The sequence below is a fragment of the Sinomonas albida genome, from assembly GCF_004919045.1.
Taxonomy (GTDB): domain Bacteria; phylum Actinomycetota; class Actinomycetes; order Actinomycetales; family Micrococcaceae; genus Sinomonas; species Sinomonas albida.
The window spans coordinates 115343-170049 of sequence record NZ_SWDW01000006.1; the positions used below are offsets into that span (position 1 = coordinate 115343).

At 68.0% G+C, this 54707-nt stretch carries 58 protein-coding genes, 1 tRNA gene and 1 pseudogene (2 of these 60 running past the window's edge); 33 read left to right on the forward strand and 27 right to left on the reverse strand.

Going from position 1 to position 54707, the window contains the following annotated elements; genetic code table 11:
* Together E6A26_RS07695 and E6A26_RS07700 are read right to left on the reverse strand one after the other, a co-directional pair.
* Positions 1-711, reverse strand: partial view of a glutaminase gene (locus E6A26_RS07695; protein WP_136610718.1) — the 5' portion only. The gene continues 237 nt to the left of window position 1, outside the view; only the first 711 of its 948 coding nucleotides appear in the window; its start codon is at positions 709-711; the stop codon falls past the left edge of the window.
* A complete protein-coding gene (locus tag E6A26_RS07700; protein ID WP_136610612.1) occupies positions 708-2312 on the reverse strand; it encodes a PucR family transcriptional regulator in 1605 nt (534 codons plus the stop codon). Before E6A26_RS07700 ends, E6A26_RS07695 begins: the two co-directional genes overlap by 4 nt.
* A gap of 154 nt (positions 2313-2466) precedes the next feature.
* On the opposite strand from E6A26_RS07700, the gene E6A26_RS07705 reads away from it, so the two are divergent.
* Entirely contained in the window at positions 2467-3141 is a 675-nt protein-coding gene (locus E6A26_RS07705) for a nucleoside/nucleotide kinase family protein (protein WP_234865198.1), read from the forward strand.
* Here the strand turns inward: E6A26_RS07705 and E6A26_RS07710 are convergent.
* The gene (locus tag E6A26_RS07710) at positions 3125-3382 is read right to left on the reverse strand and encodes an MDR/zinc-dependent alcohol dehydrogenase-like family protein (RefSeq protein ID WP_136610613.1); all 258 of its coding nucleotides are present in this window, start codon (positions 3380-3382) and stop codon (positions 3125-3127) included. The genes E6A26_RS07705 and E6A26_RS07710 overlap by 17 nt on opposite strands.
* A 61-nt stretch (positions 3383-3443) precedes the next feature.
* Here E6A26_RS07710 and E6A26_RS07715 point away from each other — a divergent pair.
* Positions 3444-3563, forward strand: a pseudogene (locus E6A26_RS07715) (SDR family NAD(P)-dependent oxidoreductase); the annotation flags it as partial.
* A 132-nt stretch (positions 3564-3695) separates the two neighbouring features.
* On the opposite strand, the gene E6A26_RS07720 reads toward E6A26_RS07715, so the two are convergent.
* Together E6A26_RS07720 and E6A26_RS07725 are read right to left on the reverse strand one after the other, a co-directional pair.
* On the reverse strand, positions 3696-4319 hold the full coding sequence (locus E6A26_RS07720; RefSeq protein WP_136610614.1) for a VOC family protein: 624 nt from the start codon (positions 4317-4319) through the stop codon (positions 3696-3698).
* Positions 4320-4411: 92 nt separating this feature from the next.
* Positions 4412-4882 carry a MarR family winged helix-turn-helix transcriptional regulator gene (locus tag E6A26_RS07725; protein ID WP_136610615.1) on the reverse strand — a complete coding sequence of 157 codons (471 nt, stop codon included), beginning with the start codon at positions 4880-4882 and terminating at the stop codon, positions 4412-4414.
* Between the two features lie 50 nt (positions 4883-4932).
* Here E6A26_RS07725 and E6A26_RS07730 point away from each other — a divergent pair, with 50 nt between their 5' ends.
* Positions 4933-5349, forward strand: coding sequence for an Ohr family peroxiredoxin (locus E6A26_RS07730; protein ID WP_136610616.1), 417 nt, complete (start codon positions 4933-4935; stop codon positions 5347-5349).
* A 217-nt stretch (positions 5350-5566) separates the two neighbouring features.
* Positions 5567-6124: a hypothetical protein gene (locus E6A26_RS07735; protein WP_136610617.1), complete on the forward strand. Its 558-nt coding sequence runs from the start codon at positions 5567-5569 to the stop codon at positions 6122-6124.
* A gap of 59 nt (positions 6125-6183) precedes the next feature.
* On the opposite strand, the gene E6A26_RS07740 is transcribed toward E6A26_RS07735, so the two are convergent.
* Positions 6184-6420: a three-helix bundle dimerization domain-containing protein gene (locus E6A26_RS07740; protein ID WP_136610618.1), complete on the reverse strand. Its 237-nt coding sequence runs from the start codon at positions 6418-6420 to the stop codon at positions 6184-6186.
* 215 nt (positions 6421-6635) lie between these two features.
* On the opposite strand from E6A26_RS07740, the gene E6A26_RS07745 reads away from it, so the two are divergent.
* Positions 6636-7247: a TetR/AcrR family transcriptional regulator gene (locus tag E6A26_RS07745; RefSeq protein ID WP_136610619.1), complete on the forward strand. Its 612-nt coding sequence runs from the start codon at positions 6636-6638 to the stop codon at positions 7245-7247.
* Between the two features lie 29 nt (positions 7248-7276).
* On the opposite strand, the gene E6A26_RS07750 is transcribed toward E6A26_RS07745, so the two are convergent.
* From E6A26_RS07750 to E6A26_RS07760, 3 genes are all read right to left on the reverse strand, one after another.
* Positions 7277-8209 carry a hypothetical protein gene (locus tag E6A26_RS07750; RefSeq protein WP_136610620.1) on the reverse strand — a complete coding sequence of 311 codons (933 nt, stop codon included), beginning with the start codon at positions 8207-8209 and terminating at the stop codon, positions 7277-7279.
* A gap of 121 nt (positions 8210-8330) precedes the next feature.
* Complete coding sequence (locus E6A26_RS07755; protein WP_136610621.1) at positions 8331-8801, reverse strand: GyrI-like domain-containing protein; 471 nt, start codon at positions 8799-8801, stop codon at positions 8331-8333.
* Positions 8802-8832: 31 nt separating this feature from the next.
* Positions 8833-9462, reverse strand: coding sequence for a TetR/AcrR family transcriptional regulator (locus E6A26_RS07760; RefSeq protein ID WP_136610622.1), 630 nt, complete (start codon positions 9460-9462; stop codon positions 8833-8835).
* A gap of 242 nt (positions 9463-9704) precedes the next feature.
* Between E6A26_RS07760 and E6A26_RS07765 the strand changes: the two genes are divergently transcribed.
* Positions 9705-10352 carry a response regulator transcription factor gene (locus E6A26_RS07765; protein ID WP_136610623.1) on the forward strand — a complete coding sequence of 216 codons (648 nt, stop codon included), beginning with the start codon at positions 9705-9707 and terminating at the stop codon, positions 10350-10352.
* Positions 10353-10398: 46 nt separating this feature from the next.
* Here E6A26_RS07765 and E6A26_RS07770 read toward each other — a convergent pair whose 3' ends face one another.
* Positions 10399-11439: a LacI family DNA-binding transcriptional regulator gene (locus E6A26_RS07770; protein ID WP_168928696.1), complete on the reverse strand. Its 1041-nt coding sequence runs from the start codon at positions 11437-11439 to the stop codon at positions 10399-10401.
* A gap of 408 nt (positions 11440-11847) precedes the next feature.
* Between E6A26_RS07770 and E6A26_RS07775 the strand changes: the two genes are divergently transcribed.
* The 4 genes from E6A26_RS07775 to E6A26_RS07790 all read left to right on the forward strand — a co-directional run bounded on the left by E6A26_RS07775 (position 11848) and on the right by E6A26_RS07790 (position 17712).
* Positions 11848-12807 carry a carbohydrate ABC transporter permease gene (locus tag E6A26_RS07775; protein WP_136610625.1) on the forward strand — a complete coding sequence of 320 codons (960 nt, stop codon included), beginning with the start codon at positions 11848-11850 and terminating at the stop codon, positions 12805-12807.
* Entirely contained in the window at positions 12804-13625 is an 822-nt protein-coding gene (locus E6A26_RS07780) for a carbohydrate ABC transporter permease (protein ID WP_136610626.1), read from the forward strand. Before E6A26_RS07775 ends, E6A26_RS07780 begins: the two co-directional genes overlap by 4 nt.
* A 94-nt stretch (positions 13626-13719) precedes the next feature.
* The gene (locus E6A26_RS07785) at positions 13720-14988 is read left to right on the forward strand and encodes an ABC transporter substrate-binding protein (protein ID WP_136610627.1); all 1269 of its coding nucleotides are present in this window, start codon (positions 13720-13722) and stop codon (positions 14986-14988) included.
* A gap of 102 nt (positions 14989-15090) precedes the next feature.
* Positions 15091-17712 (forward strand): alpha-L-rhamnosidase, encoded by a 2622-nt coding sequence (locus E6A26_RS07790; protein ID WP_136610628.1) that lies wholly within the window; start codon positions 15091-15093, stop codon positions 17710-17712.
* A gap of 125 nt (positions 17713-17837) precedes the next feature.
* Here E6A26_RS07790 and E6A26_RS07795 read toward each other — a convergent pair whose 3' ends face one another.
* Together E6A26_RS07795 and E6A26_RS07800 are read right to left on the reverse strand one after the other, a co-directional pair.
* On the reverse strand, positions 17838-18995 hold the full coding sequence (locus tag E6A26_RS07795) for a PP2C family protein-serine/threonine phosphatase (RefSeq protein WP_168928697.1): 1158 nt from the start codon (positions 18993-18995) through the stop codon (positions 17838-17840).
* Between the two features lie 214 nt (positions 18996-19209).
* Positions 19210-20334 (reverse strand): glycoside hydrolase family 26 protein, encoded by a 1125-nt coding sequence (locus E6A26_RS07800; protein ID WP_234865200.1) that lies wholly within the window; start codon positions 20332-20334, stop codon positions 19210-19212.
* Between the two features lie 230 nt (positions 20335-20564).
* Here E6A26_RS07800 and E6A26_RS07805 point away from each other — a divergent pair, with 230 nt between their 5' ends.
* Positions 20565-20987, forward strand: coding sequence for a hypothetical protein (locus E6A26_RS07805; protein ID WP_136610631.1), 423 nt, complete (start codon positions 20565-20567; stop codon positions 20985-20987).
* A gap of 202 nt (positions 20988-21189) precedes the next feature.
* A complete protein-coding gene (locus E6A26_RS07810) occupies positions 21190-21669 on the forward strand; it encodes a hypothetical protein (RefSeq protein ID WP_136610632.1) in 480 nt (159 codons plus the stop codon).
* Positions 21670-21723: 54 nt separating this feature from the next.
* On the opposite strand, the gene E6A26_RS07815 is transcribed toward E6A26_RS07810, so the two are convergent.
* The 3 genes from E6A26_RS07815 to E6A26_RS07825 all read right to left on the reverse strand — a co-directional run bounded on the left by E6A26_RS07815 (position 21724) and on the right by E6A26_RS07825 (position 23149).
* On the reverse strand, positions 21724-22428 hold the full coding sequence (locus tag E6A26_RS07815) for an HAD family hydrolase (protein ID WP_136610633.1): 705 nt from the start codon (positions 22426-22428) through the stop codon (positions 21724-21726).
* Between the two features lie 174 nt (positions 22429-22602).
* Positions 22603-22676: transfer RNA gene (locus E6A26_RS07820), tRNA-Gln, on the reverse strand.
* Positions 22677-22717: 41 nt separating this feature from the next.
* Positions 22718-23149 (reverse strand): Hsp20/alpha crystallin family protein, encoded by a 432-nt coding sequence (locus tag E6A26_RS07825; RefSeq protein WP_136610634.1) that lies wholly within the window; start codon positions 23147-23149, stop codon positions 22718-22720.
* A 213-nt stretch (positions 23150-23362) separates the two neighbouring features.
* Between E6A26_RS07825 and E6A26_RS07830 the strand changes: the two genes are divergently transcribed.
* The 9 genes from E6A26_RS07830 (at position 23363) to E6A26_RS07870 (ending at position 31036) form a co-directional block, all read left to right on the forward strand.
* On the forward strand, positions 23363-23614 hold the full coding sequence (locus E6A26_RS07830; protein WP_136610635.1) for a CsbD family protein: 252 nt from the start codon (positions 23363-23365) through the stop codon (positions 23612-23614).
* A 305-nt stretch (positions 23615-23919) separates the two neighbouring features.
* Entirely contained in the window at positions 23920-24243 is a 324-nt protein-coding gene (locus E6A26_RS07835) for an STAS domain-containing protein (RefSeq protein WP_136610636.1), read from the forward strand.
* A 152-nt stretch (positions 24244-24395) separates the two neighbouring features.
* Positions 24396-25295, forward strand: a complete 900-nt coding sequence (locus E6A26_RS07840) for a LysR family transcriptional regulator (protein WP_136610637.1) — start codon at positions 24396-24398, stop codon at positions 25293-25295.
* A gap of 87 nt (positions 25296-25382) precedes the next feature.
* Positions 25383-26213: an MBL fold metallo-hydrolase gene (locus E6A26_RS07845; RefSeq protein WP_136610638.1), complete on the forward strand. Its 831-nt coding sequence runs from the start codon at positions 25383-25385 to the stop codon at positions 26211-26213.
* Positions 26210-27508: an ABC transporter substrate-binding protein gene (locus tag E6A26_RS07850; protein WP_168928698.1), complete on the forward strand. Its 1299-nt coding sequence runs from the start codon at positions 26210-26212 to the stop codon at positions 27506-27508. Before E6A26_RS07845 ends, E6A26_RS07850 begins: the two co-directional genes overlap by 4 nt.
* Positions 27505-28377: a carbohydrate ABC transporter permease gene (locus tag E6A26_RS07855; RefSeq protein WP_136610640.1), complete on the forward strand. Its 873-nt coding sequence runs from the start codon at positions 27505-27507 to the stop codon at positions 28375-28377. The genes E6A26_RS07850 and E6A26_RS07855 overlap by 4 nt, the downstream gene beginning before the upstream one ends.
* A complete protein-coding gene (locus tag E6A26_RS07860) occupies positions 28364-29200 on the forward strand; it encodes a carbohydrate ABC transporter permease (RefSeq protein ID WP_211129021.1) in 837 nt (278 codons plus the stop codon). The genes E6A26_RS07855 and E6A26_RS07860 overlap by 14 nt, the downstream gene beginning before the upstream one ends.
* A complete protein-coding gene (locus tag E6A26_RS07865; RefSeq protein ID WP_136610641.1) occupies positions 29197-30267 on the forward strand; it encodes an ABC transporter ATP-binding protein in 1071 nt (356 codons plus the stop codon). The genes E6A26_RS07860 and E6A26_RS07865 overlap by 4 nt, the downstream gene beginning before the upstream one ends.
* Positions 30260-31036 (forward strand): HAD family hydrolase, encoded by a 777-nt coding sequence (locus E6A26_RS07870; protein WP_211129024.1) that lies wholly within the window; start codon positions 30260-30262, stop codon positions 31034-31036. Before E6A26_RS07865 ends, E6A26_RS07870 begins: the two co-directional genes overlap by 8 nt.
* On the opposite strand, the gene E6A26_RS07875 is transcribed toward E6A26_RS07870, so the two are convergent.
* From E6A26_RS07875 to E6A26_RS07915, 9 genes are all read right to left on the reverse strand, one after another.
* On the reverse strand, positions 30938-31729 hold the full coding sequence (locus E6A26_RS07875) for an SDR family NAD(P)-dependent oxidoreductase (RefSeq protein WP_136610642.1): 792 nt from the start codon (positions 31727-31729) through the stop codon (positions 30938-30940). The genes E6A26_RS07870 and E6A26_RS07875 overlap by 99 nt on opposite strands.
* 102 nt (positions 31730-31831) lie before the next feature.
* Positions 31832-32644 (reverse strand): sugar phosphate isomerase/epimerase family protein, encoded by an 813-nt coding sequence (locus E6A26_RS07880; protein WP_136610643.1) that lies wholly within the window; start codon positions 32642-32644, stop codon positions 31832-31834.
* Between the two features lie 99 nt (positions 32645-32743).
* A complete protein-coding gene (locus E6A26_RS07885) occupies positions 32744-33493 on the reverse strand; it encodes an SDR family NAD(P)-dependent oxidoreductase (RefSeq protein WP_136610644.1) in 750 nt (249 codons plus the stop codon).
* A 219-nt stretch (positions 33494-33712) separates the two neighbouring features.
* Positions 33713-35134 (reverse strand): MFS transporter, encoded by a 1422-nt coding sequence (locus tag E6A26_RS07890; protein ID WP_136610645.1) that lies wholly within the window; start codon positions 35132-35134, stop codon positions 33713-33715.
* Between the two features lie 141 nt (positions 35135-35275).
* Positions 35276-36277, reverse strand: a complete 1002-nt coding sequence (locus E6A26_RS07895; RefSeq protein ID WP_136610646.1) for a Gfo/Idh/MocA family protein — start codon at positions 36275-36277, stop codon at positions 35276-35278.
* Positions 36274-37176, reverse strand: a complete 903-nt coding sequence (locus E6A26_RS07900) for a sugar phosphate isomerase/epimerase family protein (protein WP_136610721.1) — start codon at positions 37174-37176, stop codon at positions 36274-36276. Before E6A26_RS07900 ends, E6A26_RS07895 begins: the two co-directional genes overlap by 4 nt.
* 2 nt (positions 37177-37178) lie before the next feature.
* Entirely contained in the window at positions 37179-37751 is a 573-nt protein-coding gene (locus E6A26_RS07905; RefSeq protein WP_136610647.1) for a VOC family protein, read from the reverse strand.
* Complete coding sequence (locus tag E6A26_RS07910; protein WP_136610648.1) at positions 37748-38734, reverse strand: LacI family DNA-binding transcriptional regulator; 987 nt, start codon at positions 38732-38734, stop codon at positions 37748-37750. Before E6A26_RS07910 ends, E6A26_RS07905 begins: the two co-directional genes overlap by 4 nt.
* Positions 38727-39707 carry a Gfo/Idh/MocA family protein gene (locus tag E6A26_RS07915; protein WP_136610649.1) on the reverse strand — a complete coding sequence of 327 codons (981 nt, stop codon included), beginning with the start codon at positions 39705-39707 and terminating at the stop codon, positions 38727-38729. Before E6A26_RS07915 ends, E6A26_RS07910 begins: the two co-directional genes overlap by 8 nt.
* A 164-nt stretch (positions 39708-39871) precedes the next feature.
* Between E6A26_RS07915 and E6A26_RS07920 the strand changes: the two genes are divergently transcribed.
* Both E6A26_RS07920 and E6A26_RS07925 read left to right on the forward strand, forming a co-directional pair.
* A complete protein-coding gene (locus tag E6A26_RS07920) occupies positions 39872-40519 on the forward strand; it encodes a bifunctional 4-hydroxy-2-oxoglutarate aldolase/2-dehydro-3-deoxy-phosphogluconate aldolase (RefSeq protein ID WP_136610650.1) in 648 nt (215 codons plus the stop codon).
* A complete protein-coding gene (locus E6A26_RS07925) occupies positions 40516-41070 on the forward strand; it encodes an AAA family ATPase (protein ID WP_136610651.1) in 555 nt (184 codons plus the stop codon). The genes E6A26_RS07920 and E6A26_RS07925 overlap by 4 nt, the downstream gene beginning before the upstream one ends.
* A 128-nt stretch (positions 41071-41198) precedes the next feature.
* On the opposite strand, the gene E6A26_RS07930 is transcribed toward E6A26_RS07925, so the two are convergent.
* Positions 41199-42488: an ammonium transporter gene (locus E6A26_RS07930; RefSeq protein ID WP_136610652.1), complete on the reverse strand. Its 1290-nt coding sequence runs from the start codon at positions 42486-42488 to the stop codon at positions 41199-41201.
* 247 nt (positions 42489-42735) lie between these two features.
* Here E6A26_RS07930 and glnT point away from each other — a divergent pair, with 247 nt between their 5' ends.
* The 7 genes from glnT to E6A26_RS07965 all read left to right on the forward strand — a co-directional run bounded on the left by glnT (position 42736) and on the right by E6A26_RS07965 (position 50307).
* Complete coding sequence (gene glnT / locus E6A26_RS07935; protein ID WP_136610653.1) at positions 42736-44124, forward strand: type III glutamate--ammonia ligase; 1389 nt, start codon at positions 42736-42738, stop codon at positions 44122-44124.
* A 76-nt stretch (positions 44125-44200) separates the two neighbouring features.
* Positions 44201-45097, forward strand: coding sequence for a class II glutamine amidotransferase domain-containing protein (locus E6A26_RS07940; RefSeq protein ID WP_136610654.1), 897 nt, complete (start codon positions 44201-44203; stop codon positions 45095-45097).
* A 53-nt stretch (positions 45098-45150) separates the two neighbouring features.
* Complete coding sequence (locus E6A26_RS07945) at positions 45151-45867, forward strand: GltB/FmdC/FwdC-like GXGXG domain-containing protein (RefSeq protein ID WP_136610655.1); 717 nt, start codon at positions 45151-45153, stop codon at positions 45865-45867.
* A gap of 9 nt (positions 45868-45876) precedes the next feature.
* Positions 45877-47253 (forward strand): FMN-binding glutamate synthase family protein, encoded by a 1377-nt coding sequence (locus E6A26_RS07950; protein ID WP_211129026.1) that lies wholly within the window; start codon positions 45877-45879, stop codon positions 47251-47253.
* On the forward strand, positions 47253-48404 hold the full coding sequence (locus E6A26_RS07955) for an FAD-dependent oxidoreductase (protein WP_136610656.1): 1152 nt from the start codon (positions 47253-47255) through the stop codon (positions 48402-48404). The genes E6A26_RS07950 and E6A26_RS07955 overlap by 1 nt, the downstream gene beginning before the upstream one ends.
* A 23-nt stretch (positions 48405-48427) precedes the next feature.
* Entirely contained in the window at positions 48428-49687 is a 1260-nt protein-coding gene (locus E6A26_RS07960; protein ID WP_268815243.1) for an allantoate amidohydrolase, read from the forward strand.
* Between the two features lie 26 nt (positions 49688-49713).
* Positions 49714-50307 (forward strand): helix-turn-helix domain-containing protein, encoded by a 594-nt coding sequence (locus E6A26_RS07965; protein WP_234865204.1) that lies wholly within the window; start codon positions 49714-49716, stop codon positions 50305-50307.
* A gap of 30 nt (positions 50308-50337) precedes the next feature.
* On the opposite strand, the gene E6A26_RS07970 is transcribed toward E6A26_RS07965, so the two are convergent.
* Positions 50338-50901, reverse strand: a complete 564-nt coding sequence (locus E6A26_RS07970) for an HD domain-containing protein (protein ID WP_168928699.1) — start codon at positions 50899-50901, stop codon at positions 50338-50340.
* A 172-nt stretch (positions 50902-51073) separates the two neighbouring features.
* Here E6A26_RS07970 and E6A26_RS07975 point away from each other — a divergent pair, with 172 nt between their 5' ends.
* On the forward strand, positions 51074-51694 hold the full coding sequence (locus E6A26_RS07975) for a nucleoside/nucleotide kinase family protein (protein ID WP_211129028.1): 621 nt from the start codon (positions 51074-51076) through the stop codon (positions 51692-51694).
* A gap of 63 nt (positions 51695-51757) precedes the next feature.
* On the opposite strand, the gene E6A26_RS07980 is transcribed toward E6A26_RS07975, so the two are convergent.
* Entirely contained in the window at positions 51758-52411 is a 654-nt protein-coding gene (locus E6A26_RS07980) for a TetR/AcrR family transcriptional regulator (protein WP_136610659.1), read from the reverse strand.
* A gap of 146 nt (positions 52412-52557) precedes the next feature.
* On the opposite strand from E6A26_RS07980, the gene E6A26_RS07985 reads away from it, so the two are divergent.
* Together E6A26_RS07985 and E6A26_RS07990 are read left to right on the forward strand one after the other, a co-directional pair.
* Entirely contained in the window at positions 52558-53850 is a 1293-nt protein-coding gene (locus E6A26_RS07985; protein ID WP_268815245.1) for an MFS transporter, read from the forward strand.
* A gap of 126 nt (positions 53851-53976) precedes the next feature.
* Positions 53977-54707: the 5' portion of an NADP-dependent oxidoreductase gene (locus E6A26_RS07990; protein ID WP_136610660.1), read on the forward strand. 187 nt of this gene lie beyond the right edge of the window; 731 of the gene's 918 nt are visible here — the first part of the coding sequence; it begins with the start codon at positions 53977-53979; the stop codon falls past the right edge of the window.

Sequence of the window (54707 nt, forward strand, 5' to 3'; positions counted from 1 at the left end):
GTCGGCTGCCGAGAGCACGAGACTCCGCTCGCGGGACTCCCTGTTCAGGGCCCCGTAGCCCGCATTCGCGAGGAACAGCCCGGCCCGGGCCAGCTCGCGGCAGCTCATGGTGATCGAGCAGTGCCGGACGTAATGCTCGAGCACCTCCTCAACCGGATTAGTGAGGTTCCCGAAGTCGGCGAGGAAGTTCGCCAAGGCCCGGTTGCGGCTGCTCGCGGCAAGCTCTGCCGCGGCAGCGTCGCCGTCGACCGTGAGCGCGTCGCTCCCCGACAGCGTGCGGACGAAGTCGAGCACCGAGCCGCTCGCGTCGTCCACCTGCTCGACGAGGAAGTCGGTCACCACGAGCGCGCCCGCGTTGATGAACGGGTTCCTGGGGATGCCGCGCTCGGCCTCAAGCTGCACGAGCGAGTTGAACGCCGTGCCGCTCGGCTCCCGCAGCACGCGGCTCCACAGCCTTCGATCGGAGTCATGGCCCAAGGCGAGGGCGAGGGAGAACAGCTTCGAGATGCTCTGGATCGAAAACGGCGTGTCCGCATCGCCCGCGCTGACTTCCGTGCCGTCGACGCCAGCGACGGCAATGCCGAACCCACGCCGATCGGCGTCTCCGAGGTGTGCGATGCCGGCGGGGACGCGCCCAACGGGCGACGACGGCCGGTGCCTTGCGACGAGATCGTCGAGGAGGGCGCCAAGCCGCTCAGGAACGGCGGTCAGGCCCACGTGGCGCCGTCCGGCGTGGTCAGCTGCTTGGCCTTCCACAGCTCAAGGTGCAGTACCGCGATGGCGATGTGCGCGGGGTAGCCAAAATCAAGGTCGGTGAGACGGCTCGCCTTCGCAACACGGTAGTAGACGGTGTTCTTGTGCAGGCCCATCCGACGCCCGCACTCGGCGACGTCCAGTCCCGAGGCAAAGTAGCCCACGAGCGTCTGCGCGAGTTCCTCGTCCTCGAAGCACAGCCGCGTGAGAGCCCTGTGGCGGAACGGCGAGAGCTCGAACGCGCGCCCCGCCTCGTCGAGCACGACTTCGGCCTCGAAGTCGTCCAGCGTCGCGACGGATTGCTGGCCCGCCCTCCGCAGGCGCCGCAGCACCGCCGTCGTCTCGCCGGCCGTCGTGCGCAGTGCGAAGAGGCTCGGGGCCGCCCGTCCGATCGCGATGTGGACCTCGACGCCGAGGCGCGCCGCGTCCTTGACGATCGCATCGGCAAGCGAGCGCAGGGCCGAGGATGCATCGTGGGAGCGGAGCTCCGGGATGACGATTGCGGTCTCGCCACAGTGCTGGCCCACCACTGCAGAAGCCTTGAAGGCCGCGGCGTGCAGAGCCGCGAGATTCGCAAGCTCTCCGCGCTTCAGCTCGGCGTCGGCGGCCCGGGCATCCCCAGGGCCGAGGCCCACGAGCAGGAGGCACGCGGGCCGGTCCGGGTCGATTTGGGCGAACCCCGCGCTCGCCGCGGCCTCGTCGGGATTCGAGAGGAGTCGCGCCACACGGTCTTCGCGAAGGTGCACGGACTGTTCGTTCCGGTGCCGGATGAGCTCCGCGGAGGCGCGTCGGGCGGCTCCGACGAGCAAGTCGTCGACAGCGTGCGCAATGCCTGAGCCTGTGGCCTGGAGCCAGATATAGCCGAGCACGCGCTCGCCGGCGAAGATTGCGATCGCTGCGCGTTCCTTGAGTCCGTCTTCGGGCCGCTCCGGAACCCGCACCACGCCGCGCGTCCGGTGCAGCTCCCGGTAGGCTCCGAGGTCCTTGAGGAGGGTCTCGTACTTGCGCGGTCCGCGCCGGGTGAGGATCGACGCGCGGCGCAGCTCGTCGATGTCGTTCGAGACTGTCGAGTAGGCCAGGACCTTGTTCGCGGCGTCCTCGATGACCACATGGCTCGCGGTGAGGCGCGCGGTCGTCTGGGCGATCGCGAAGAGATCCTCCTCGATGAGGGCAAGGACATCGCTGTGGTAGTCGGTGTTCTGGATGCGGCCGTTGATGACACCGAGCACGGTGTCCCAGGCTGCTGCCTGCTCGATGAGGAAGAGGCCCACCCCCGCCGGTCGCAGCAGTTCTTCGATCTCCTGGGCCTCACCCGCCGTGCCCTTGAGCGCGACGGCGACCGGCCGGCTCAGCGCGAGGCGTCGCACCATCGGCAGCGCCTCCCGTCCGCGGACGCCCATGAGACAGACGATCGCGCCCGAAACGTCGCGGTCGGTGTCGTCCGAGTCGAGGACGACGGCCTGGGTGACCGGCGCGTCGGTAGGTTGCGGGCGGCTCACGAGCCGCCCAAGCCTTGCGGGCAGGTCTTCCAAGATGTCGTCGACGTTGACTGATCCCACGCTGCCATTCCTTGCTCGTGCTGTGTCGCTGATGCGGCCCGGAAAGGCGCGTGCCACCGGACCCCGACCATGCTAGGCGGGTCCTGCAGGTTTGGTCTGTGGTCGCCGAACTAGTTTCGTCGTCGCGAATTGGTCTCACGCACAATCGATTTCCGTGCTGGATACTGACTGGATGGATCTCGACGCGCTGGCCGCGAGGGCGGCCGCCCTCGTCTCCCCTGATGGCCTCGTCTCCCCTGACGGCCTTGGCCGAGCCATCCTCGGGATCTGCGGGGCGCCCGGAGCCGGCAAGACGACCCTTGCCGAGCGCCTCCTGCGACGCCTGAGAGGCGAGCACGGCGAACACTGGGCGGCGCACGTGCCCATGGACGGATTCCACCTCGCCGACGTCCAGCTCGCGCGCCTCGGACTCGCGCACCGCAAGGGCGCGCCCGAGACGTTCGATCCCGACGGCTACGCCGCCCTGCTCGGTCGGGTCGCGGCCTCGGCGGGCGCGGTCGTCTACGCGCCGGGCTTCGAGCGCCACCTCGAGCAGCCGATCGCGGCCGCCCTCGCCGTCCCGGCCGAGGCGCGGCTCGTGATCACCGAAGGCAACTACCTCCTGCTCGACGAGGACCCGTGGCTCGCCGCGCGATCCTGGCTGCGCGAGGTCTGGTACGTCGACGTCGACGAGGCCGCCCGCGTCGAGCGGCTCATCAGGCGCCACATCAGGTTCGGCAAGTCGCCCGCCGAGGCGCGTGAATGGGTACTCAGATCCGACGAGGCGAACGCCCGAATCATCGAGGCCACGAAGGGCCGCGCCGACCTCGTGGTCAGCGGGCGCCCCTGAACGCGAGCAGCACCTTCCCCGACGTCGAAGCGTCTCGCGCCACGCCGAAGGCCTCGATCGCCTGATCAGCATCGAAGACGTGGGTGACCACCGCGGAGGGATCAAGCTCCCCCGCGCTGAGCGCCGCGATCACCTCGTCGATCTCCGAGTTGAAGCGGAAGGATCCCACGAGCTCGAGTTCGCGCGCAATGGCCACCGCGACGGGAACGGGCTGGTCACCCGGCGGCAGGAGCCCGAGCATGACGACCCGTCCGCCGCGCACCGCGGCGCGGACCGCGGTCCGGAGCCCGGGGACGCTCCCGGACGACATCGTCAACGCGCTCGACTACGCGATCGAGACCCCGCGCCACGTGAACATCGGCATGATCGAGATCATGCCGACGTTCCAGGTCCCCGGCGGCCTCACGTTCGACCGCCGCTGACCGCCGCCGGGCCGCGCGACGCTCGGGACCTCCCCGGGGTACCCGGGGTGGCGTCTGGACGGGGGGCGACGCTGGACGGGGGTGACGTCTGGACCGGGGTGACATCTGGACCGGGGCGCTCCGCCGTCGTCGTCAGTGGTTGACCGCGAGCTGCGCTGCCTCCCACGCGAAGCCGTCCGGATCGGTGAACGCGCCCACTGAGCTCGCGACGGCGAGGCGGTGCGACCCCGTCCCTTCCTGGGCGACCCCTGCGTCCTTGGCCAGGGCGCGGCGCCCGTAGAGCGCGAGCTTGACCGGCCCGGTCTCCCCGAACTCGACATACATCTTGCCGAAGCTCTTGGCGACCGTCAGCCCGTGGTCCACATAGAAGCGCTTGCTTGCCGAGACGTCGGCGGCCCCGAGGAGCAGGACGAAGCTCTCGAACTTCTTCGCAGCCGGGCCCGAGTCCTTCTTCGAGGATGTGGCGACCTTCCAGATCGCGCCGTCCGGCGCCTGGACCACGCCGCCGTAGCCCCAGAACGACTTCGCCGCGGGCTTGAGCGAGGTCGCACCCGCAGCGAGGGCGGCGTCGAGGTAGAGGTCGACGTTGGCCGGCTGGGCGACGGTGAGCGAAAGGGTGAAGCCGCGGAAGCCGTCGGTGGGCGCTTGCGACTCGCGCACGCGCAGCCGGGTGTCCAACCCGAACGCGGTGGCATAGAACTGCTGGGCGGCCGCGGGATCCGCGACCTCGAGGGTGATGGATTCGATGTTTGCCATGGTCATCACGCTAATCGGATGGCGGGGAGCAGCGCTTCTCGAATTCTGACCAGTTCTCAGACACTTCTTGGCCCAGCGGCTATGCGGCACGCTCAGCTTCCGGCTGGCCCGCCCGCCCCTCCGCGTGACTCCAGGTTCGCCATGAGCCGTGCGAGCAGGTCGCGGAGTGCGGCGGCGTCCCCGGCGGCGAGGCCGAGCGACGCGCTCAGTCTCAGGGGCACATTGGACACGCTCTCCCGCAGGCTCTCCCCCGCCGGGGTGAGGCTCGCGAGCACCCGCCGCTCGTCGCCCGGGTCGCGCCGGCGCTCGAGGTAGCCGGCCGCCTCGAGACGCTTGAGCAGGGGCGTGAGCGTGCCAGAGTCCAAGCGCAGGCGTTCGCCGAGTTCGCCCACGGACAGGGCGCCGTCGGCCGACCACAGGGCGAGCATCGTCAGATACTGCGGATACGTCAGACCGACGTCGGCGAGCAGCTCGGCGTAGACGCGGCTGACGCCGCGGGCCGCCGCGTACAGGGGGAAGCAGAGCTGTCGATCGAGGTCGAGTTGCGGGTAGCTGTTGCCCATCGTCCCATTCTAGATTGCGCAGTTCCATTGTGCACAATAGAGTTGTGTCCATGAAGACTCTGTACACCGCAACCGCCGTCGCCCTCGGGGACGGGCGCAACGGCTACGTCCAGTCCCCCGACGGATTCCTCGACGCCGCCGTGCGCGTTCCCCGCGAACTCGGCGGACCGGGCGGCGCGACCAACCCCGAACAGCTGTTCGCCGCCGGGTACGCCGCGTGCTTCCATTCGGCCCTCAAGCTCGCGGCCAGCCAGCTGCACGCGGACGCCTCGGGCTCCGAGGTGGTGGCCGACGTCATGCTCAAGTCCCTGCCGAACGGCGGCTACGGACTCGCGGCGAACCTCGAGATCACCCTCCCGGAGCTCGACCGGGCCGCTGCGGAGAAGCTCGCAGCCAAGGCCCACGAGCTGTGCCCGTACTCGAACGCCACGCGCGGCAACATGGAGGTCAATGTCACCGTCGCGTGACCGGGTCCGGTCAGTTGGCAGGGCCTGGGCCAGCTTTTGTGCCCAGAAGGATTCCGGCGCCAACAGCCGCTCCCCTTCGTTCCCAAGCCATACCCGTGGACATTGGCGTCGAAACGACGAGGGTTCCGATCGCGACGCCCGCGGCGCTCAGCGATTTCCACCCGATATCGCGTCACACAGCGCAGCCTCGGGTGTCACTCCATGTAGAGGCGGCCGCATGCTGCCTCAAAGCGTGACGTGGTGTAGACAGGGAGACGATGTCACTATCGACGCGTTCGATTCGGCCTTGGTGGGCGTCATCGGCGGGCTGTCCCTGCTGGTCTTCGCGATGTTCTGCGGGATCACGCTCGTGGTGGTTCCTGCGGCGGCGATGCTGGGGCGGTTGTCCAGCCACGCCGCCTCGGCCCTTGCCGCCCGGGCCCACGGGTCCTCGCCGGCCGCGGAGGCATCCGACAGCCCGCCGTCCGACGGCCCGCCGTCTGACAGCCCGCCCGAAGGGTCCCCGGAGAGCCCCACCAGCCGCTACGTGGCCGCCGCTGGGGCGAACCGGTCCATCGCCGGCGCACGGCGCGCCGCTGCCGTGGCGCGGCCCCGTCGGGGGCCTGCCGGGTCCGGGCCGGGTGGACGAGGCCAGCTCGGGAAGTCACCGGGCGGGGAGGCGCTGCCTCCTCGCGTCCTCACGTCGCTCAGGGCACGCGCGGGAAGGGCGAAGGCCGATCATGGCTCGCAGTCTGCCGCGCAGGCAGACTCGACCCTGCCGTGGGTCGGGATGTAGCCGACCGGTCCAAACAGCGACGGGTCCAAACAGCGACGGGTCCAACAACGTGGGGTCGGCTACACGACCCGGTCGACGCCGGGGGTGATGGGCCGCGGCGGATGCCCCAACTGCCTCGTCAGGCGGACTCGGGCGTTGTGCTCCACCAAGATGGGCACGTAATCCCTGATCGGGCCCGTCATTTCATCCCGGGCGGCGTCGACGGCCGTGCCCACGGCCTCCTCCCCGAGTTCGGGGAACCGCTTGGCCAGACGAGTACGCACCTTTTCCAGAGCCTGAGCTTCACTCTGCTGCATCCCTCCATCCTCCTCGCTCAGCCGCCCTCCGCAACCCCTGGGCGCCGTCGTCCGTCTGCGGCAGCGCGCTGACGGGCGCTTGACCAGCATGCTGTACACGTGTTTTTCTAATACCCTAACGGTGCGGGGGCGGCCGGTTCCAGAACACGAGAATCAGAGGAAACCGCCATGCCTACCATCAAACGGAACATCGTGCGCCCAACTGCAGTGCACCAGTGAGCAGCGCGGCGGTCATGTCACGGCCGGATGCACGAGAGCGAATCCTTGCCGCAGCATTCGAGCTGTTCGACGAACAAGGTTTGTTGGACGCGAGCATCGAGGACATCTTGGCCCGGGCGAAGGCGGCCAAAGCGACTTTCTACCACTGTTTCGGCTCAAAGGAAGCAGTTGTCGAAGCCTACTTGGACCACGGGATGAAGAACCTCGGGATGCTCGTCGAGGCCGCGAAGGCGGAAGGCGGCCTCGACGGCGCCGGCACGTTCCTGGCCGTGTTCGACTTCTTCGACGAGTGGTCGCAACGAAGCGTCGTCGCGCTGTCCTCGGTTCTCCGAATCCTGAACGAGCTGGAGCCCAGCCATCCGCTTCGCGTGGCAGTCACGGCCTTCCTCGACCGCAGCAGGGAGCATGTCGCTGCCGCGGCTCAGGCGGCTGGCCTCGAAAGGCCGCTTGAGTTCGCCCGATCCTTCCAGATCCTCGCCCGGGGGGCGCTGGTCACCACGGTAGAGGGCGACGGCGGGGCCGCCCGCCGCGCGCGGGCGATGGCCGAGCAGCTCATTGCTCTCCACCGGCCCCGGCGGCCCGATTCGGCCCCGACTCTCGGGCCGTGAACCAGGTCGAAAGCTGCCGGCTCGGTCGGTCAGGACGACCTCTCGTCGGTCCGCGTCTGTTCTTGGGGCCCCATACCCTCATCGGCCCGCTCACGTGATCGGTGCGGTGCCGTAGGCTCTGCAGCCCTTGGCGAGGCTTCCGCCGTCGTCGGCTCGGCAGCCCTTGGCGAGGCCTCCGCCGTCGTCGGCTCGGCTCCGGCGGGCCCTTCTGCAGCGCCCGCCGGCCGCGGTGCCGTCGCGCCGGCCGCCTCGTGGGCGCGGGCGTCCCGGCGGGACGCAAAGTGGGGCTCATCCACCGTGCCGGCATCGCGGGGTTCCGTGGGGCGATCGGAAGCCAGCTGCGGCCCATCCGATCCTGCCATCTCCCGAGTCCGCGCGTCGCGATCAGAAGGAAGACGCGATCCCTCCGCCGCGGCCATCTCCCGAGTCCGCGCGTCGCGATCGGAAGCCAGCTGCGGCCCATCCGATCCGGCCATCTCCCGAGTCCGTGCATCGCGATCAGCCGCGACATGCCGTCCGTCCACCGCGGCCGTGTCGCGCGAATCGTCGTTCTGCCGCGCATCTTCCCGGCCCGCGTTGGCGCGCGAGTCGGACCGCTCGTGAGAACCTGCATGCTCGCGGGCCCGCACATCGGGATCCAGCGAGTCGGCCTTGCGACGCTGCTCCTCGAGCCGCTCACGCTCCTCGCGGGCCGAGTTGCTCTTCTCTTCCGCGAGGCGGCGTAGGCGCTCGGCTTCGACCTCCGCCTGCTCGGCGCGGGCACGGGCCTGGAGGCCTTCAGCCTCGTGCTCGCGCACTTCGAGCTCGTGCTCGGCAGCCTCTTCCCGGATCGCCTGGGCGCGCTCACGGAGCTCGGCGTGACGGCGCACATTCCTCCGCCGTGTCATTGTCATCGCAATGATGACCACCAGAATGACCACAATGAGCGCAATGACGAGCCACACAATCTGAGTAGTGTCCATGGCGGCCTCCTCCGTCCGGTTGTATCCCGGAAGTACCCGGCTCGTGGAATCTCTAATCAGGATTTAGCTTTAGCAGGAGACTCGTGGGCATTCTCGGCCTCGATGAGCCCTAGATGAGCGCCTAAGGGCGCGGTGCGAGTAGGAGCACGACGGTCGTCTCTGTATCGGCCGGATCCGGCGTCGGATCTCCGTAGATCTCCCAGGAAAGCCCCGCAGACTCCCGGCCACTCGCCGTCGTCCACTCGTCAATCGCGGCGTATGCGTCGTCGAGACCGGCGTACGGTCCGCGGTAGACCGCGACAACGGCTTCGCCGCCCGGCGTTTCGGTCTCGTGCACCGCGCCGCCCGATTCGAAGGAGCGCACGACTTCGACGCCGAAGTCGCACACAAGGGGCGCGCCCGGCTCATTCGCGTGGTGGTAGACAAAGACGTTGTGGCCGTCGGTCCACAGGTCCGGTTGTTTCCGGATGAATTCCCACACCTTGGCAAGCGCGGGCCCCCACGCCGATCCCACCTCGTTCGGCGCCACCTCGCGCCGGACCGCGGCCAGCTTCCGGGGATGAACCGTGCGGAGATGGACGGGGACCGTCATGCACGGATTCTAGCCGCCGCGCCCCGAAGGTTCACCGGCGAGGGCTGATACTCCCACGCCCCTCCTTCGGGTTGTTGGCCGCTGATGAGGTGTGCACGGCGATCAGCTTTGCCGCCATGTTCCGCGCCCGAGCCGCCGCCCCGACATCCCCTTCGACGGCCGCAATGAGGGCTCCCCGCGTGACGACCTGGAACGCACGGGCAAACTCGGCTGGGCTGTCCAGACCAGCTTCGGCGGCCACCGAAGCGAGGCGATCCCGGCCACGATCCAGGAAAGCGACGACAGATTCCTTCAGTGGATCCGTCGGCTCGAGCTCCCTCAGAACTCGGAGTATTGAAGAGAGGGCCATCACGCTCGGTTTCGACCACTCGTCAAAGAAGTCGAAAACGGCGAGCAGCGCCTCCGCCGAGGTCCCTCCGCCGTCGACTTTGGCCGCCTCAACCAGCATGCCGAGATTCTTCAGTCCATGCTCCAAATAGGCGACGACGACCTTTTCCTTCGAGCCGAAACGCTGATAGAACGTGGACTTGCTGGCGTGCGCCTTCGCCAGGATGTCCTCGACGCTGACATCCAGCAATCCATGATCGGCAAATAGAGCGAAGGCGGCGGCAAGGATCCGCTCGCTCGCGTCCTCCGGCATGGACGCTGTTGCGCCGGTCACGAATGCACCGCGACCTTGCCCAGCGGATCGCAATCCAGCCGCCCCGGCGCTCGGGCGGATCCCGCTGAGCAGAAAGCCATCATCGACGGGGTGCCATCGTTGCCGGCCCGGGCGAGGGCACGGGAGATTTCCATTCGATGAGTGCTGGGAGCTTCATACAGACGACGCTATCGGGCATTCCTCTGAGGTTCTTCACCCCAAGGGGTGGGGCTTTACCCCTTGCGGGAGCCTAAGGTTGGACCGTGAATGCGATCAGGGTGGCGTTGGTCAACGACTACGAAGTCGTGGTGCGTGGGCTTGAGGCGATGCTCAGGTCCTACAGCGACGTACTGCACGTGGTGGAGCTCGATGCGAGCAAGGATGTGGGTCAGTCCGTGGACGTCACCCTCTACGACACCTTTGCCGCGCCCCAGGGGGACGGCGAAGAAGTCCGCCAGTTGGCCGCCAACCCGCTTTCCGGGAAGGTCGTCGTCTACACGTGGGACCTCGATCCGGCGAAAGCCTCAGCAGCCCTGGCCAACGGAGCCAGTGGGTATCTGTCCAAGGGCCTGACGGCAGGTCAACTGGCTACCGCGCTGCAGGATCTCCATCGCGGCGGCTCGGACGCGCCCGTCCTCCTCGAAGGATCAGCGAAGACGATCGGAGGGGACTGGCCCGGCCGAGAAGAGGGTCTGACCCAGCGGGAAGCTGAAGTGCTAGCCCTCATCACGCAGGGCCTCAGCAACGCAGCCATCGCCGATCGCACTGGCCTCTCCCCCAACTCGGTGAAGACCTACATCCGCAGTTGCTACCGGCGCATCGGGGTGAGCAGCCGTTCGAACGCCGTCCTGTGGGGCATCGACCATGGTTTCCGCCCCGATCGGCGGCGGCTCGCTCCGCCGGCCGAATAGTCAGCCCCTGCGGTGGGCCTCTGGGCGAGTTGCCTTCGGGCAGCCCTCAGGCTCCGAGGCGCCGTCTTTGTTCTTCTTCTGAATGGGGCCTCCCGCTGGCACCTTGAGTGCTCTCGCGGACGATGAGGCGGGGCCTGAGGGTCAGGATGCGATGCTCGTGGTGAGGGTCTCGTTCCTCGTCCAGCAGGAGCTTCATCGCCTCCAGCCCCATTTGGTACCCGTCTTGGGTGACGGTGGAGATGGAGATGGCGGCCTCGGTGGTGAACTGGTTGTTGTCGTAGCCGAGGACGGCGACGTCGTCGGGGACGCTCAGGCCTCTTGCCATGAACTCGTGGATGACTCCGGCCGCGATGCGGTCCGACGGGGAGAGGACTCCGTCCGGAACCCGGGCGGCGGGCCTTTGGACGACTTCGGCTGCGATCCTTCGGCCCTCGTCGCTTTTGAGGCGGCGGGACGGGATGATCTCCAACGTGACGTTGCCGGCCTCCATCACGGCACGCAGGGCGCCATTCCGCCGCTCCTTGACGGCGTGGAACTCCTCGGGTCCGCCGGCAAAGAGCAGGCGCCGCCGCCCCATCTCGATGAGGTGACGCGCGGCCAAGTAGCCCCCGTACTCCTCATCAGAGAGAACGGCGCAGCAGTCCTTGCGGCCACCGTCATAGTTGACCAGCACGACCCTGCGCCCATGCCTGCGCACCCGGTCCACGCCTTCCAGGCTCGCATTCATCGGGGCGAACAGGATTCCGGCGACCCGCGCCTCGTCGAAGATGTCCAGATAGGACTCTTGGCGGTTGAGGTCGAGGTCGCTGTTTGCCAGCAGCAGCGAGTGGCTCGCCTGGCGCGCCTGATCCTCGGCACCCCTGGCGATGTCGACGAAGAGCGAGTTGTCCAGGTCAGTCAGGACCATCCCGACAGTAGCGCTGCTGCCGACGGCGAGGGAACGCGCGGCGCTGTTCGGGACGAAGCCGAGTTGCTCGATCGCGATGCGAACCTTCTGGAGGGAACGCTCGGAGACCTTCTCCGGCTTGTTCAGCGCGTTCGAGACCGTACCCAGTGAGACGCCAGCCAGCCGCGCGACGTCCTTCATGCTGGGGTCTCTGCCCCCGTCTGCCGTTCTCGTTGTCACGGGCTCCGTCCTCGGCGCTCTCTCGGTCATAGCCCCCCATTATCGCCCCACCCCGCGGGCGCCCTTCTGCGGGCGATGCAGGGAAGGACCAAGGGTCTCGCTGAAGCGCTTCACACAGTCGTTTCAAGCCAGACTAGGGCGCCTGCCCTGCACGGTCAACCTCGAATCGATGGATAAAAACGATTCAAATTTCTATTGACGGGGATCACAGCCTCTCCCTACTCTTGATCCAGATGAAGCGCTTCAATTCCTGTTTCAGCTCGATGGAGAGGTTCCCGTGAATCGATGGATCAGCGCTCCGGTGCCCACTCTGGCCGCTCCGGTGCCCACTCTGGCCGCTCCGGTGCCCACTCTGGCCGGAGCTGTGCGATGAGTTCGGCCCAGAGCCAGTCACTGGCCGTAGCCGAGGCGGCCGCGCCGGCCTCGGCCCTCCCCCGCAGAGCCCAAAAGTTCTCCGCGCGGCGTATCGGGGCCGTTTCATGGTGGTTCGTAGTCCCAGCGCTCGCGTTCTATTTCTTTGTCGTCCTGTGGCCCAGCATCGAGGGCGGCGCCTATGCGTTCACCAACTGGGACGGACTTTCGGCCACCAAGGACTTCGTTGGCCTGGCCCAGTTCCAGCGCATCCTCACGGACCCCGCCGGGGTCGGAGCTGTCGTGCACACTCTGGTGATCGCCGTGGCGATCACCCTCGTGCAGAACCTGGTCGGCCTGCTCCTCGCGCTCGGCGTGCACACCAAGATCAAGAGCCGAAACATCCTCCGCGTGGCCCTGTTCACGCCGGCTGTGATCACCCCTGTCGCCACCGGCTATCTCTGGAAGTACCTGATGACGCCTGACGGGGCGATCAACCAGATCTTGGGATTCTTCGGCCTCACTTGGCTCCAGCACGACTGGCTGGGCGACTCCAACATTGCCCTCTGGTCGATCGTGGCAACCGTGGTCTGGCAGTTCGCCGGCTACTCCATGGTCATATTCCTGGCCGGCCTGCAGGGCGTCCCCGAGGACGTCCTCGAGGCCTCGACACTCGACGGAGCAGGTCCCTTCCGTCGCTTCTGGTACGTCGTGCGTCCGGAGTTGGCGCCTGCGATCACGATCAACCTCATGCTGTCGATCATCGGAGGCCTCAAACTGTTCGATCAGGTCTGGGTTATGACCTCCGGAGGCCCGGGCACTTCGACCGACACCATGTCCACCCTGATCTACAAGAACGCCTTCCAGTTCGGCGACTTCAGCTACGGCATCGCCATGGCACTCGTCCTGACAGTCTTCGTGGCCATCCTCTCGTCGGCCCAGTACAAGCTCCTCGGCAAGCAGGGAGGCTCCAAGTGAACCGCTACACCTGGCGGACGTTCATCCTCGAGGCTGTCATGGTCCTCGTCGGGATCGTCTTCTTCCTCCCGGTCTACATCCTGATCAATCTGGCGCTGAAGAAGCCGGACGACGCGTCCTCTCCGCTCGCTCCCGCCACCAGCCTGACCTTCCAGAACTTCTCCGATGCCTGGAGCCAGGCGAACCTCGGCCAAGCGCTCGTGACAAGCGCCTTCGTCACGGTGTTCAGCGTCGCCATCATCGTGGCCATCTCGGCCCTCGCTGCCTACCCTCTGGCACGCGTGACCAAGCGGTGGTCCCGCTGGCTGTTCTTCATCTTCATGATCGGGCTGCTCCTGCCGTTCCAGCTCGCGCTCATCCCGCTCTACACCACCATCCGCGACCTCGGCCTCCTCGGCAATCCGGTCTCGCTCGTGCTGTACTACGCCGGGCTCCAGGTCCCTTTTTCAGTCTTCCTCTACACCGGTTTCATCCGCGCCGTCCCGCTTGACTACGAAGAGGCCGCCTCGATCGACGGCGCCGGGCCCATGCGCAGCTTCTTCTCGGTGATCTTCCCGCTCGTGCGCCCGATCACAGGCACCGTGATCATCCTGAACGTCCTGCACGTCTGGAACGACTTCCTCACCCCGCTGCTGTATCTCAGCGGCAGCAGCCAGCAGACCGTCCCTGTGGCGCTGTTCTCCTTCGTGAGCCAATACGTCTCGCAGTGGAACCTCGTGTTCGCCGGCCTCGTGATCACGATCGCCCCCATCCTCATCGCCTACTTCGCGATGCAGAAAACCATCATCAAGGGCTTCGCCAGCGGCCTCAAAGGCTAGCCCGCCGCACACCAGCCCCACACCAGGGGGCCCGATACCGGGCCCCTGCCAACCCCCACGCAGCAGATGGCTGCAGTTCGAAGGAGAGCTATACATGCACAAGAAGAGCCTTCTGGCCCTCTCCGTCGCGGTTGCCGCGGCCGTGAGCCTGAGCGCCTGCGCCGGGGGCAGCAGCTCCAGCTCGGGGGACGCGAAGACCCTCACGCTCGCAGCCACCACCAACGAGAAGCCGGCCCTGGACGCCGTCGTGGCGAAATTCAAGGAGCAGAACCCAGGAGTGGACGTCAAGTACACCACCTCCGCCCTGGACCAGTATCAGACCACCACCCGCACCCAGCTCTCCTCCGGAACGGCACCGGACGTCGTCTTCGTCTGGCCGGGAGAGGGAAATCCGATGGCGACCCAGGTCGTCGCGAAGGCGGGCTACCTCGAGGACCTCTCCAACCAGTCCTGGGCCAACAGCTTCCCGTCCGGCATCAAGCCGGTCACCCAGTACAACGGCAAGACCTACAGCGCTGCCGTGACGTTCTCCGGCATCGGCGCCGTCTACAACATGACCGCGATGAATCAAGCAGGGCTGACACCGCCGACCACCTGGAGCGGTCTGCTGCAGTTCTGCTCGCAGGCCAAGGCCAAGGGCAAGACGGCCTTCGAACTCGGGGCCCAGACCAACTGGGTCACCCAGCTGATCCCCTACTCGCTCACCCCCACGCTCGTCTACGGGCCGAACCCGAGCTTCCCCGAGGACATGTCCAACGGCAAGGCGACCTTCGCGAATTCGAAGTGGTCCGACGCGATGAACAAGTACCTCCAGATGCAGAACGCGGGGTGCTTCCAGGCCAACCCGCTCGGCACCGACTACAACGCCAGCCTCGCCGCCGTCGCCAAGGGCAACGCCCTGAGCGTGATCCAGGTGAATTCGGCGGTCGCAGCGATCAGCCAGCAGGCCACTCAGGGCACGCAGCTGAACCTGCTCCCGGTCCCGGCCACGGACAATGCCTCCGACACCCGCATGGCGGGGGCGGCCGGTTCCACCTACGGTGTGAACGCGCATGCGAAGAACAAGGACCTCGCGATCAAGTTCATGAACTTCCTCGAGAGCCCTGACGGTATGAACCTCTACGCCCAGACCAACAAGGCACTCCCGGCGGTCCCGAACGACAGCTTCAAGGTCGACCCAGCGTTGGCAACGCTTCAGCAGGACCAGAAGGACGGCAAGACCGACGCGTTCATGGACCAGAACTGGCCCAACGCCCGCGTCCAGCAGACCTTGTTCCAGGTCGTCCAGGACCTTCTGGCCGGCAAAACGGACATCTCCTCGGCGCTGAAGCAGATGGACTCCGCCTACACCCAGGGGTCGTAGTCCCCCTTCCAGCGACTCCACCCGATCGACCCGCGGGTGGTGGCGGCCCTGACGGACGCCACCACCCGCCTCCACACCTGCAGAGCACTTGGGAAGAAGGACATGACGGTCCCGGCAGCAGCCACATCGACAGAGAAGACCTCCGCATCCGGCGCCCGCGTCGTTCAGGTGCGCGTGGAACACCGCCAAGATGCCCTCGGCATCGGCCAATCGCGCCCTCGGCTCTCCTGGCTCACGGAAGCCCCCGAGAGCTGGAACCAGGAGAAATACGAGATCGCCGTCAGCCGGCCCGGCAACCAGCGCGCGACCAAGGAAGTGCCTTCTTCCGAATCGGTCCTCGTAGAGTGGCCGTTCGCCGCCCTCCAGCCCCGGGAGCGCGTCGAGGTCAGCGTGCGCGTCTGGGGAACCGACGGCGAGCCGAGCGGCTGGAGCATCCCCATCGCCGTCGAGGCAGGCCTCCTCTCCGAGGACGACTGGACGGCCTCGGCCATCTCGCCGGACTGGGACGAAGACCGCGATACGGACCACGCGGCGGCCCTGTTACGGCGCTCTTTCGTCGCCGGGTCTGCCGTCTCCTCCGCCCGGCTCTACGTCACCGCGCAGGGGGTATACGAGGTCGAGATCAATGGCACGCGCGTCGGAGACGAGGTCCTCGCCCCAGGCTGGACGAGCTATGACCACCGCCTGCTCTACTCGACCTTCGACGTCACGTCCCTCCTGCGGGAAGGCGAGAACGCCATCGGCGCCTGGCTGGCGGACGGCTGGTTCCGCGGCCGGATCGGCTTCAAGGGGGGAACACGCAACGTCTACGGGGACCGCACCTCCCTGCTCGCCCAGCTCGAGATCACCTACACGGACGGCCGCCGGGCCCTCATCGCCACCGACGACACATGGAAGGCCTCCCCCGGCCCCATCACCTCGACTGGCCTCTACGACGGCGAACGCTACGACGCGCGCCTCGAGCAGCATGGCTGGTCACAACCCGGCTTCGACGACAGCCAGTGGTCCGGGGTGCGTATCGCCCGGCTCGACAAGGCCAAGCTCGAAGCGCCCATCGGGCCCCCAGTCCGCTGCACCGAGGAGATCGCCCCGAAGCGCATCTGGACCTCGCCATCAGGGAAGACTCTCGTGGACTTCGGGCAGAACCTCGTCGGCCGCCTACGCCTCAGCCTCCGGGGGAAGCCTGGCCATACGGTTACCCTGCGTCATGCCGAGGTCCTCCAGGAGGGGGAGCTGTACACCCGCCCGCTCCGGCTGGCTGCATCGATCGACGAATACACGCTCGCCGACGACTCCCAGCGCGTCTGGGAGCCCAGGTTCGCGATGCACGGCTTCCGCTACGCCGAGCTCACTGGCGCCGTTGGCGCCGTCGACCTCGGCACCGTCGTCGCACGCGTGCACCACACCGACATGGAGCGCATCGGTTGGTTCGAGTGCTCGGATCCGCTCATCAACCGCCTGCACGAGAACGTCCGCTGGAGCACGCGGGGAAACTTCGTCAGCGTTCCGACCGACTGCCCCCAGCGCGACGAGCGCCTCGGCTGGACCGGGGACATCCAGGTCTTCGCGCCAACCGCCTCGTTCCTCTATGACTGCTCCGGCATGCTCGCCGGCTGGCTCAAGGACGTCGCGGACGAACAGCTCCCCGACGGCACCGTTCCCTGGTACGTTCCCTGGGTCCCGGCCGGCACTTGGGACGAGACGATCCCGGGCGCAGTATGGGGTGATGTTGCAGTGCTGACCCCGTGGACCCTCTTCGAGCGATTCCATGACAAGGGGGTGCTCTCGGACCAGTACTCCAGCGCCAAGGCCTGGGTCGACCTGATGGCCGACCGCGCCGGCGAGTCGCGCCTCTGGGACGAAGGCTTCCAGCTCGGCGACTGGCTCGACCCCGCAGCGCCTCCGCACGACCCGGCCGACGCGCGCACTGACCGCTATCTGGTCGCCACCGCCTACTTCGCCTGGTCGGCACGGCACCTTTCGCGCACCGCAGGCGTCCTGGGCAAGGCCGACGACGAGGCCCACTACGCCCAATTGGCGGAGGAGGTCAGGGAAGCGTTCGCCCAGGAATACGTCCATGCCGACGGGACGATGACCAGCGATGCCCAGACCGCCTACGCCCTTGCGCTCGTGTTCGACCTCCTTCCCACTGAACACCAGAGGCGCCGCGCCGCCGACCGCCTCGCCGAACTCGTTGCAGAGGCCGGCAACCGCATCGCCACAGGATTCGCGGGCACCCCTGCCATCAACGACGCGCTCACCCTCGGCGGCCACGTGGAGACGGCGTACGATCTTCTCCGCGAAGAGGAATGCCCCTCCTGGCTGTACGCAGTCAAGCAGGGCGGAACGACCATCTGGGAGCGATGGGACTCCATGCTCCCCGACGGAACGGTCAACCCCGGGGAGATGACCTCGTTCAACCACTACGCCCTCGGGGCTGTCGCCGACTGGATGCACCGCGTGATCGGCGGCCTCGCCCCGCTGGAACCCGGCTACCGCAGGATCGGCATCAGGCCACGCCCGGGCGGGGGGATCACTCACGCGACTACCCGACACCTCACTCCGTACGGGATGGCGGAGGTGTCTTGGCGTGTGGAGGATGAGACGCTGCATATCGATGCAACGGTCCCCACGGGCGCTTCGGCCCAGTTCGCACTGCCCGGGCAGCCTCCCCAGGAACTCGGGCCGGGCAGGCATAGCCTGAGCGCGCCCATTCGGCGATGACTCCTGCGCCGGAGTCCTCCGATGGCAAGGGCTCCGAGGGACAACAGCTAACCGACGTGGACCGGGGCGGCTGGGTCACACCGTCGACGGCGGGGCGGACGACTTCCCGGGGTCTCCCGGCCCGCTCAGGGGCGGTGGACGGCGACCACGCTGAGGTCGTCGTCGATGCTGGCACGGCTCGTGAGGGTTCTGACGGATTCGACGATGGAGGCCGGCTCGCGATTGTCGCCGATGACGGACGCGATGGTTTCGATCGCCTCCTGTGTGCCGCCGTAGAAGTCGAGCAGGCCGTCGGTGAAGGACAGGAGGGTGTCGCCTGAGGAGAGGACTGTGTGCCGGTCCTCCCTAGGCATCCCGAGCTCGAGGCCGAGCGGGAGGCCTGCGGCCTCGAGCCGCTCGTGGGTACCGTCGGCGCGCACGATCAGGTTCAGCCCGTGCCCGGCGTCGGCGTAGGCCAGGACTCCCGTGCCGAGGTCGAGTCGGGCGTGGAAGACGGTCGCAAAGATCCCCGTGGCCTCGAAGTCGGACCCGAGGGTCTCGGCAGCCTCCTCCAGAAGCGCGGCCGGCGTGGGGGCCTTGATCGAGTTGACCGTGGCCCGGACGGTCGCGGCCATGAGGGCCGCAGCGATGCCCTTCCCCATGACGTCGGCGAGGGTCAGGCAAAGGGTCTCCTCGGTGCGGTGCCAGACGAAGAAGTCCCCACCCACGCCCTTGAGCGGCATGGTCAGCCCGGCGACCGCGTACAAGGGGGCTGCGGGGTTCGCGGTGGGCAGGAGGGCGTGCTGGATGCTAACGGCCTGTTCGAGGTCTCTGGAGTCCAAGAGTTCGCGCTCGGCCCAGGCGCCCATCGCGTCGAAGCGGGCCAGCTCCTCCTCGGAGAGCTCGCGGGGCCTGAGGTCGTACAGGCACAGGGTCCCGACCGGCTGTCCGTCCACGTGCAGCGGCCGGCCGGCGTAGAAGCGCACTCCCGTTCCGCCAACGACGTCGGGCTTCCAGTCGAATCGCGAGTCTGCGGCGGTGTCGGCGGCGATGGTGAGGCTGTCCTCCCTGATGGTGACATCGCAGAAGGTGTCGACCCGGTCCCGCACTGTACGGCCTGGGACTTGCGGCGACTTTGCGAACAGGTGCCGGTCGTCCAGGAGATTCACCGCTGCGACCGGGACCGAGAAGATGCTCCTGGCCGCCCGGGTGATCCGCTCGAACCGCTCCTCCGGCCCAGTGCCGATGAGCCCCAGCGACGTTGAGGCCCTCAACCGCTGATCCTCCGCGGTTACGCTGTCCACCTGGTCTTCTCCCTCCCTTGAGTCGGCCACCATCCTGCCGCACCTAGCGCTTCGGTCCAAGGGAATGACGTCCGTGTGAACCCCCAAGGAGGTTCTGGCCGCCGTGCCTGGGCCCGTCTGGAACCCGAGTGGCCCGTCTGGAACCTGAGGATTGGTCAGAACGAGGGCGGCCCTGCAGCACTTTCCGGATTGCGACGCGGGCTGGCCCGGTGTTCTAGCTGCGGCGCGCAGCCAGTGCGTTAGCCATCGCCGCGGCAGAGGAGCTAGAGCTGTCGATGCGCCAGTCGACTTCCTTGTTGTAGTCGAACCAGACGAACCCGGTGACGTCCGCCTGCGCGTTCAGGTACGAGACGAGGCTGGTGTTCCAATCGGCCTTGGATCCGCCGGCTTCGGCGGAGGCGGTCTCGCCGACGACGATCGGCTTGCCGGGTGCGATGCCGCGCAACTGGTTCAGGCCGTCGCCGAATAGGTCAGAGGGGCTGGTCCAGGAGCTCCAGGACTGGGAGGTGCCCCAGTTGTAGCCGTCGAGGGCGACGGTGTCGATGTAGGCCGCCCCGGGGTAGAGCTCCGAGAGTGCGGTCGAACCCCAGTACGGCACGTTCGGGCTCCAGACCCACTGGACGTTGGTGGCCCCGGTTGAGGCGACGACGTCGTGGACGTGCTGCCAAGCGGCTACGAAGTCCCCGGGCTGGTTGCCGTTAACACCCTCGTCCCAGGGGTACCAGTTCCCGTTCATCTCGTGCGCGAACCGCAGCATGACCGGCTTGCCCCAGGAGGCCAACGCGGTGCCCCACGAACGGATGTAGGAATCGAAGTTCCCGGCGGCGATATTCTTCAGCGAATAGGTGGGCTGGTTGACGCCGTTGCCCGACCACAGCCAGGGCTCCCACGTGACCAGGCTCGTAGCGCCGCGGGCGGCGACGGCGTTGAGGTCGTCGATCGGGGCTGCCTGGGAGAAGTCCTTGTAGGACAAGACGATCGAGGGGTTCTCGCCGACGAGGTTGGCGACCTGGTCGAGCTCGCTGGATGCCTGCGGCCCTCCGGGGGTGCCGACACCGAACGCCAAGTGGGCCGTGCTGATCGCCGGGGCCAGGGCTGCCGACGCGCTCATGGCCTGAGGGCCGCTCACCGTCCCGGCTGGCTTTGCGGGCGACGCGGGGTGCCCCTTGGGGAGGTTCGATCCTGCGGTGACGGAGGGAGAAATGTGGGTCACGCCCTTAGCTGCGGGCGCCCCAGGAGTCCCTCCCGGTGCGGCTTGGGACGGGACGGCGGAGCCGAACAGGACCGCCAGCCCCAGCGCCAGAGCGGACGCTCCGAGTCCGGCCAGCCTTCTCTTCATCTGCATTCATCCTCCAGTGTGCGTGGTCGGTGGGATCGGATACGCCGCCGCATGGCGCGGTGAATTCGGCCTCCAGCTGACGATCCTCGCAGGCACGGACCCCGATGGACCGCGATTGGGGCAATCCTTGACGAATCCTGCGCCAGCGCCGTTCCTGCCGCGCCGGGGAGCGGGCGGTCAGCTCCAAGGTGCCCGGGACGGCTCGCGGACACCGCGGTACCGTGGGGGGCATGGACTATACGACCCCACCGCGCGCCCCTTGGGCCGGCGGGCAGGGCCGCCCGATCGCGGAGCTGGTCGATGTCCTTGGCGGGGAGGTCTTCGACCACCCCGAAGAGCACGGCTTCGGCGAGTGCGACGCCGAGACAATGCAGCAGCTGCGCCGCGCCCGCGGCGCCCCTGAGACCCTGGTGCGGATCTACCGTGCATTGCCGCCCGGCCTCGGCCAGATCAACGCCGGTGACTGGATCACCCTCTCGTGGGAGTACGCCCGCCAGCACGCAATGCGCGACGACACGGCGGCCCACGACTGGCCGATCGTCTACGCGGACGTCCCGGCCTGGGCCGTCCTGAGCGACGGCACGGACCTGGACGAGTACGGTTACGCCGGGCCGCCACTTGCCGGGCTCGAGGACCATGTCGTAGACCCTTGAGCGCGGCCCCGTAGGGCTCGAGGGAAGAGCTGGGACGCCGGGGATGACGCCGGGGATGAGGGCCCCGACCTGCTCCGGTAGCGCCAGCAGGGGTTGCGAAGGCTGACGCGCCCACGGGCCGCACATGGGCCCAATCGGACCAGTTCCTCGGGCGGGGGTGCGGAGTACTCTGGTCGAACACCCACCCGAACAGGAGGCCTCCATGGGAGCGAAGAAGTCAGATGCCGCGGCAACGGTGTCGGCGGCCGAGGCGGCGATCAGGCGGTCGATGGCCAGGATTGAGTCGGACTTGGACAGGGTGACGCCGCAGCTGAGGAAACGCCTCGACGATGTCCTCGACGGGCTACGACACCAGGTCGAGTCCCTTCCGCCGCTGGGCGAGAGCGTGGGCGAAGCGGCCACGAAGGGCACCCGGAAGGCCGAGGCTGCGGCAAGGGCAGCGACGGGCCGTCTCGCCGACGCCGCCGGGCACCTGGCCGATGCGGTGTCCGAGGCACCGGTGCCTGCGGGCAGGAAAGCCGTCACGGCGGGCCAGAAGGCCATCGCAGACGCCGCCCGAACCGCCTCCGACGAACTCCGGCGCGCCTCTGGGGGGAACCGCCCGGCCGTGACGGCGGGAATCCTCCTCGCGGCCTTTGCCTTGGCAGCCTTGCTCGCCCGCCGTGCCCTGCGGTCGGGCTAGACACCGCACTCCGAGCTCGGCTGCACAGGACGAGGCCCTGCGGCGCGCGGTGCTTCAGTGTGCGCGGGCCCGTTGACGCCGCGCGAGGGAGGCAAGCAGCGCAAGGTCGACGTGCTCGAGTGAGCCGGCGATGGTGCGTCCTGGGGCGGGCGGGATCGCTTCGGCTGAAGGAACGACGACGACGGCGCAGCCCGCCGCTTCTGCCGAGCGCAGGCCGACCCACGTGTCCTCGACGGCGACGCATGACTCGATGTCGACGTCGAGCGCTCTGGCCGCGGCCAGATAGGGGTCGGGCGCCGGCTTGGTTGCCGGCGTGTCCTCGACCGCGACAGTGAGCGAGATCAAGTGGGCACCCAGCGCTTCACACACCAGGTCCACGATCGCGCGCGGCGAAGCCGAGACGATGGCCGTCGAAACCCCCGCGGCGGCTAGCTCGTGCAGGAGGCGCGCAGCACCCGGTCGCGGCTCGATCTGCCGGGCGACTTTGGACTCGAAGGCCGTGGAGAGCGCGCGCTCTACCCCCGCGCGCTCCGATGCGCGCAGGTTCGACGTGACGGTGAGATGCTCGGCCGTGTGGGTCACCGGGCGGCCCACGACATCGGGAGCGTCGGCCTCGACCAATGGGCGACCGATACCCGCCGCGACTTCGGCGACGGCATCCCACCAGAGCCGCTCTGTGTCGACGAGCGTGCCATCCATGTCGAAGAGAACGGCTGCGGGGTAGGCCCTGTCCACGGGTGGATCCTCCTGTGCGGTCATGCGGTGACCATAACGGGTCGCTCGTCAAAGGCTAACCGCGACCGGCGTCCCGACGGAGAAGTCGAGCGCGCGATGGGCCGGTACATCCGCGAGCCGAGCCGTCACGCGTTCATGACCGCGAAGCGGCTGGCCATCGGCTACGGCGCCAGCCGAGACCGCAGCCTGCTCCGCACGCTGCCCTGCCAGGACTCGAACCTGGAAGCTCCCGGGCCAGAACCGGGCGGGTCTGCCAGTTCCCCCACAGGGCACTGCCGGGACGGGGGAATGCCCCGACCCGGCCGGGGCCGGCTCAGGAATTGATCTCCTTCTTCGCCCCACCAGCCTGGACGGCGACCTTGTGCGGCTTGGCCTCCTCGGCCACCGGCACGCGCAGGGTCAGGACGCCGTCCTCGTAGTGCGCCTGGACGCTGCCGGTGTCCAAGGCGTCGCCGAGTATCAGCTCCCGGCTGAAGACGCCTTCCGGGCGCTCGTCCGCGACAGCCTCGGCCTCCTGCGGGCGGTGGGTGTGCCGCTCGGCGCGCACAGTCAGGACATTCCGCTCGACTCCGACGTCGATCGAGTCGGGATCGACGCCGGGCAGGTCGAACTCGACCACGAATTCGCCGTCCTGCCGCCACGCCTCCAAAGGCATCGGCGTCCCCCGCATCCCGCTGCCGGTGAGCTGGCGGGTCAGCTGGGCCAGACGGTCGAGTTCACGGAAGGGATCGGTTCGCATCAGCATCACTGCAACCTCCTTGGAGAATCGCTGCAACACCTATAGTCCTGTCCGCTCAGCAAATCTGCATCTGTGGACATAGATATGTATGCCACCAAGAGCGGGACAATGCAACCCCCGGCGCGGGCAGCCCAACTGGTGTCCTGGGCGGCCCGCTCTGGCCGAGCCGGGCAGACGGGAGTAGCGTGGCTGCATCCAAACGGACGGGAGGTGCTGGTGATGGGGCTCGAGGACAAGTTCGACGCAGCCGGTGACAAGCTCAAGGGCAAGCTCGATGAAGCAGTGGGCAAAGCCACCGACGACGATTCCAAGGTCCTGAAGGGCAAAGTCGAGCAGGCCAGGGGAAGCCTGAAAGACGCGGCCGCGGACCTCAAGGCCCATGTGAAGGAGACGGCAGAAGAACACCGCGCCGACCGGAACGATCGGCCCACCGGGGACGGAGACGCTCCCGGGGCAAGCCCCGCAGAGTAGCCCAACGCCCCTGCTCCCTCCGGCGAAGTAATGGGGAACGCGGCTTCGGGGCAGTGAACCCAGCCGGAACACCCGCTTGCTTCGGACCGTCGACGGAATGACCAGCCGCCGCGCGTGGCTGCCACTACGCTACGCCCGGCACGAGGACCTAGTCGTCATCGATCATGCCAACAGCTCGGGCTCCCTCATGCCACTGTGGCCACCCTGTCTACACCCGTAGGGGTGTAGATCGGTCGCCCCTGTGGAGCGTAGCTTCGTAGGAAGGCTTTGAGCCAGAGACAACAGCAGCGAGCGGAGACGTGGGAGTGGACGGCAGCGACACGATGGCCGGATCCAGAGCGCCGGGTTGGAAGGAGGCCGCGGTCGTGCGGCTGCAGGGCCGGCTCGACGCGTCGACCGGGAACGCGGCCCTGCATAGGCTGCTCGCGGCAATCGGCCCAGGAGGCTCCCTCGTGGTCGACGTCTCCGCAGTGGAGGCCGTCGACCCGGCCGGGGCGGAGATTCTGGCCGCGGCCCGCCGCCAGGCGCGCGTGCTCGGCGGCGACCTGCGCCTGCTAGGAGCCTCCTGCCACCCGCTGCTGTGCGATGCCGCCCCTGCCCCCGGCAGAGGGGCAGACGCACACCTTTGAGCGCGCCCGACCATGGATACCCCTGTGGCTGGCCGCAGAAGGTCACCGTCAGGGATTCGGGCCGTGAGATCCACGGCTAGGCCTACGGACGCGGGCATGGCCTCATTGGACGCGTCTCTTCCCGTTAACCGTGATCCGGTTGACTCTGCGGCGTGGACTTCAGGGCGCTCGAGGTCTTTCGCGCAGTCGCCGAAGACCTCCACTTTGGAAGAGCCGCGGAGCGACTCTTCGTCACCCAGTCATCAGTGAGCCAGCAGCTTCGCCGCCTCGAGGACGAGCTCGGGCTCCTGCTCTTCCACCGGACTTCGCGGACGGTCCGGCTCACCCCGGCCGGCGCCGTCTTCCTCGGTGAGGTCGAGAAGATCTTCGCCGCCCGAGACCGTGCGATCCGTGTCGCGCAGCAGGCGGCGGCGGGCGAGCAGGGGACGCTCCGGATCGCGGCAAACTATCCCGCGAGCCGACTGCTGCTGCTCCCCCTCGTCGAGCGGCTCCGGACCAGCCACCCGTCGCTGGCCCTCGTCCCGCGGGAGCTTCCCTCGTCCGAACAGGTGGGCGAGCTCCTTCGGGGCGAGCTCGACGTGGGGCTCGCGTACGGCCCGATAGTGGCCGAGGCGCTGCGCTCCGCCAAGCTGCTCGAGGTGCCAGTCGTCGCCGTCGTCCGCCTGAGCCACCCGCTCGCTGGGCGAGACGCCCTCGAACTGTCGGAGCTGCCGCGCCACCGGTACATCACGGCGCACGCAGGCGCGACGAGCGCCATCGAGGACTCCCTGATCTCGTGCGGCGCGGTGGCTGGTATCCGCCTGCAGCGATCGCCGAGCGCCACGGAGCTTTCGGGGTATCTGCTCGAGCTTGAAACGAGCGACACGATCGGCTTCAGTTCGCTGCCCCGCGGCGAACAGAGCCGGGCCAACGGCATGCACGTCCTGCGACTCGATCCGGAACCGCGGCTCGAACTCCACGCGGTCTGGGACGCTCGGCGACATGACAGCTTGGTGAACAGTGTCCTCGACGAGCTGCGAGACCTTGCGAGCTGGGCTGATCGGCCCCGATGATGCCGGCTTTGATCGATAACCGAGGCTAATCGCCGCATCGCGGAATGGTCGTTGATCAGGCCTCAGCGCCAAGCCGAGCATGGGAGCATGCACCTCACTCCCCTCGGCTGCCTCGCGGGAATGCCCGCAGGCGGCCTCGCAAGCTCCGGCTACCTCGTCGAGTCCGATCAGGCCAGCGTGCTTCTCGACGCGGGGCCCGGAATTGCGACTCGCCTGTCGGCCACCTCCACCCGACGCCTGTCCGCCGTGTTCATCTCGCATGAACACACCGACCACCTCCTCGACCTCCTCGTCATCGGCAAGGTGCTCCTCGCCGACCGCCTGGTCCGCGAGGACGAGAACGCACCCTTGCGCCTTGACGAGTCTGTGCCCCGAGTGCCCCTGCTCCTCCCCCGCGGCGCGACTGCGAAGCTCCACAGCCTCGCCGCGCTGTACCCGGTCGCGACCCATCCCCTCCTCGACAGGGCGTTCGATTTGGGCTTCGAGCCGCACGAGTACGAGCCGGGTGAGTCGCTCTCCGTTCGGAATCTCACCCTGCACATCGAACGGCTCCGGCATGTTGCCCCCAACTGTGGGGTTCGCCTCAGCGACGCCGACTCGTGCCTCGTCTACACCGGCGACACGGGCGTGACGGACCAGCTCGTCGACCTCGCGGGCGGCGCGGGCACGCTCCTCGCCGAGAGCACGCTGCGCGAGACCGACACCTCTGGGCATGGGCACTTGAGCTCGTACGACGCCGCGCGCGCGGCCGACGACGCCGGCGTCACCGAGCTGGTCCTCACCCACTTTTCCTCCCCCGACCCTGTCCAGCACCGATGGCACCGGGATCGTGCGGCCACCGTGTTCGACGGCCCAGTCAGCACGGCCCGCCCCGGAATCCGCCGCCCGGTCGCCGCTCCCCGAAAGGCCTCCGCATGAAGCCCCTCAAGCTGGTTGGCACGCTCGGCGCGCTGTCCCTCGTCCTGACCGCTGTCTCCTGCTCGTCCACCCCATCTGCCCTCTCGCCCGCGAACCCCGTGACAATCACGTTCAGCTCGTACACCTACGGCGTCCAAGGCGCGGCGGGAACCGGCACCCAGAAGCTTCTCGACGCCTTCGCCGCGGCCCATCCGGAGGTCAAGGTGGTCCCGCAGTCGATCCCGACGGCGGACGTGCTCACCAAGGCCAAGACGGACACGGCGGCCGGCAATCCGCCCGACGTGGTCCAGATCGGTTACAGCAAGCTCGCCGAGGCGTTCCAGACCCTTCCTGTGCAGTCGCTCGAGCAGATCGCCGGGAACGAGTGGAAAGACCATGTCTCCGGTATCAATCAGGCTCTCGTCAATACCGGCAAGAAGGACGGTCGGGTGGCGGCCCTGCCGTTCACCGTCTCCATTCCCACGCTGTTCTACAACGCCGACCTCTTCCGGAAGGCCGGTCTCGACCCCAACCGACCGCCCACCTCGATCGACGAAGTGCGAACGGACGCCGCAGCGATCACCGCGAGCGGCCACAAGGGCGCCTACTTCGGCGTCGTGGATTCGGGCAAGTCCGACTATCTCACCCAGTCCGTCATCGACAGTGCCGGCGGCTCGACGGTGGGCACGGACGGCTCCGTCACGGTCGACTCCCCCGAGGCTGTGCGCGGACTCTCCTCGGTGCAGTCCCTCACCCGGGACGGGCTCCAGCCCGCCGTCGGCCTCGACGACGCCACGGCGAGCTTCTCCTCCGGCGATCTCGGAATGTTCGTGGTGAGCACAGCCGTGGCCGGAAGCCTTCAGAAGGCGGCCGCGGGGAAGTTCGATCTCCGGAGCGCGGCCTTCCCGAGCTTCGGGGCGGGCAAGGCCGCGCCGACCTTCTCCGGTGCGGGACTGATCGTCCTGAGCCAAGACCAAGCCAAGCAGAAGGCCGCCTGGGAGTTCGTCAAGTTCCTCACGAGTGCCGAGGGCTATTCAATCGTGACGAAGAACATCGGCTACCTGCCGCTTCGGGCGGATCTCGCCGACGATCCCAAGTACCTCAAGGATTACTTCGCGTCGAACCGGCTCCTGCTTCCCCCGCTTGGGCAACTCGCCGAGGTCTCGCCGTACCGCAACTTCTCCGGCCAGAACCCGAATCAGGCGGTCGTGATCCTGCAGGACGACGCCGTGGCACCGATCGTGCTTCGAGGCGCGGACCCACAGAAGACTCTCTCCGCGGTGGCCGGCCGGATTCGCGAGCTGTCGGGAAAGTGACCCAGAAGGCTGGCTGGCGGCCGTACCTCGCCCCGCTGATCCTCGCCCTCGCGGTGTGGGTGTACGGCCCCGCCGTCTTCACGGCCGTGCTGTCCGTGATGAAGTGGAACCTGACCACGCCGCCTTCGGGCCTCGTCGGGCTGGACAACTATGCGAGCCTGTTCCGGCACCCGGAGTTTGCACGGGCCGCCGGGCAAACCATCCTGTCCGCCCTCGCTCTGCTGCCGTTCGCCACGATTATCCCGCTGGTGCTCGCCGTGATGCTATGGCAGAGGCCGGGCCGGGCGAGCGTGGTCTATCGGGCGCTTCTGTTCGTGCCAGTTGTCGTCGCGCCCGTGGCCGTCGCGACGGCGTGGAAGTTCCTCCTCAACCCCCTGCAGGGTCTGATGAACCGGATTCTCGAGGTCTTCGGGATCCCTCCGGTGAACTGGTTGGGCGACCCCGGGACAGCCCTGCTCGTGCTCGTGGCCATCACCGCGGCCAAGGTCGTCGCGTTCAACCTCGTCCTGTACACGGCGACCCTGTCCGGCATCGATCGGGCACTCGTCTCGGCCGCCGAGCTCGAAGGCGCGACGCGCTGGGAGATCTCGCGCTTCATCGTGGGGCCCCACGTCGCACGCACCACCGTGGTGCTCGCGCTGCTCAGCGTGGTTCTCGCGGGCCAATGGACGTTCACGTCCGTTTCCGTCCTGACGCAAGGCGGGCCCGATGGCGTCACGGACTCTGTCTACTACCGCATCTACGCGCTGGGCTTTCAGTTCTTCGACACCGGGGCGGCCTCCGCCGCCGGCGTGCTCGTGCTCCTCGCGTTCGCCGTGCTCGCCACGGCATGGAGTGTTGTGCGGAGGTCGCGGCGTGCATCCCACTGACCGGCTTCGGCCCGCTGTCGCCCATGCGCTCTGGCATCTGGTCCTCGCGGGCGCATCACTCGCGATGGCATTTCCAATGCTCTGGTCGCTCCTGACCTCCTTCAAAGGGCCGCAGGACGTCTTCTCACCCAGCCCCCTTCCCTGGCCGGCAACCCTCGACAACTATGCGGCGGTGCTCTCGTCATGGCCCGTCGGGATGCTGGTCGGCAACACGTTCATCATGTCGGCCGGCGTCGCCGCGGGGCAGCTCGTCATCGCGGTCCTCGCCGGATTCGCGCTCGTCGTCCTCGCTCCGAGGATGCGGCCCGCAGTCCTGTCCGCCTGCACGATCGCGCTGGCGGTGCCCCCGCAGGCGATCATCATTCCCCAGTTCCTCCTGACCACACGTCTCGGCTGGCAGAACTCCGAACTTGGGCTCATCGTCCCGCAGCTCGGAACGTCCGCCCTCGCCGTGCTCCTGCTCGTTGAACACGTCGCGGCTGTTCCGGCTGCACAGATCGAAGCCGCCGCCCTGCAGGGGGCGCGGCCGATCGAAACGCTGTGGCACGTGGTCCTGCCAGCCATCCGGCCCGCGATTCTTGCCGTCGGGATCCTGGTCTTCATCACCACCTGGAACGAATACCTCTGGCCCCTGCTGATCGCGCCGCGCTCGCATGACGCGACAGTGCAGATCGGCCTGGCTCAATTCCAAGGCGAGGGAGGCACTGACTATGGCGCCCTCATGGCCGCGTCGGTCCTCACGAGCCTTCCCATCGTCGTCGTCTACATCATCGCGTCGCGCCGCATCATCGACTCGTTCATCAAGGCAGGACTCCGACCATGAATCCCTCCTCCATCGTCGCCGCGAAGCCAAACGGTTCCGCCGTGAACGGCGCCGAGCTTGAGCTGAGCGGTCTTCGCCGCCAGTTCGGCGGCGTCGCCGCCCTCGATCGCGTCGACTTGCGGATCAAGCCCGAGTCGCTCACCGTCGTCGTCGGTCCCTCGGGGTGCGGAAAGTCGACCCTCCTGCGGGTTCTCGCCGGGCTGGACCGTCCCACCGAGGGGCGCGTCATGTCCGACGGCGTCGACGTCACCTTGAGTCCCCTCGGCGCGAGGGACCTCGCGATGGTCTTCCAGGACTACGCGCTGTTCCCGCACATGACCGTGGCCGGCAACATCTCGTTCGGGCTGCGCCTCGAGCGCCGCCACGACCGCCGCAACGGGCCGAGCCGCGAATTCATCGATCGAGAGGTCTCGCGCGTTGCCCAGCTGCTCAACCTCGAGAGCCTCCTTCGCCGACGCCCCGCCCAGCTCAGCGGGGGCCAGCGGCAGCGGGTCGCGCTGGCCAGGGCAATCGTTCGCCAGCCTCGCGTCCTTCTCCTCGACGAGCCGATGTCGGCGCTCGACGTGGGCCTTCGGGCCACTGCCCGGACCGAGATCCTCCGGATTCACCGCGAGCTTCGTTCGACCCTGGTCCTCGTCACGCACGACCAGCACGAGGCCTTGACCATGGCCACCGACCTCGTCGTCATGGACGCCGGGCGCGTTCTTCAGGCCGGGCCGCCTGAAGACGTGTACCGGCGGCCGGCAAACGAATTCGTGGCGCGCTTCGTGGGCTCCCCGGCGATGAACCTCAGGCCCACTGACGCTGGGTCGGTCGGGTGGCGTCCCACCGATGGACGCCTCTACCCGCGCGGGGGCGAGGGCGATCTTGTGCTGACCGGGGTGGTGGAGCGGTGCGAGTACACCGGCTCGGGCCAGGAGGTCGTCTGCCGGGACGCCCACGGCACGTTCACGGTCGTGCAGCAGCAAGGCGAGGAATGGGTGCGTCCGGGCGACGACGTGTCCGTCGGGGTCCGCCAATCTGCCCTCCACCGCTTCGACCTCTTCGGTGACCGGATCGATGGCTGAACCCGCGACGCTCGTTCGCCCCAGTGTCATCTGGTGCGACTTCGGCGGGGTGCTGACGCCTCCGATCGCCGAGGCTGCCCGCTCTGTCGCCCTCGCGGCTGGGGTGCCCTGGGACCTCCTCTGGGCCGCCGCGCAGAGGGTTGCCGAGGATCTGGGACTCGTTGGCCTGCAGCCGCTCGAACTCGGCGTCCTCAGCCAGCGCGAATGGGGTTCGCGCCTCGAGGCGAGGCTTCCGTTGGAGTGCAAGCCGCGCATCGATCTCGGGAACTGGGGCGACTACTGGTATCGGGACCGCCCGGTCGACCGAGACCTGCTCACGGAGCTCGGGAAGCTGAAGGTCTGCGGAACCCGCATCGGGATGCTCACGAACAGCGTCCTGGAATGGGAACCGCACCGTCAGCGACTCCTCGGGGACCACTCTCGGATCTTCGAGACGGTTGTCCGCTCGCACGAGATCGGGATCGCCAAGCCGGACCCGCGCATCTTTGCCCACGCGGACGCCCAGACACACAGTGGCGCCACGCCGCCCCTACTCATCGACGACTCCGCCGAAAACTGTGCCGCGGCCTTCAGCGCGGGCTGGATGGTGCACCACCATCGGGACCGTGAGGAAACGCTCGCTCTCCTGCGGTGCTTTACGGACGCGTGGGGTACCAATAGAGATCAGGGTTCAGGACTTAGAGCTGGGACGACCGGGAATGTGGCTGAGAATGGACTTCGTGAAGCCACCGTCGACACAGATGTCCTGCCCGGTGACGTAACCCGATAGCGGGCCCACGAGGAATTCGATCACGTTGGCGATGTCGATGGGATCCCCGATCCTCGCCAGCGGGATGATGTCCTCCCTCGCTTTCTTGATCTGTGGATCGGTGTACATCTTCTCGGTCATCCGCGTACGGGTCATGCCCGGGGAGACCACATTCACACGGATTCCGTCCGGCGCCCATTCCAGGGCGAGGGTCTGGGCCAGCATCGTCAGTGCAGCCTTGCTCGGGCTGTAGGCGCCTGATCCGGCATGCGGCAGCTGGCCCGACATTGAAGAAGTGAAGCAAGCGGCGCCGCGGCTCTCCCTCAGGTGCGGGTAGCTCGCTTTGGCAAGGAGCCACGCTCCGCGGAGGTTGACGGAGAACATGCCGTCCCAGTCCTCGAGGGACAAGTCACAGATTGCGCCCGGGCTCGCGATTCCGGCGTTCGCCACCAACGCGTCCAGGCCGCCGAACTCTGCTACTGCGGCCTCCACCAGCTGACTGGGCACGTCGGGATCGCCGAGATCGCCCACCAACGCGATGGCGGTCCCTCCCATTGACTCGATGGATCGGATGACTTGATCTTGGGTGCCGTTCGGCTCATGTCCGCACACCGCGATCATCGGGTGCGCGCCCCGGGCAAGCGCCGCCTCTGCAAGCCTCACGCTTGCAGAGGCTCCTATGCCGCTGCTTCCACCGCTGACCAAAGCTCTCATTGCACACACTCCTCATTGACACGGATTCACGGAGAAATCATTTGTACAGGTAAGTAGATAGGCGACTGCGGCCTGTAGGCCCAGCTCGCCTCGCGCCAAGGGTTACTCCCCTAGCTCCCAGCCTCGGTTCCTGAGCTCGTCCAGCGCCTTCTTGAATTCGTGGACGGGGTTCTCTTCGCGGATGACCTCGAGGACAACGTTGTCGAAGCCGCAGGTGGTCTTGACGGCGTCTCCGAGTCCATTCCAGTCGATCACTCCCGTGCCGATCGGGTCATGCCCCCAGGTTTCCGTGCCGGTATCGGAAATGTGGACGAGCCCGACTGACCGGTGATTCGCGAGCAGGCTCGCCACGGGGTCCTCCCCTATGTAGGCGGCGTTCGCGACGTCGTACACGATCTTGAGGGAATCGTCGTTGACCGCGTTCACGATTCCTGACAGGTCCCGGATGGTCGGAGCGAAGCAATAGGGAGTGTTCTCGAAGAGGAGCCGTGTGCCAGCCTGCCTGGCCATCGGAATCAGGGCCTCCAGGCTCTCGTACATCCATCCGTGGACGTTCTCGAGGGATGGGGAGATCATGGGCCGTCTCGTGCCCGGGGATATGACGACCTCGCGGACGTTCCAGGCTGCAGCCAGATCGATCACCGACTTGATGTGCTCGATGCTCTTGCCACGCATGTTGGCGCCTGGGCTGGCCAGATTGATGTCGTATCCGCCCGCATTCAGCGATCGGATCGTGGCGCCGTAGTCGTTGAGTCGTTTGTAGATGGTCGATCGTTCCGCGCTGGACATTTCGTCCGGCCAGCAGTGCGGAGAGCTGATCGGAACTTCAAAGGTGTCATACCCGTTGTCGACCAATTCGGCGATCGCCTCAATCGCCGTGGTTGACCATAGATAGGAAAATGTGTTGATGATCATCGGGCTGTCCTTCTCACTCCTATGCCTGGGCTCTGCTGCCGGCAAGTATTGGCGCCGGAATCCTGAGTTGTTCGTCCTAGTCTTGCGGTGGCCTCGCACTCAGCTTCCGACGCCGAGGTGGGCTCCGCCTGCCACGTCCAGGGTCACGCCGGTGATGTAGCGGTTGTCCGGGTCGGCGAGGAAGAGGATGGCGCGGGCAACCTCGTCGGGTTCGGCGAACCGGCCCATCGGCAGCTGGGCGGCGCGCTTGGCCCGGTTGGCTGCCGCGTCCGGGCCGGTGTCCTTGGCGAACTGGGCCCACATGGGCGTGTTGACCGGGCCGGGTGCGACCGCGTTGACGGAGATACCATGCGGTCCAAGGATCTGGGCGAAGGACCACATGATGTGGAGCACAGCGAGCTTGCTCGCGTTGTACGGGAGGTAGTTGCTGCGGGCCTCCTTGGCCGCCACCGAGGAGAGGACCACGATCGCGCCTGCGGTGCCGGATCCGGTCATCGAGCGGGCCGCCTCACGCACCATCGAGAACGTCCCCGAGGCATTGATCCGCATGACGGATTCGAACTCTTCCGTCGTCGTATCCATGAGGTCCGGGGTCGGGCCGAGCACCCCTGCGGCATGGACGAGGGCATCGATGCGGCCGTACTTCGCGGCGATGTCCTGGATGACGCCGGCGCATTGCTGTTCGGAGGTGATGTCGAGCGAGAAGAAGTCCGCCAGCTCCTGGTCGTCCTTGGGGGCGCGGTCGGCACCGACGACGACGGCGCCGACCTCGTTGAGCGCGTCGACGACGGCGTTGCCGATTCCCCCGCTCGATCCGGTCACGAGGACGACTTGGTCTCCGAGGCTCATGCGGACTTCCCCCTCGCGGCGGCGGCGGTGGCCCCTCGGTCGCCGGCCCCCTGTGTCTGAGCTGCTGGCTTCATCTTTCGAAGGTTCCTTTCCTGATGTACATGGTGCGGTGCGTTCCGGGGTTGCTCTCCGGTCGTCGGAGAGGACTTCCTCTCCGACGACCGCAGAGCGGCCAGAGGAGGTTCGGAGCGGTGGTGATCCGGCCGAAGGGCAGGGCGACTAGGAGCGGGAGCGGTTGTCCTGGCTCGGGGCCGAGCCGGTCTTGGCGACCAGGTTCTCGCCCTCGAGCACTTCGGTGTCGCTCTGGGCCACGGTGGCACGGGGGGCCCGGCTGCCGGTCTCGGGGAGGGTGAAGTAGACGATGAGGCACAGGGCGACGACGACGATCATGTAGAACGCGACGTAGGTGGGGTGTCCGGAGCCGACGAACGCGGCGGCGATCAGGGGCGCGGTCCCGCCGAAAACGGCGATCACGATCTGGTGTGCGAGGCCGATGCCCGATACCCGGACCGCGGCGGGGAACAGCTCGGCCTGGATGGTCGGGTACACGGCCTGCCAGATGCCCAGGACCACCCATCCGGATGCGGAGACCAGGACGTAGACGCCGAAACCGGGCTGGTTCAGCAGCAGCAGCAGGGGGTAGAAGAGCACGACCATGCCGATGGCGCCGATGATCGGGAAGATCTTGCGTTTGCCGAGCCGGTCCGAAAGCGCGCCGCAGATCGGGACGATGACGACGAGCAGGGCGAGCCCGATGACGCTTCCGGCCAGGGATGAGGCCAGGTCGCGGCCGGTGGTGAGGTTGGCGTAGGTGGGGAGGAAGGTGGCCCAGGTGTAGTAGGCCACGGCTGGGGCGGAGAGCGCCGCGGTCTGCAGCAGGGGCTTGGGGTGTTCGCGGAGCAGGGCCCACAGGCGGGTCCATGCTGACCTCTGGTCCACGAGGGCAGTTACCTCGAACTCGGGGGTCTCGTCTGCCCGAGACCGCAGGATGAGACCGATCACGCCCAGGACGCCGCCGACAATGAAGGGAAGGCGCCATCCCCAGGCACCCAAGTCGGCCTTGGAGAAGGAGGATGTCACGATCGCCCCGGCACCGGTGGCTGCGAGGGTCGCCAAGCCGCTGGCCATGTTGGAGAAGGAGCCGAACAGGCCCCTTCGTTTCGCGGGAGCGTGCTCGACCATGAACGCGATGGCGCTCTGCGCCTCACTGCCGGCAGAGATTCCCTGGAGGACGCGTGCGACCAGGAACAGCACCGGTGCCGCGTAGCCGATCGTTCCGAAGGGAGGGGTGAGGCCGATGATGAGGGAGCCGAGGGCCATTCCGGAGATGGTGAGGGTCAGGACGGCCCTTCGTCCGAACCGGTCGGCCAGCGGGGAGATGATGATTCCGCTGAGCGGGCGTACGACGAACCCGATGGCATAGGTGAGCAGCGCTGCGATGAGGGATGCGAAGGCCGAGCTGCTGGGGAAGATCTGTCCCGAGAATATTGCGGCCAGCAGTCCGTAGACGTACCAGTCGTACCATTCGACGAAGTGTCCGATGGTGCCGGCGACCATATTCACGGGGCGGCGGGGGCGACCGAGCGCTTCGAGCGGCTCAGGAACGCCAGCGGCGTCCGACGGGTCTTTCGAGGTCGTCATTGAACTCTCCTTGCTCTTGGGGTGTTGCTGGTTGTCTGGTTGGTTCGGGTGAGATCGATTGCATTGTTGGCGACAAGCGGTCCTGGGTGAGGATCCTTATCCTTGTGCCCGAAGGGCTCTGGGATCAGGACGGCTTCGGGCTCAGCGCCGGGCAGTGTTCGTTGCGTGGCTTTGCCATCGGCGGCCTTCCTGCTCGCCAGTCGGCAGCCCTCCGGAGCGGAGGATGCGCTCGAGCAGCCTCTGGGTGGCGACGGCGTCGCGGCCGCTGGTGAGGGGCTGGCGGCGGTCTGCCAGACGGTCGAGGAAGTGGTGCACTGCCTCGGCGAACCCGAGGGTCTCGGTGGCGGTGGCCCAGCCGAAGGCCTCCGAGCTGAGGTCGCGGCTAGTAGTGACCCCGTCGACGGTGATCGCGACAGACTCCGGGGCCCGGATCTCGGCCGAGCGCCCGGCGCCGTAGGCGTCCAGCTTCTCGTTCCACGCGCCGGCGGTGCGGGCCGCCATCAGCACCCCGGTGCTGCCGGTGTCGAACCGGATGACCGCGGCGGTCCCGTCCTCCTGCCACGGGTCGTCGCCCGCGGCGTGCGCGGTCACCTCGACAGCCTCGCCGCCGCAGTACCAGCGCAGCAGGTCGACCATGTGGATCGCGTTTTCGAACGTGGCGCGGTACTCCGACCCGGGCCTGTTCTTCTGCGCGATGCAGAAGGCGGCTCCGGCGTCCCCGAAGGCCTCCCGCCCCGCCACGTACACGGGGGCGTAACGGCGGTTGAAGTCCACCATCAGGATCCGGCCGTGCTCGTCGGCGAGGTCGGCCAGGCGCTCGGCCTCCTCGGCCGAGGGCGCGAGCGGCTTCTCGCAGAAGACGTCCACGCCGCGGCGCAGGCAGGCCTCGACCGCGTACGCGTGCTCCGAGCGCGGGGTCAGGACGAAGACCGCGTCCAGGTCCTCGGCGGCGAGCATGTCCTCCACCGTGGCGTAGGCGCCCCCGAAGCCCCAGCGCCGCATCAGCGCTCCGGGGTCGGGGCGGCGCGAGACGAGCGCGGCGAGCTCCACATCGTCCCGCTTGACAAGGGTGGGCAGCTGGGCGATGGAGGCGATGTTCCCCGCGCCGATCACGCCGACCCGGGTCCTTGACTGCCCGCTCACCGGAGCCTCCCCGGGACGGCCGTCTGGGCGAGGGCGGCGCGCACGGCGGCAGCGGACCGGGCGAAGCCGACGGCAGGCTCGGGCAGGTCCTGGGGGTGCCAGCGGTACTCGTACTCGAGGGAGAGGACGTCGTCGTAGCCGAGCGCGGCGAGCGAGGAGAGTATTCCGGCCCAGGGCAGGACCCCGTCGCCAACCACGCGGGAGCGCACGGCGCGCTCGGACGCTGCAACGCGGGCGGTCTCGGAGGCCTGGAACGGCGCGTCGGGGTCGGTGAAGACCAGGTCCTTCACGTGCACGTGCCCGATCAGGTCACCCTGGATGCGCAGCGCCTCCTGGTAGGTCTCGTCATGGGTAAACGTGAGGTTGGCCTGGTCGTACAGGACCCGCACCGCCTCGTGGTCCACTTCCCGCACGAGCCGTGCCGTCTCGGCAGCGGACTGGGTCATGGTCCCGAAGTGGTTCTCGACGCACAGGCGCACCCCGGCCCCGGCGGCTTCCGGCGCCAGCGTTCCTAGGGCTGCGACGAGCCGGTCCCAGTGGGCCGCTTGCTCCCGGTCGCCCGGGTGCCAGGAGCCGGCGTAGACGCGGACGCGGTCCGCGCCCACGGCCTGGGCGATCTCGATCGCGCCCCGGAACTCGTCCACGGCCGTGCGCCACTTGCCCTCCTCGAGGGCATTGATCCCGGTCGCGTAGGGGGTGAGCCCGATGATGGGGATGCCAAGGTCCTCGGAGGCCCGCCTGGCCTCCTCGGCGGAGCGGCGGTCGCGCAGCGGCAGCGCGGAGCGGTAGCCGTCCTGGTAGATGACCTCGGCGGCGTCGAGCCCGGCGTCCGCGAACAGCGCAAGGGCCTCGGGGACGGTCTGCTCGGGGGTTCCGAGGGTGTGGCCTGCGAGACGCATGGTCACCGGTCCTTTCTGGTGTTCTCGGGGGCTGCAGTGGGCCAGTCGGCGGGGCCGACCAGGGGTGGCGGGTCGGCCACCCTGGAGCGGTCGACGATCTCCATCAGCAGTCCCCACGGGGTGAGGAAGTAGGTCCATCGGTTGCCGGCGACGCGCGGGCTGTCCCCGGCGACCTCCTTGCGATCGCCGAGGACTCGCACGCCAGGGATGCCGCGGAGGACCGCGACCGCCTCGTCGACGTCGTCCACGACGAAGCACAGGTGGTGTCCGCCGGCGTCGCTGTGCCGGGGGTGCTCGGTGCGGCGGTCGGAGGTGTCCCACTCGAACAGCTCCACGTTGAGGTTCGGCGGCATGCGCAGCATCGCCAGGGTCAGGCGCGCGTCCTTCGGCACCGCGAAGTTCTCGGGCATGAACTCCGCATCCGGTCCGCGGGTGGAGCGGTAGAGCTCCTCTGCCCCGAGTGCCTGGACGAAGAACGCCACGGCGTCCTCGAGGTCGGGAACGGTGAGCCCCACGTGGTCGGCGTGCCGCACGCCGGGGATGCGCGGGATCCCGCGCTCTGTCGACGCGCTCATGTCCGCGGCCCGGCGGTGGAGGAACGCACCAGCAGTTCCGGCTGCAGGACGATGTGCCCGGCCGATCCGTCTGCTGCCTTCTTCTCGGCGAGCTCGATCGCGATGCTGCCCATGTCGGCGATCGGCTGGCGGACCGTGGTCAGGGCAGGGTTGAAGCGGGCACCCAGGGCGAGCCCGTCGAACCCGACCACCGAGACGTCCTCGGGCACGCGGAAGCCCCGGGAGGCCAGTGCCGAGATCACCCCGAAGGCGACCATGTCGTTGGCCGCGATGATCGCCGTCGGCCGGTCGGCCATCGCGGCGAAGTGCGCGGCCGCACGCTCGCCCGCCTCGGTGTCGGCTCCGCTGTCCAGCACGATCGGTTCGCCCTCGGCCAGGTCGTGGTAGGCGTCCATGCGGTCCTGAGCGGTGTGGGTGCCCGAGATGCCGGAGACGTAGCCGATCCGGCGGTGGCCGAGGGAGCGCAGGTGCTCGAAGGCGAGCTCGATGCCGCGGCGGCTGTCGACGGTGACGGTCGGCACCCCGGCCTGATGGTCCACGCGGTCGATGACGACCAGGCGCTGCCCGAAGTCGAACTGCATCAGGGCGTCGATGTCCACGCGGGTCGAGGGGGCGATGATGCCGAACGGGGCGTACAGCGACTGCATCGCCGTCAGGTAACCGGCGGTCTGCACCTCATCGCCGTTGGTGACGCAGAGCATCAGCTGGTAGCCGCGCTCCCCTGCCGCCTCGGTCATCGTCTTGGCGAGCTCGGCGAAGAAGGGGTTGGTGATGTCCGGCACGATCAGCGGCACGAAGGTGCTCGTCTTCCGGCGCAGGGCCTGGGCGAGCGGGCTCATCGTGTACCCCAGCTTCTCCGCGACACGCATGATGTGCTCTCGCGTCTCCGCCTTGACCGCCTCCGGGCGGGAGAAGGCGCGCGAGACCGTGGAGCGGTGCACGCCGGCCTCCTTGGCGACGACGTCGATGCTCAGATCAGCCATGGTGTGCTCCTTCCAGTTCGGCCTCGTAGGCACGCCAGATGATCCGCATCGCGTCCTCCAGCTCGCCCAGGGTCGGCATCCCGCGGAAGCCGTCGCCCAGGGTACGGGCAACCTGCCGCACGAAGGGATCGTAGAGCGGGTCGCTGTCCACGACGAGGACCGCTCTCTCGGTACGCCCGTCGAGTCCGGTGAAAACCGCCGATCCGTCCGTGTCGATCGAGGCGAATCCGGCCTCCCCCGCCGACGAGTAGCTGCAGTAGCGCTTCAGCTCCGAGTCCGGGAACGCGTACCCCACCTCGACGATCGCCTCGCGGCCGTCCGGGGCGGTCAGGATCAGGGTCGCGTGGTCTTCAAGTGCCCCGGCGTGCAGCGTAGAGGAGAGCCGCGCCGCGACCTCGGCGCTCGTGTTGCCAGTGCGGTGCAGGAACAGGTCGGCGAAATGCGGGCCCAAATTGGCCAGGCATCCTCCGCCCGCGCGCTCCCGGTCGAGCATCCAGGGGTTGCCGTTGCGCTCATAGCGCTCCGGCGGCCCGGCGATGAATGAGAGCCTCTCGTACACCGGTTGCCCGGCCTTCGCCAGCCAGCTGTCCACAGGGCCGCCGCGCTGCACCAGCGGCACGGTGGCAGGGACCCCCGCCTTCTCGGCGGCGCGTCGAACCTCCTGCAGCTGCCCGAGCGAGGTGCCAATCGGCTTCTCCACCACAAACGGCACGCGCCGCTCGATCAGAGCCCGGCAGATCTCAGCCATGCGGTCATGCGGGCTGAAGACGTAGGCGAGCTCGATGTCCTCCAGCTCCAGCAGCTGGCGCCAGTCAGCCTCGACCGGTGCACCCCACAGCTCGGCCAGCTCACGCACCTGGGCCGGGTCCTCGCCGGAGAGGCCGACGACGTCATGCACCTCCGCCATCGCCGCAGCACACAGGGGCACATGCCAATGCGAAGCACCGAAGACAACCGTGCGCGCCCGGTTCACGAGGACACCCCGAGGAAGAACCGGGCGGCGCCGTCGGCTCGCGGTTCGAAGTGGACCATCGGAAGAATCTCCTCAATGAGATCGGTTGCTGAGATCGGTTGCATTCACCATAGGGACGGTGAGAGAGTCTTGTCAACGGATCTTTTTCCACAGGAGGAACCCTGATGTTCACCAAGCTTCGGACACTGCGCACCATCGACGACTCTGGCGCGGTCCTCATCGTCCGGCTTCCCGATGCCGACACCGCCGAACGCGTCGCGCACGCGGCCATTGAGGGCGGGTTCCGGGCGCTCGAGATCACCCTGTCCATCCCCGGGGCGGTCGACCTCGTCCGCCGCCTGGTCGGGCAGTACGCGCCCCAAGGCGTAGCAGTAGGCGCCGGCACGGTGCTGGACGGCCACGCCGCCTACGAGTGCATCCGCGCCGGAGCAGCTTTCTTGGTCAGCCCGCAGCTCAACTCCGAGATGATCCGAGTCGCGAACCGCTACCAGGTGCCCACGATCAGCGGCGCGTCCACCCCGACAGAGCTCCTCGAGTCGGCCGAGGCCGGAGCGGACATCCTCAAGCTCTTCCCGACAGAAGGAGCGGGCATCCCCTATGCCAAGGCTGTGCTCGCCCCCATGGCGCACCTGCCGATCATGCCCGCCGGCGGCGTGACGACCGAGAACGTCGCCGAGTGGTTCGCGGCGGGGGTCGCGGGCGTGGGCGTGGGGAGTGCCGTCACCAAGGCCTGGCAGCCCGACGGCGACTTCACCCGGGTCACGGACGCTGCGCGGGATTTCCTCGCTGCCGTTCAGGACGCGCGCCGATGACCGAGCCGACCCTCCGCATCGTCATCGGCACCGCCGGCTCCGGCAAGTCGACCGTCGCCCAGCACCTCGCCCGCGAGCACGCCGCCGCCTACCTCGACAAGGATGCGATGAGCGCACGCTTCGTCGAGGCCGCCCTCGCTGCCGCCGGCTACGACCCCGGCGACCGTGAGTCCAACGAGTTCTACCTTGAGCACATCCTGCCCCTCGAATACGACTCGCTCCTCGACGTCGCCGGGGCCAACCTCCGCCTCGGCCTCCCGGTGGTCATCGACGCCCCCTTCAGCCCATACCTCTCCGACCCCCACTTCGTCACCGCCGCCCAGCAGCGCTTCCAATGGCCCCCGGTGGACGTCGAGGTGATCCGCGTCCGTGTCTCCCCCACGACACTCCAGATGCGCCTCCGTCAGCGTGGCCTCGAGAGGGATCACTGGAAGCTCGCCCACTGGGACGAGTACTGGGTAAAGCACGGCGACCAGGCTTGCACGTGGATCGGAGTTCGCGTCACCGAGTTCGACAACGACGCGTTGACTGACCACCAGCCAACGCCCTGACGATTCGATGCCGCCGGAAACTATCGCCTTCATGTGCACGTCCACGTAGGTTGTCAGGGAGCGGCGACGTTTATGCTGCGAGGCGCACTCTGCTGCGGGGCGGAAGTCCGCCCCGCAGCGGGAGCCGCTCAGGCGCGAGACGGGGAGCCCAGCTCCACGGGTTCTTCGTCCACGAGGTAGGCCTCCTCGGCGTGGGCGGCCATGTCGATGCCGCGAAGCTCGTCCGTGGGGTCGATCCGGAGCCCGACCGTGCGCTGAACGATTTTCGCGATGACCCACGTGAGCACGAACGAGTACACGAGCACGGCAGCGACAGCGATCGCTTGGACGCCAAGGAGCTGGAACCCACCCCCGTAGAACAGTCCGTTCATCTTGTTGGGCGCGGCGTCGGTGGCGAACAGCCCGATGAGCAGCGTCCCGATGATCCCGCCGACGAGGTGGACACCGACGACGTCGAGCGAGTCGTCGAAGCCCAGGCGATACTTCCACTCGATGGCGAGCGAGCAGACCACTCCGGCGATGGCCCCGATCGCTATCGCGCCGAGCGGGTTCACAGCGCCACAAGCGGGAGTGATCGCGACCAGGCCCGCGACGAGACCGGAGGCCGCACCGATGCTGCTCGAGCGCCCGTGGCGGAAGCGCTCGAGCGCGATCCAGCCGAGCAGTCCGGCGGCGCCCGCGATGGCGGTGTTGAGGAAGACGACGGCGGCGCTGTTGCCCGCCGTGAGGGCTGACCCAGCGTTGAAGCCGAACCACCCGGCCCACAAGAGGCCCGCCCCGACAAGGACGAGCGGGCGGCTGTTGGGGCGGACGTGTTCGCTCTTCGGCCACCCAGCGCTGCGCCCGAGCACGAGCGACAGGGCAAGGGCCGCGACGCCCGAATTGATGTGGACCGCGGTCCCACCCGCGAAGTCGATGGCCTTGATGCCGTTGAGGATCCAGCCGCCCACCACACTGCCATCAGCCGAGGACGCGGCGAAGACCCAGTGAGCCACCGGGAGGTAGACCACGGTGGACCAGATGCCGGCGAACAGCATCCAGGCGCCGAACTTCATCCGGCCGGCCGCGGCACCGGCGATGATCGCCGTCGTAATCCCAGCGAAGAAGAGCTGGAAGGCCGCGAAGACCGCCGCGGGGATCGGAGCTTTGGGGTCTTCGGGAAGGATCTGCCCGAGTCCGAGGTATTCCGTGACGTTACCGATGAGTCCGAGCCCTCCGACGGAGTTGCCGAAGACGGCCGAGTAGCCGAACAGGGCCCAAAGGACGGCTACGACGCTCACGCCGCCGAAGCACATCATCATCATGTTCAGGATGCGGCGCGAGCCGACCATACCCCCGTAGAAGAGGGCGAGCGCGGGGATCAGCATGCAGACCAGGGCCGAAGCGGCCAAGATCCACGCGGTGTGACCGGTGTCCATGGGAGTTCCTATCTGGGGAGCGGAGAAGGGGAACGCAGCATCAGTTGAGCATTGCGATGAAACCACGATCACTGACATTCAACCCTCATGGGTTTCGGCGCCGTAAAATCCACCTCTCCCCGACCGTTGGAGAGATTGTCGCAACACAGCTTTTACACGCCTGGCGTTGCCGCGAAGCCCCCCGCATGCGTAACTAGATTCAACAGAGTTTCACCACAGGGAACTTTCGCTCTAGATTGGATCCAGGATGACAGCCCTCGCCTCAGACGCCTCGTCGGTCCGCGACCTCCGGGAATCCCCGAGCCCACTGGCCGAACTCGTCGCCGCCCACCGCACGAGGTTCATCCTCGCGACCTTTGTCGACCTGAACGGCAAGCCGTGCGCCAAGCTCGTCCCCGCCTCCGCCCTCGCCGACCTCGAAGCCGGCAAGCTCGGCTTCGCCGGCTACGCCGCCGGCCTCATCGGGCAAAAGCCCCAAGATGGGGACCTCTGCGCGGTCCCGGACCCCTCGAGCTTCACGCCGCTCGACGCCGTCCGCCCGGGACTCGCGCTCGTCCACTGCGACCCGCATGTGGACGGAAAGCCGTGGCCTTACGCCCCGCGCGTCGTCCTCAAGAATGCTCTCGCGCGCCTTTCAGAGAAGGGTATGACCGCGAAAGCCGGCGCCGAGGTCGAGTACTACCTCGTGACGAAGGCCGACGGCGGTGCCCTCGCCACCGCGGACACGAACGACGACGGAGCACACCCGTGCTACGACGCTCGCGGAGTGACACGCATGTTCGAGCACCTCGCGGAAGTCTCCGACGCCATGAACGCCCTCGGCTGGGGCAACTACGCCAACGACCACGAGGACGGCGCAGGCCAGTTCGAGCAGAACTTCGACTACGCCGACGCGCTCGTCACGGCCGACCGCGTGGTCACCCTGCGCTACCTCCTCAACGTGCTCGCCGAGCAACGGGGCATGGTGGCTACCTTCATGCCCAAGCCGTTCACGAACCGGACGGGCAACGGCCTCCACTTCCACCTCTCGCTCTGGAACGAGACCGGGGACGAGCTCTTCCCCGCCGCGGAGTGGGACACGGCCCAGGGACAGGACCGGCATGGGCTCGGCTTCTCGGACACGGCCTACGGATTCGTCGCCGGCATCCTCGACCACGCCCCCGCGCTGCAGGCGTTCCTCGCCCCGACCGTGAACTCGTACAAGCGGACGGGCGCGACCGCGACTGAGTCCGGCGCCACGTGGTCCACGAACAAGGCCTCTTACGGAGGGAATGACCGCACCCACATGATCCGCGTCCCCGACGCCCACCGCATCGAACTCCGCTCTGGCGACGGTTCCGCGAACCCGTATCTCGCGATCGCCGCAGCGATCGCCGCAGGTCTCGACGGCCTCGAACGAGGGCTCGACCCCGGCGCTCCCTGCGGGCCAGGTGAACGGCGCGCGGACGCGCGGGCGCTTCCCCCCACCCTGCTGCACGCCGTCCAGGCACTGCGCGCCGACCCGGTCATGCTCACTGCGCTGAGCGGCTCCGAAGAGGTGGGCCGGTACTACGCGTCGGCCAAGGAAGAGGAATTCCTCGAATGGCACAACCACGTCACGCCGTGGGAGGTCACCCGCTACCTGACCGCCGTCTGACGCCTTCCTGACATTCCCCCGCCCGCCCACCCTGTATGCCCGACCACCCCATCCTCACCACACGAGAGGAACCCCCATGTGCGGAATCGCCGCCCTCCAGCTGCGCAACCCCAAGCTGCGTGACGAGCTTGGCTCGCTGCTCACCACGATGCTGTGCGAGATCGTCGACCGCGGCCCCGACTCCGCGGGCCTCGCAGTCTACGACAACCCCACTCTCACCACCGACGGCCGCTCAACCCTCAGCCTGCTCGGCACGGGACTCGGGATCAACGCCGCGCAGCTCACCGCCCTCCTTCCCGAGGACTCCGCGGCAGAGGTCGCCGAAGTCGGGGACACGACATTCGTCTCGGCCGAGGTTCCCGCCCAGGAACTCGCGGATGCAGTCGCCGCAGCGCACCCGCAGGCCGTGATCGCGGGCCGCGGCGAGCGCGTCGCCGTCATGAAGAGCGTTGGCCATCCCCTTGAGATCGCAGAACGCTACGGGCTCGGCGCGATGCACGGAACCCAGGCGGTGAGCCATACCCGCATGGCCACGGAGTCCGCGGTCACGGCGGGCGGGTCCCACCCGTTCTCCGTCGCCGACGATCTCTGCCTCGTCCACAACGGGTCGTTCTCGAACCACGCCTCGGTCCGCCGCGAGCTCAAGAGGCTCGGCGTGCAGTTCGACTCCGAGAACGACACCGAGGTCGGCGCCCGGTATGTCGCGCACCGCCTCGAGCAGGGCGACGACCTCGAGACGGCGCTCGTGAACCTCGGCGAGACCCTCGATGGCTTCTACACGCTCGTCGTCACGACGGCGGACAGCATGGCCGTGGTCCGCGACCCGATCGCGTGTAAGCCGGCCATCATCGCCGAGACCGAGGACTGGGTCGCCATGGCCTCAGAGTTCCGCGCCCTGGCCGAGCTGCCAGGAATCGAGAACGCCCGCATCTTCGAGCCCGAGCCCGGCAAGGTCTACACCTGGTCGCTCTGAGCACCACGCCGCACCCGCGCCCTCCCTCACCCCGCTCTCCCTCAGGAGTCCCCATGACAACGACACTCGACAACGTCGAGGCCCAGCGCACTTCCGTCCAGACGTTCGACCTCAAGCTCGGCGGCGTCCGCGAACTCAACAAAACCCTCCACCACGCCACGGACGGCGACACTTTCGCCGTCGACCATCCAGGCGGCAAGCACAGCATCGCTGTGGGCGTGAACGCGGAAGTGGACATCGAGATCAATGGCCACGTCGGCTACTACGCCGCCGGGATGAACCAAGGCGGGCGCATCACCATCAACGGCAACGCCGGAGTCGGCGTCGCCGAGAACATGATGTCGGGCGCAGTGCACGTCACGGGCGACGCTTCGCAGTCCGCAGGCGCCACGGCACACGGCGGACTGCTCGTCATCGACGGCAACGCCTCCGCCCGCTGCGGAATTTCGATGAAGGGCATCGACATCGTCGTCGGAGGGAACATCGGGCATATGTCGGCCTTCATGGCCCAGGCCGGCCGGCTCGTGGTCTGCGGCGATGCAGGCGAGGCCCTCGGCGATTCCATCTACGAGGCCCGGCTCTACGTCAAGGGCACCGCTGCGTCCCTCGGCGCCGACTGCATCGCCAAGGAGATGCGCGAAGAGCATCTGGCCGAACTCGGCGAACTCCTGCGGGCCGCCGGCCGCGACGACGACCCAGCCGACTTCACCCGCTATGGCTCCGCCCGCACCCTCTACAACTTCCACGTCGACAACTCGAGCGCTTACTAGGAGACGGCCATGACCCTCACTGCACCAGACCAGACCGTCGCACCTGCCCTCCCCGCGCCCGCCCTGGCCGAGCTCGGCCTGCGCGAGTCCGCCACCTTCGACCGCGCCACGATCGCCGACATCCAGCGCGCTGCCGAGACCGGCATCTACGACATCCGCGGTTGGGGCGCCAAGCGCAAGGTCCCGCATTTCGACGACCTGCTGTTCCTCGGCGCCTCCATGTCCCGCTACCCGCTGGAGGGCTACCGCGAGAAGTGCGGCACCGACATCGTCCTCGGTGACCGCTACGCGTCCAAGCCGCTCCGCCTCGACATCCCCATCACCATCGCCGGCATGAGCTTCGGAGCGCTCTCCGCCAACGCCAAGGAGGCGCTGGGCCGCGGCGCGAGCGCCGTGGGCACCTCCACGACAACGGGCGACGGCGGCATGACGCCGGAGGAGCGCGGCCAGTCCAAGCACCTCGTCTACCAGTACCTTCCTTCGCGCTACGGAATGAACCCGGACGACTTGCGCAAGGCCGACGCAATCGAGGTCGTGCTCGGTCAGGGTGCCAAGCCCGGCGGCGGGGGCATGCTGCTGGGCCAGAAGATCACCGAGCGAGTGGCCGGGATGCGCACCCTTCCCATCGGCATCGACCAGCGCTCGGCCTGCCGCCACCCCGACTGGACGGGCCCGGACGACCTCGAGATCAAGATCGCCGAACTGCGCGAGATCACCGACTGGGAGAAGCCGATCTACGTCAAGATCGGGGCCTCCCGCCCGTACTACGACACCGCCCTCGCGGTGAAGTCCGGCGCCGACGTCGTGGTCCTGGACGGAATGCAGGGCGGCACCGCCGCGACCCAGCAGGTCTTCATCGAGAACGTCGGCATCCCCACCCTCGCGGCCATCCCCCAGGCGGTCCAGGCCCTCCAGGAACTCGGGATGCACCGCAAGGTCCAGCTCATCGTCTCCGGCGGCATCCGCACCGGGGCCGACGTCGCCAAGGCCATGGCCCTCGGCGCCGACGCCGTGGCCATCGGCACGGCCGCCCTCATCGCCCTCGGAGACAACAGCCCCCGCTACGCCGCCGAATACGCCAAGCTCGGCTCCGCCGCCGGCTACTACGACGACTTCCAGGACGGCCGAGACCCCGCGGGCATCAGCACCCAAGACCCCGAGCTCTCCGCCAGACTCGACCCCGTCGCAGGCGGCCGGAGGATCGCGAACTACCTGCGCGTGCTGACCATGGAGGCCCAGACCATCGCCCGGGCGTGCGGCAAGGCCCACCTCCACAACCTCGAGCCCGAGGATCTCGTCGCCCTGACCATCGAATCCGCCGCCATGGCCCGAGTCCCGCTCGCCGGGACCTCGTGGATCCCGGGAGCGACCGGAGCGGGGCTCTGATGCCCGACTCCTTCGACTACGTGGTGGTCGGAGCCGGACTGGCCGGCGCCGCCACCGCATGGCGGCTCTCCCAGCACGGCCATCAGGTCGCCGTCGTCGAACGCTCCGAGCCCGCGAATCATGCCGGCAGCTCCCACGGCTCCGCGCGCATCTTCCGCTACGCCTACCCAGATACCGGCTACGCAGCGCTCGTGAAGGAATCCCTCGCCGGCTGGAAGGAGCTCAGCGCCCTGGCGGGCTTCCAGCTCATCACGCCCACCGGCTGCGTGGACCACGGCGAGCACCGCAAACCCCGGGAGCTGGCAGAAGTCCTTGCGACCGTGGGGGTCGCCCACGAGCTGCTTTCCCCAGAGGAAGCCAAGTCGCGCTGGCCACAGTTCGCCTTCGACACCGAGGTGCTGTGGCATTCGGGTGCGGGGGTGATCGACGCACACGAGAGCGTTCACACGATGGTGCGCGCCGCCGTCGCCCACGGCGCACGCCTTTACGAAGACTGGACCCTGGCCACCGCAAGCCGATCCGGCGCCGGCTACCTCCTCACGAACGAGTGCGGAGAAGAGCTGCTGGCCGGGAATGTGGTCATCGCCGCCGGCGGCTGGCTCCCCACGCTCCTTGGCGGCCTCGACCTTCCCTCGGCCTTCCTCGCCTCGCTCCCGGCCCTCACGGTCATGCAGGAGACGGCCTTCCACTTCCCCTACCGGGAACAGCCCGACCCCGGGACGTTCTGGCCGACCTTCATCCACAAGCGGCCCGGCATCCAGACCTACGGACTCCCCGGCGGCCGCGACGCCGACTTCCGTGGGCAGAAGCTGGCCGAGTTCAACGGCGGCAGGGCGATCGCCGACGCCTCCGCCCAAGACGGGCTCATCGACCCCGCGCACCGCGAACGGATCGTCGACTACGTCAAGCAGTACGTCCCGGGCCTGCTTCCCGAACCGTACGCCGAGACCACATGCCTGTTCACCGACACCCCCGACGAGGAGTTCGTCATCGACACCGCGCACGGCATCACGATCCTCTCCCCCTGCAGCGGCCACGGTGCGAAGTTCGCGCCGCTGCTGGGCGAGCTGGCGGCAGACCTCGCCACCGGAGATCGCGAGATCCCGCTGCGGTTCCGGCCCTCGCTCGTCGGCGCCGGGAGGCGGGCGTGAGCGCGGCACCTTCGACTGGCACAGTGCCTTCCGATCGGGAGCGGACGACGGCGGCGCGCCGGGCGGGCGCAAGCGTCGCCGGGCTGATGGCCGAGATCGCGGATGTCGGCAGAGACGGCGCTCGGGGAGGCTACAGCAGGCCCGTCTATTCGACCGCCGAGCACGAGCTCCGCGAGTGGTTCGTCGACCAGGCCGCTCGGCGGGGTCTGGACGTCGAGACGGACCGCAACGGGATCCTCTGGGCCTGGTGGGACGCCCCAGGCTCCGGCCGGCACGACGCGGTCGTCACCGGCAGCCACCTCGATTCCGTCCCGGGAGGGGGCGCCTTCGACGGTCCGCTCGGCGTCGCCTCGGCGCTGATCGCCGTCGACCGCCTCCGCGAACGCGGACTGACGCCCGGCAAGCCCCTCGCCCTCGCGGTCTTCCCCGAGGAGGAAGGCTCCCGCTTCGGAGTCGCGTGCCTCGGCTCGCGGCTGCTCACCGGCCTCATCGACCCGGACAGGGCCCGGACACTGCGCGACCCCGAGGGGAACACCTTCGCCGACGTCGCCGCGAAGGCCGGCCTCGACCCCCGGTTCCTCGGCCCGGACCCAGAGGCCGTGGGCAGGATCGGCTCCTTCGTCGAACTCCATGTCGAACAGGGCCGCGGACTCATCGACCTCGGCCAGTCCGTCGCGGTCGGCTCGACCATCCTGGGCCACGGACGGTGGAGGATCACCGTCGCCGGCCAGGGCAACCACGCCGGAACCACGCACATGGAAGACCGGCGGGACCCGCTCGTCGCCGCGGCGGCGATCGTCCAAGCTGTCCGCGAGGCTGCCCTCCGGCACTCGGGTGCGCGCGCGACTGTCGGGCGCATCGTCCCCGTGCCCGGCGGGACGAACGTGATCGCGTCCTCGGTCAGCCTCTGGCTCGACGTCCGGCACGTCGACGACGCCGTGACGGCCGCCGTCGTCGAACGCATCCATGCCGACGCCAGGCGAGTCGCCGCCGTCGAAGGCTGCTCCGTAGAACTCCGCGAAGAATCGCTGAGCCCGACCGCCCACTTCGACCCTGCCCTCAGACACCGCGTCGGGGAACTGCTCCCAGAGGCACCGACCCTGCCCACCGGGGCGGGCCATGACGCAGGCGTGCTGGCCGCGGTGCGGCCGACCGCCATGCTCTTCGTCCGGAACCCCAGCGGCATCTCCCACTCCCCCGAAGAACATGTGGAGGACGACGACGCCGAGGCGGGCGCCGCGGCCCTCGCCGACGTGCTCGCGGGGCTCATAGGAGGGGCATGACAACACCCGCTGCCTATACTCCCTCCATGACGACAGAGGACATGCCGCTCGACCAGCCCGCCGGATCTCTCGAGGTCGTCATCGCAGGGCAGGTCAAGCGGTACCGGCACGAGGCCGGCATCTCGGCCGCGGAGCTGGCCGTCCGCACCGGCCTCTCCAAGGCCATGGTCTCCAAGATCGAATCGGCCAGCACATCGTGCTCCCTCACCACCGTCCAGCGCCTCGCCCAGGCCCTCAACGTGCCCGTCACCGCGCTGTTCCAGGGTGCCGACACCGAGCGCGAAGCCACCTTCACGAAGGCCGGCGAGGGCAGTGTGACCGTCCGCACGGGCACGCGTCATGGCCACGAGTACCGCTCACTCGGCGCGCTCAAACGCCGGGAGAACCCGATCGAGCCGAGCCTCGTCACCCTCACCAGCGCTTCGGACGTGTTCCCGCTGTTCCAGCACCCCGGGACCGAGTTCATCTACATGCTCGAAGGCCGCATGGTGTACGGCCACGGCTCGTACGAATACGAACTCGCCCCCGGCGACTCGCTCGTCTTCGAAGGAGAAGGACCCCACGGCCCCCTCCGCCTCCTCGAGCTCCCGATCCGATTCCTCGCCGTCGCGGCTCGCTAGAAGGGCCCTCGCTGCCCCTGCTGCCCACGCCTAGAACGCGGGGTTGACACCTGTATGGCGTGGATTCTGCAGGTGCGCTGTGTAGAGATTGTGCGGCCAGCTAGCAGGGGGCGCCTTCTCAGGCACTTCCAGCACCTGCTGTACCACTGCATCGGCCAGGACCCGTTCGATGTCGGCGCGCGGCCACTCGCTCTCCTGCTTCCTCCGAAGCTCAGTGGCATCCGGCAGGATGTCTTCTCCGAAGTCCATCAGCACCCCGAGTCGGATCACGCGAGTCAGGCCGCCACGTGCTTCGGCGATATGGGGCGATGTGTGAAGGGCGATAGCGTCCCATACTTCCTGCACCTGCGCTCCGGATAGCTCGGATTGGGCTGCCAGGAGTTCGGCCGCCGCATTGGCGCCGGTCACCTCGAAGCGTAGTGGCGAGCTTGCTCCGGCGGCAGTTCCCACGTCGTGGAGCAGTGCGGCTCCCCAGACCATGTCCTCGGGTATGTCGATGTGCTCGCTTTCGGCTATGAGCCGCGCAAAGGAACCGACCCGCACGGAGTGATGCAGGATGGGCGCTGAAACCCGGGCCGACACGTACTCGTGCACGATGCGGATGAGAGGACTGTCAGGAACGGGCCAGCGCATTCTGTTAGCTCTCCAAATGGTCGGGGTCGACAGGATTGATTCTCCCCCACCAGCGCGAGATCGGTCGGCCGGGGAGCGGACCATCCAGCGTCTCGTGCGCCCAGTCCCGCGGGCCGGAGGCGATAATCGGTGGGTGCCCTCCTACGCCCCGCTGACGCCCGACGCGCTGGTATCCATGGTTGCCGACCGCTGCCTGGTGCGCGCGGACCGGACCAGGGTCGCTGTCGACGGCGCGGAAGCGGCCGCGCCAGCCGACTTCGCAGGGAGGATCGCCGCGAGACTGCGCTCAACGGGCCGACCCGCGGAGGTGGTGGAGCTGAAGGATTTCCTGCTGCCGGCCTCCCAGCGGCTGGAGTTCGGCCGTGAGGACCCCGACAGCTACCGGGAACGCTGGTTCGACTTCGCCGCGCTGGCCCGCGAGGTGCTGGACCCGCTCGCCGCACGGGGAGCTGCGCAGTGGCTGCCGCGGCTGCGCGACCCGGAAACCGACCGCTCGGTCCGCGCCGAGCGGCAGCCCGCGCCCGATGGCCTGGTCCTGCTGGTGGCGGGGCCCATGCTGCTGGGCCGCTGGCTGGACTTCGACCTGTCCGTCGCTTTACGGGTCGATGAGCGTGTGCTCCGCGAACGCACGCCGGCGGAGCTCGCTTTCACGGTGGAAGGCGTCCTTGAGCACGAGAGAGAAAACCGCGAGGAACCCGACATCCTGGTGCGATACAACCACCCAGAACGGCCCGCCGTCGCGGTTGCCGCCTGATCGCGCCCGGCCGGCAGTAGGTGGGTTCCTTTCTGAGCGCGGACCTGCATCGATCAACGGCGGCTACTGAACCGGGGGTGAGGCGGAGTCGAGAGAGGTCTCGAAGGTCTGGACGTAGTCGATCGCGGCCTGAAGGGCGTCTTTCAGCGGGGTCGTGTTCCGCTGGACCTGGGAGAGGAGCATGCCGCCCTGGAACGCCGAGAGGAGCAGGTTGGCCAAGCGGGAGGGATCGGCGTCGACGCTGATGCGGCCGAGTTTCTGCATGCGCTGAAGACCGTCGCGGAAGATGTCCCGCCACCGGTCGAACGCGCTCGCGAGCTCATCGTGGACGTCGAGGTCGGTCTTGATGATCTCGCTCGCGAGGGACCCGAGGGTGCAGCCTTCCTGATGGGCACGCTCGAAGCCGACATAGAAATCAGCCCACTCCCGCAACGCATCCAGGCTGTCGAAGCTGGCGAACCGCTCACTGCGATGGAACGAGAGGACTCGCTCCGCACGCCATTCGATGACGGCCAGCACGAGGCTCTCCTTGGTCGGGAAGTAGTGGTTGAGCTGGGACCCGCTGACGCCGGCGGCCCGTCGAAGCTGCTCGTTGTTCGTCGCGTGGACGCCCTTGGTGTAGATGAGCTCCGCCGCCTGCTCCAGGATCCGCTCGCGGGTCGCCTGTCCTTTGTCGGTGAGCTTTCGAGGCTCTCGGATCTCCGCACTGGCTTTCATACTCCAATCATAGACTGACAGTGGGCTTGACAGCCCACTTTCAAGAGCGCTTAATGGAGGAAGTGGGCTAGCAAGCCCAAAAAATCCATGGGTCGAGATCACGGTTCACAGCCGCCTTCATTCCCGGCCCCCAGGAGGTGTCTGCTGTGCCACGACCGAACGTCCGTGTCGAACAGGAAGTAGGACCAGCGAAAGACAAGATCGGCAGCGAGCAATCGCTCTGGCTAGCCTTCGCTTCAGCAGTCGTCGCCTTGCTCGCTTCGTTTGCCACGGTGGGATCGACGATTCCGCTGTTCAACATCTACAGGGCCCAGGACGGGTTCAACAGTGCCGACATTTCCCTGACTGTGGTCGCCTACTCGGTCGGCACTCTCGGGACACTGTTGGTCATGGGCCGTCTGTCCAACCATGCGGGCAGGCGCCCCGTCTCCATCGCCAGCCTCGCCTTCCTGATTGCGGGAACCCTGACGCTGTTGAACGTGCATCACATCGGCATCCTGATCGTCGGTAGGCTGCTGATGGGAGTCGGTGCCGGGTTGGCCAGCAGCAGCCTTACCTCCTACATCGTCGACGCGGCCCCGGCCAAGCCGGCGTGGCTGGCGTCCGTGGCCTCCAGCCAAACGGTCATGCTCGGGCTGGCCGTGGGCGCCGTTGCATCAGGTGCCCTGGTCCAGTTCGGGCCCTGGCCCCGCGACCTCGTATACCTTGTCGACACCGGCTTCCTCCTGCTCGCAGCAACGATGATCGCCGTCAGCCCCGAAACCGTGACCAGAACAGCGGGCGGTTGGCGGTCACTGCGGCCCAGCGTCCGCGTGCCGGTCGGGGCCAGGCATCTGCTCCCCGTCGCGTCCGCGGTCTTCCTCGCTACCTGGGCAACCGGCGCCTTCTACCAGGCCTTCGTTCCGGCGCTGGTCCAAGACCAGCTCCGAACCAGCAGCCCGCTCGTCCTTGGACTGGTGTTCGCCGCCTACATGGGCTCGAGCGCGTTCGGGGCTCCAATCGGCGGCCGGTTCACAGCGGCTGGCGCTCAGCGCATCGGCATGGTCGGATTCGCCGTGGGGTGGATCGGCCTCATCACCGCGATCGCCACCGGGGCGCTGCCGCTGTTCATCGCGGCAACCGTCCTCGCCGGCGCCGGCCAGGGCATCGCCATCAGCGCCGCCACCCGGGCCCTCCTGCACGGCGGAACCTCGGCCGACCGGGCACCGATCCTCGCAGTGGTCTACCTCATCTCCTACAGCGGCGCGACTGCCCCCAGCCTCATCTCGGCTCAGCTCTCCGGAGCCTTCTCGCTGCCGCAGCTCGCACTCGGATACGGGGGCCTCGCGCTCCTCGCCACACTGTTCACGGCCCTCTCCGCGCACAATCCCCGTACACCAGCGATCAGCGAAAGCCGCGTGCGCCAAGCTGCCAAAGCGCCCCAGGGGAACAGCCTGTGACGATGGGAACGGGAGCCCGAGCCACCTGCCACCGCATCCCATGGCACAGATCACTTCCCCGGATAACCCGGCATATTCCCTTCGACCTTCCGCCCAGATCCCGAGACAACGACAGAGGAGAAAACAATGAAAGCCATCGTGGCAACCGACAAGGCCGCAGGACTCGCCGGGATGACACTGGCCGATCGCCCCGAGCCGACGGCGGCCATCAATGACGTGATCGTCCAAATCCATGCCTCGGGATTCGTCCCGACTGAGTTGGAGTGGCCGTCAACCTGGACTGACCGCGCCGGACGCGACCGGACACCGTCGATACCGGGCCACGAACTGGCCGGCGTAGTCACCGCCCTCGGCTACGGCACGACTGGGCTGTCTGTCGGGCAGCGGGTCTTCGGGCTCGCGGATTGGCATCGCGACGGGACCCTTGCCGAGTATGTGGCCATCGAGGCACGCAACCTCGCCGCGCTGCCCGGCGACGTGGACTTCACGGTAGCCGCATCCCTGCCGATCTCAGGCCTGACCGCGTGGCAGGGCCTGTTCCAGCACGGCCGCCTGCAGGCCGGCCAGACAGTCCTTGCCCACGGCGCGGCCGGGGCCGTCGGGACGATGGTGACCCAGCTCGCCCGTGAAGCCGGCGCCTATGTCATCGGCACAGGCCGAGCGGCCGACCGTGAGAAGGCGCTCGACTTCGGAGCGCACGAGTTCCTCAACCTCGAGAACGATGCGCTCGACGCTGTCGGCGGCGTCGACCTGGTCTTCGATGTCATCGGAGGCGACATCCAGAAGCGGTCCGCGGCCCTGATCAACCCCGGGGGAACGCTGGTGTCCATCGTCGGGCCGGTCACCGCCCGCCCGGC

What these genes read in the sequence shown, in the direction of transcription:
- E6A26_RS07725 (WP_136610615.1), bottom strand. Translation starts at nt 4,882, where the DNA reads ATGGGCAACAGCTACCCGCAACTCGACCTCGATCGACAGCTCTGCTTC.
- E6A26_RS07740 (WP_136610618.1), bottom strand. Translation starts at nt 6,420, where the DNA reads ATGCAGCAGAGTGAAGCTCAGGCTCTGGAAAAGGTGCGTACTCGTCTG.
- E6A26_RS07940 (WP_136610654.1), top strand. Translation starts at nt 44,201, where the DNA reads ATGTGCGGAATCGCCGCCCTCCAGCTGCGCAACCCCAAGCTGCGTGAC.
- E6A26_RS07805 (WP_136610631.1), top strand. Translation starts at nt 20,565, where the DNA reads ATGGACTATACGACCCCACCGCGCGCCCCTTGGGCCGGCGGGCAGGGC.
- E6A26_RS07930 (WP_136610652.1), bottom strand. Translation starts at nt 42,488, where the DNA reads ATGGACACCGGTCACACCGCGTGGATCTTGGCCGCTTCGGCCCTGGTC.
- E6A26_RS07950 (WP_211129026.1), top strand. Translation starts at nt 45,877, where the DNA reads ATGACCCTCACTGCACCAGACCAGACCGTCGCACCTGCCCTCCCCGCG.
- E6A26_RS07920 (WP_136610650.1), top strand. Translation starts at nt 39,872, where the DNA reads ATGTTCACCAAGCTTCGGACACTGCGCACCATCGACGACTCTGGCGCG.
- E6A26_RS07955 (WP_136610656.1), top strand. Translation starts at nt 47,253, where the DNA reads ATGCCCGACTCCTTCGACTACGTGGTGGTCGGAGCCGGACTGGCCGGC.
- E6A26_RS07735 (WP_136610617.1), top strand. Translation starts at nt 5,567, where the DNA reads ATGCTGCCTCAAAGCGTGACGTGGTGTAGACAGGGAGACGATGTCACT.
- E6A26_RS07900 (WP_136610721.1), bottom strand. Translation starts at nt 37,176, where the DNA reads ATGCGTCTCGCAGGCCACACCCTCGGAACCCCCGAGCAGACCGTCCCC.
- E6A26_RS07845 (WP_136610638.1), top strand. Translation starts at nt 25,383, where the DNA reads ATGCACCTCACTCCCCTCGGCTGCCTCGCGGGAATGCCCGCAGGCGGC.
- E6A26_RS07885 (WP_136610644.1), bottom strand. Translation starts at nt 33,493, where the DNA reads ATGAGCCTCGGAGACCAAGTCGTCCTCGTGACCGGATCGAGCGGGGGA.
- E6A26_RS07945 (WP_136610655.1), top strand. Translation starts at nt 45,151, where the DNA reads ATGACAACGACACTCGACAACGTCGAGGCCCAGCGCACTTCCGTCCAG.
- E6A26_RS07785 (WP_136610627.1), top strand. Translation starts at nt 13,720, where the DNA reads ATGCACAAGAAGAGCCTTCTGGCCCTCTCCGTCGCGGTTGCCGCGGCC.
- E6A26_RS07965 (WP_234865204.1), top strand. Translation starts at nt 49,714, where the DNA reads ATGACGACAGAGGACATGCCGCTCGACCAGCCCGCCGGATCTCTCGAG.
- E6A26_RS07910 (WP_136610648.1), bottom strand. Translation starts at nt 38,734, where the DNA reads ATGGCTGATCTGAGCATCGACGTCGTCGCCAAGGAGGCCGGCGTGCAC.
- E6A26_RS07730 (WP_136610616.1), top strand. Translation starts at nt 4,933, where the DNA reads ATGAAGACTCTGTACACCGCAACCGCCGTCGCCCTCGGGGACGGGCGC.
- E6A26_RS07825 (WP_136610634.1), bottom strand. Translation starts at nt 23,149, where the DNA reads ATGCTGATGCGAACCGATCCCTTCCGTGAACTCGACCGTCTGGCCCAG.
- E6A26_RS07890 (WP_136610645.1), bottom strand. Translation starts at nt 35,134, where the DNA reads ATGACGACCTCGAAAGACCCGTCGGACGCCGCTGGCGTTCCTGAGCCG.
- E6A26_RS07905 (WP_136610647.1), bottom strand. Translation starts at nt 37,751, where the DNA reads ATGAGCGCGTCGACAGAGCGCGGGATCCCGCGCATCCCCGGCGTGCGG.
- E6A26_RS07980 (WP_136610659.1), bottom strand. Translation starts at nt 52,411, where the DNA reads ATGAAAGCCAGTGCGGAGATCCGAGAGCCTCGAAAGCTCACCGACAAA.
- E6A26_RS07810 (WP_136610632.1), top strand. Translation starts at nt 21,190, where the DNA reads ATGGGAGCGAAGAAGTCAGATGCCGCGGCAACGGTGTCGGCGGCCGAG.
- E6A26_RS07815 (WP_136610633.1), bottom strand. Translation starts at nt 22,428, where the DNA reads ATGACCGCACAGGAGGATCCACCCGTGGACAGGGCCTACCCCGCAGCC.
- E6A26_RS07790 (WP_136610628.1), top strand. Translation starts at nt 15,091, where the DNA reads ATGACGGTCCCGGCAGCAGCCACATCGACAGAGAAGACCTCCGCATCC.
- E6A26_RS07875 (WP_136610642.1), bottom strand. Translation starts at nt 31,729, where the DNA reads ATGAGAGCTTTGGTCAGCGGTGGAAGCAGCGGCATAGGAGCCTCTGCA.
- E6A26_RS07770 (WP_168928696.1), bottom strand. Translation starts at nt 11,439, where the DNA reads ATGAAGGACGTCGCGCGGCTGGCTGGCGTCTCACTGGGTACGGTCTCG.
- E6A26_RS07800 (WP_234865200.1), bottom strand. Translation starts at nt 20,334, where the DNA reads ATGAAGAGAAGGCTGGCCGGACTCGGAGCGTCCGCTCTGGCGCTGGGG.
- glnT (WP_136610653.1), top strand. Translation starts at nt 42,736, where the DNA reads ATGACAGCCCTCGCCTCAGACGCCTCGTCGGTCCGCGACCTCCGGGAA.
- E6A26_RS07710 (WP_136610613.1), bottom strand. Translation starts at nt 3,382, where the DNA reads ATGCTCGGGCTCCTGCCGCCGGGTGACCAGCCCGTTCCCGTCGCGGTG.
- E6A26_RS07720 (WP_136610614.1), bottom strand. Translation starts at nt 4,319, where the DNA reads ATGGCAAACATCGAATCCATCACCCTCGAGGTCGCGGATCCCGCGGCC.
- E6A26_RS07775 (WP_136610625.1), top strand. Translation starts at nt 11,848, where the DNA reads ATGAGTTCGGCCCAGAGCCAGTCACTGGCCGTAGCCGAGGCGGCCGCG.
- E6A26_RS07880 (WP_136610643.1), bottom strand. Translation starts at nt 32,644, where the DNA reads ATGATCATCAACACATTTTCCTATCTATGGTCAACCACGGCGATTGAG.
- E6A26_RS07870 (WP_211129024.1), top strand. Translation starts at nt 30,260, where the DNA reads ATGGCTGAACCCGCGACGCTCGTTCGCCCCAGTGTCATCTGGTGCGAC.
- E6A26_RS07830 (WP_136610635.1), top strand. Translation starts at nt 23,363, where the DNA reads ATGGGGCTCGAGGACAAGTTCGACGCAGCCGGTGACAAGCTCAAGGGC.
- E6A26_RS07865 (WP_136610641.1), top strand. Translation starts at nt 29,197, where the DNA reads ATGAATCCCTCCTCCATCGTCGCCGCGAAGCCAAACGGTTCCGCCGTG.
- E6A26_RS07755 (WP_136610621.1), bottom strand. Translation starts at nt 8,801, where the DNA reads ATGACGGTCCCCGTCCATCTCCGCACGGTTCATCCCCGGAAGCTGGCC.
- E6A26_RS07750 (WP_136610620.1), bottom strand. Translation starts at nt 8,209, where the DNA reads ATGGACACTACTCAGATTGTGTGGCTCGTCATTGCGCTCATTGTGGTC.
- E6A26_RS07850 (WP_168928698.1), top strand. Translation starts at nt 26,210, where the DNA reads ATGAAGCCCCTCAAGCTGGTTGGCACGCTCGGCGCGCTGTCCCTCGTC.
- E6A26_RS07925 (WP_136610651.1), top strand. Translation starts at nt 40,516, where the DNA reads ATGACCGAGCCGACCCTCCGCATCGTCATCGGCACCGCCGGCTCCGGC.